This window comes from Streptomyces sp. PA03-6a (genome assembly GCF_033792765.1).
GTDB lineage: Bacteria > Actinomycetota > Actinomycetes > Streptomycetales > Streptomycetaceae > Actinacidiphila.
The window spans coordinates 1-51,094 of the sequence record NZ_JARAVK010000034.1 but is presented as its reverse complement, the minus strand read 5'-3'; the positions used below and the strand labels follow the sequence as shown (position 1 = coordinate 51,094).

Genomic DNA, 51,094 nt, shown 5'->3' with positions numbered 1-51,094 from the left:
TGTGCGGGGGGTTGGTTTTTTTTAAAGGGAGGGTGTTGTGGGTCGGCTTGGCCGTCGACGTCCTGCTGCTGCCCGGGGTGCCGCGCCCCTCGAACGCCCTCGACCTGGCACTGGGCCTGGTGGGCGCGCTGGCGGTCGCCGGGAGCCGCCGCCGGCCCACGGCGGCGCTGCTGCTGTGCACCGGCTGCATGCTGGCGTACGCGCTGCGGGTGCACCCCGGCCCCTCGGCGGCGTTCCCCGTGCTGGTCGCGGTCCACATGGCGGTCAGGTCGGGCGGGAAGCGGCTGCCGGTGCAGCTGTCGGCCCTGGCGTTCCTCACCGGCTACCTCGCCTCCGGGCAGCCCGCGCCGACCTCGGCGCAGTCCACCGCGCTGCTGCTCGGCTGGTTCCTGGCCTCGGTCGCCATGGCCGTGGTGGGCCGGCACCGCCGGGCCTACCTGGAGCAGCTGGAGCGGCGGGCGCTGGACGCCGAACGCACCCGCGAGGAGGCGGCGTTGCGCCGGGCCGGCGAGGAGCGGCTGCGGATCGCCCGGGAGCTGCACGACTCGCTCACCCACAGCATCTCGATCATCAAGCTGCAGGCCGGGGTCGCCGTCCACCTGGCCCGCAAGCGCGGCGAGGAGGTGCCCGCCGCGCTGCTGGCGATCCAGGAGGCGAGCGGGGAGGCGATGCGGGAGCTGCGCGCGACCCTGGAGGTGCTGCGCGGCACCGGCGGCGGCCACGGCCTGGACCGGATCGAGGACCTGGTGGAGCGCTCGCGCACGGCCGGACTGCCCACCAGCGTCACGGTCGGCGGACGGGAACGGCCGCTGGCCGACGGGGTCGACCGGGCCGCCTACCGGATCGTGCAGGAGGCGCTCACCAACGTCACCCGGCACGCCGGTCCCGAGCCCCGGGCCACCGTCCGCATCGAGTACGGCGACCGGGAACTGGTCGTCCAGATCGACGACGACGGCACCGCGGCCCCCGGGGACGGCCCGGTGCCCGGGGTCGGGCTGACCGGGATGCGGGAGCGGGTGACCGCGCTCGGCGGGCGGCTGCACGCCGGGCCGCGGCCCGAGGGCGGCTTCTGCGTGCGCGCCGAACTCCCCCTGGACGCACTGCCGGCGGCCGACGGCAGGACGGCGCCCGGGGCGGCCGGGGCGCCGCTGGAGGAGGTGTCGTGATCCGCGTGCTGATCGTCGACGACCAGGCGCTGATGCGGGCCGGGTTCCGCGCCCTCCTCGACGCCGAGGACGGCATCGAGGTGGTGGCCGAGGCGGGCGACGGTCAGCAGGGCGTCGAACTCGCCCGGCGGCACGTGCCCGACGTGGTGCTCCTCGACGTCCAGATGCCCGTGCTCGACGGGATCGGCGCGACCCGGCTGATCGCCGCCGATCCGCGGCTGGCGGGCGTCCACGTGGTCATCCTGACCAACTACGGCCTGGACGAGTACGTCTTCGACGCGCTGCGCGCCGGCGCCAGCGGATTCCTGCTGAAGGACACCGAACCCGCCGACCTCGTCCAGGCCATCCACGTCGCCGAGCGCGGCGACGCCCTGCTCTCCCCCGCCATCACGCGCAGGCTGATCGGCGAGTTCGTCGCGCGGCCGCCCGACGCCACGCACGCGGCCGGCCTGGAGGCGCTGACCAACCGGGAGCGCGAGGTGCTCGCGCTCGTCGCCCGCGGGCTCAGCAACGACGAGGTCGCCGGGCGGATGGTCATCAGCCCGCTCACCGCCAAGACCCACGTCAGCCGGGCGATGACCAAGCTGGGCGCCCGCGACCGCGCCCAACTGGTCGTCTACGCCTACGAGTCGGGGCTGATCACACCGAAGGGTTCGCCGCCGCGACCGTCGTGGCCAGCCCCAGCGCCTCCCGCGCCCTGACGGCCTCCGCGTGGCCGCTGTGCGAGTCCGCGGCCTCGTAGTGCTCGTAGTAGGCGTCCGCGTCCTTCGCCGCGGCGGCCTTCGCCCAGTGCGTGCGTGCCTTCCCGGCCTCCGCCACGAGCGCGGCGACCGGTTGCTCGGCGCCGGCCGGCCAGTCGTGGGCGTCCAGCGCCCGGGCCTCGGCGGCGAGGGCGACCGAGACCTCGCCGGCCCAGGTGCGGTAGCCCTCGAGGTCGTCCTCGACGTACTCCTCCTCCGGCCCCTTCGCCATGGCCTCGTTGAGGACGTTGGCGGCCTTCAGATAGGCGACCTGGTGCGCGTCGAGCGTGCTCGCGTCCTGCCGCATGGAGCCCTTGAGCGCGCCCTTCTCCTTGCCGAACATGCAGGTCACCTCACGGTCCCCGAGCTTCCAGGTCTCCCGGTCCGGGGCGTAGTAGTACACCCTGACGTCCGCCGGCACCGCCCAGCTGTCCATGGCGTAGGCGTCGGAGAGCCGTTGGCAGCGGTCCTCCACGAGGTCCCTGAGCTCCGTGTCGCCCGGGTAGCCCTGGGGCCCGGGCAGCCGGAAGGTCCCGACCACCTCGCCGGCGTGCCCCTGTGCGCAGGACACGGTGTCCATGTCGGCGGTCGGGGCCTCCAGGTCGCCGCCGGGGGTGTCGAAGCAGTCGCCCCGGCGCAGCGAGAAGGCGCCGTCGTCCCGCGCCCCTTCCCTGACGCCCTCCTTGAAGCTCTTGACGAACGCGGCGGCCCCGCCGGCGAGCACCAGGGCGCACAGCAGCGTGCCGACGGCCGACAGCACCAGGCCGGTGACGGCCATGCCCTTGCCGCGCGCGCCCGTCCGTTTGATCTGCACCAGCGCGATCGTCCCCAGCACGACGCCGACCACCGGCAGCATGCACAGCAGCCCGGTCACCAGCGCGGCGACGGCGAGCCCGTTCAGCGGCGCCCGCTGCGCCGCGGGCGGGAGCGCCGGCTGGAGGGGGTAGGACGGATACGGCGGAGGCTGCACGGAACGGCTCCTCACGGGCGGGTGGCGTGGCGAACGGCCGCGCGAATATATCCCGGCCTCCGCGACCCTCTGTCGGCGGCCACCGTTAGGGTTCTGCCAGCCGGGCGCAGACACCCGAGGGGGAGCCACGATGTCCGCCGAAGCGGCCGAACAGGCCTGGGACCGCATCGACTTCTGGCTGGGCGCCCACGCCCCGGCGACGTTCGCCATGCTCCACCCGCCGGCGCCGCAGGAGGAGATCGCCGCGGTGCAGCGGCGCATGGGCGTCACCTTCCCGCCGGACCTGGTGGCCACGCTGCGCCGGCACGACGGGGCGGACGAGGACTTCCTCCTGCCGACGCACGACGGCCTGCTGGGCACCCACGGATGCGAGGAGCGGTCCGGTTTCCTGCGCGGCATGCTGGCCGAGGTCCTCGACGAGGACGATGACGAGGAGGGGAACGACGGCGCCTACTGGCACCACCGCTTCGTGCAGTTCGCCTCCTACACCATCACCGCGGACGGCCTGACCGTGGACTGCCGCCCCGGCGCGTCCTTCGGCGCGGTCGGCCGCTTCTTCGACGGGTCCGGCACCGACTTCGGCCACGCCCCGTCGCTGGGCGCGTACCTGGGCGACGTCGCCGACAGCCTGGAGCGCGGGCTGCCCTTCCAGGGCGGCCGGACCTGGCCCGTCGTCAGCGACGGCGTCCTGGAGTGGGACGACTCCGAGCGCGCCCACCCCGCGTGGGGCGATCCCTCGGAGCCGCTGCCCTCCCCCGACGACGACTCGCTGCCGCCGCTGCCGCCGCGCGGCTCCGAGGAGCCGCTGCGCGCCGTCCACGTGCGCAAACTGGGCGGTCTCGGCGCACTCGTGGCCACGCTCCCCCGCGCCACGGTCGCCACCGCCGCGGCCCGGCAGATGCGCCGGCTGGCCGAAGAGTCCGGCCTGGCAAGGTACCCCGAGGTCGCCGCGGCCCTGGACACCCTCGACGGCGGCCGCGCCGTCGGACTCACCGGCACCGGTCCGCTCGGGCTCAGGCTGCGCCAGGTCCGCCGTGAGGCGTCCGCCCACCACGACGGCGTCCGCACACAGGCCGTGATGTGCCTCGTACTGCTGCTCACCGACCTGCCCCACCGGGCGCTGGTGAGGACCGCCGACGTCCGCTCCCGGATCTCCCCCGGCTGGCGCGCCGCGCTCCACGCCGACCTCGGCTCCCCTGCGCTGCCGCCGGAGCCGGAGGCCGCCTTCTGGACGGCGCTGGACAACCCCGCGATCGACGCGGGCCGTCAGGGGGCGGGCGCATGACGACACGACGGACGGTACTGGCCGCGGGTGCGGCGGTGCTCGCGGCCGGGTGCGGCTCGCGGCGTCCGCAGGCGGAGCGGCACGAGGCCGCGCAAGGCCCGGTACGGACGGACACCGCCCCGCTGGAGCGGCGTTTCCCGCTGCTGGGTCGGCTCCACGGCGCCCACTGGCTGGGGTACGACCTGGTCGCGGGCGACGACGGCAGGTCGGTCCCCGGTCCTTCGGACGTGCGGGTGGTCGGCGTCGCCGCCCTCACGGACGGCCGGGTCGCCGCGCTCACCGCCCACCGCGACTTCCGCCCGGCGAGCCTGCCCGTGCTCCCGGGCCGGCTGGCCGGCTTCCTCCCGGCGGACGCACGGTGGCTGCGGAGCGGGTCCTTCGACGCCGAGATCACCGCGGACGCCTACAGCGGCTCGTTCCTGCTCTCGCAGGCCCGGGGCCTGGTCTGCTTCGACAGCGTCAACCCGGTGGCCGCCGCCCCGTCCCCGTAGACCGGGGCGGGGCGGCTCAGGACGTGCAGAGCGTCTGCTCCAGCACCTCGTTGACGGCCTTGGCCTGTTCCTCGGTGAGCTGGTGCCCGGCACTGCCGAAGCGCGACTGCGCGGCGGCCACCGCGTTGCCGCCGCCGGTGATGGTGGCGCACTGCTGACGCGCGTTGGCAACGGCCTTGTCCGCGTCGGCGGCCAGGGCCGGGTCGACGGCCTTGAGCGCGGCGAGCAGCGCCGCGCGCCGGACCCCGGTCGGCTCCTCGGGGATGCCCTCGCCGATGTCCGGCACCTTCGAACCGGACGCCGCGACGGACGGCGTGCCACCGGCGTCGGGCTTGCTGCCGGAGTCGTCGGTGCCGGAGCTGCAGGCGGGGACCGCTACGAGCACGGCCGCGAGGAGCACTCCGGTGCTGAGGCGTGTACGCATGCCCGCCATGGTGGCGTGCGGCACCCGCCGGCACCCCCCGGTGCGCGGTTTCCGTCGCCGTGCTGTGACCTGCGGGAGGCCGGTCAGCCGCCCGTCACCTTGCGCAGCAGCCGCCGCACCCGCGACGGCGCGGGGGCGGCCTCCCCGTCGAGGGCGCGCTGGAGCTGGGCGAAGTGGTCGGCTCGGGTCTCCGAGAGGTACGGGTCCTTCAGCAGCGGCTTGGCGATCTTCCAGGCGCGCTGGTGGTCACCCGCGTAGTGGCACACGTACGCCTTGGCCAGCTCCAGGACCTGCTTGAAGGGGACCCGTCCGGTGTGGTCGACGTCGACCTGGTCCTGCACCGCGGTGATCAGGGCCAGCTTCTCGTCCACCGTGTAGTCGTCCTTGGCGATGCGTTCCAGCAGCTCGGCCGGGACCGGCCGGACGACCTCGAAGGCGAGGGTGGAACGGATCGGCGCACCGGCGATCTCGACGTACGGGAGCAGGGCGCCGGTGCTGTGGTGCAGCCACGGCAGGCGGGGGCTCGCGAAGTCCTGGTGCAGCACGACCGCACCGGGCTCCAGGCGCGGGAGGAATCGTTCCGCCACGCACCGGAACACCCGCGCCGTCTTGGCGATGTCGACGTGCAGGAACTCGATGGGGCTCTTGTCCTCCGGGTCGGAGGTGGTCCATATGTCGCCGGCGTGGACCTCGATGAACCCCATGAACGGGGCCAGCGCCGCCTCGAAGTCCTCCCGGAAGGAGCTGTCGCCCTCCGGCGCCTTGCCCGCCTTGAAGAACCGCTGCGTGGCGAAGGTGCCCTTGCCCACGCGGAAGAAGTCGAAGGCGTGCAGCCGGCCCTTCTGCTCGTCGAACGCGGGGTTCTCCCGCAGCCCCTTGGCGATGGCGTAGGTGGAGCCGCCGCCGCCCGAGCCCAGCTCGACGAGGGCGCCGGTGCCGTTCACGTGGTGACGCGCCACCAGGTAGAGGAACTTCTGCTCCCAGACGCTCATCTGGGCGTACGGGATCTCCTCCGGGAGTACCACGTCGTCGAACATCGAGTAGAGCCTGCCGAGGGACGCCATCGTTTCCTCACATCTCAAAGCCGGGATGCGCCGATTCCACCCCGCGTCCCACACATCCCAAAAGGACCCGCACACACTGTGCATCCCCGCGACCGAAACGATTCACCATCCGGCGGCCTCCCGTACATCCACTGACCATCGCCTGGCATGTACGCACGAAACAACGAAGGGCCGGACCCCGAGGGGCCCGGCCCGTGGCGCGGGGGGAACGACCGGTCAGACGTTGAAGCGGAACTCCACGACGTCGCCGTCCTGCATGACGTAGTCCTTGCCCTCCATGCGGGCCTTGCCCTTGGCGCGGGCCTCGGGGATCGAGCCGGCCTCCACCAGGTCGCCGAAGGAGACGATCTCCGCCTTGATGAAGCCCTTCTGGAAGTCGGTGTGGATCACACCGGCGGCCTCGGGGGCGGTGGCGCCCTTCTTGATCGTCCAGGCGCGGGCCTCCTTGGGGCCCGCGGTCAGGTACGTCTGCAGGCCGAGGGTGTCGAAGCCGACCCGGGCGAGGGTGGCCAGGCCCGGCTCCTCCTGGCCCATGGACTGCAGCAGTTCCAGGGCCTCGTCGTCCTCGAGCTCGATGAGCTCGGACTCGATCTTGGCGTTGAGGAAGATCGCCTCGGCCGGGGCGACCAGGGCGCGCTGCTCGGCCTTGAAGGCCTCGTCGGTCAGCTCGTCCTCGTCGACGTTGAAGACGTACAGGAAGGGCTTGGTGGTCATCAGGTGCAGCTCGTGCAGCAGCCGGCCCTTCTCCGTGCCGGCGGTGATGCCGGCGGAGAACAGGGTGCGGCCGTCCTCGAGGATCTGCTGGGCCTCCTGGACGGCGGCGAGCACCGGCGCCTTCTCCTTCTGGAGGCGGACCTCCTTGGTCAGCCGCGGCACGACCTTCTCGATGGTCTGCAGGTCGGCGAGGATCAGCTCGGTGTTGATCGTCTCGATGTCGTCCTTGGGGGACACCTTGCCGTCGACGTGGACCACGTCCGGGTCGACGAAGGCCCGGATGACCTGGCAGATCGCGTCGGACTCGCGGATGTTCGCGAGGAACTTGTTGCCCAGGCCCGCGCCCTCGCTGGCGCCGCGGACGATGCCGGCGATGTCCACGAAGTCCACGGTCGCCGGGAGCTTGCGCTGCGAGGCGAAGATCTCGGCGAGCTTGTCCAGACGGGGGTCGGGGACACCGACGACGCCCACGTTGGGCTCGATCGTGGCGAACGGGTAGTTGGCCGCCAGCACGTCGTTCTTGGTCAGGGCGTTGAACAGGGTCGACTTGCCGACGTTCGGCAGGCCGACGATTCCGATCGTGAGCGACACGTGACGACTTCCCGTAGCGAGAGGTGGGTGGAATGGGCCGCCACGCCCGGGCGGGCGACCGGCGGACCGATCCACCAGTCTACGGAACGCACCGGCCCCGGGACGGGCCGCGCCCCCAGTGGCCCCCTGTCGCGGTGAAAAGTCGTGTCCTGCCCCTGTTTCCCCCCTCCTCGGCGCCTACGTTGGGTGCGTGGAGCAACACAGTGCGCGCACACCCCACAAGAACAGCGGTGCACCCACCGCCGCCTCCCCGCTGCCGCGGCCGGTCCGCCCGCAGCGTCGCCCGCAGGGCGCGACCGCCGTCCGGGGCGGTCTGCCCCGGGGGCCGCTGCTGCTGCGGGTGGCCCGGCTGCGCCGGACGGAGCCCCGGCTGACCGGACTGGGCACGGGCGTCTTCATCACGCTGACCGCGCTCGCCGGCGGCGCCGCGGACTCGCTGATCACGGGCGAGCCCGGCACCCTCTTCGGGGTCGTCTTCCTGCTGGCCTGCCTCGCCGCCGGGGCGTTCGTACGGCCGTACGACCTGTCGGCGGCGCCGGTCAGCGCGCCCATCGCCTTCACCATCGCGCTGGCCGTGACGGCCGGCGGCGACGGCGGGGGCTTCACGGGCCACCTGATGGGCCTGCTGACCGGCCTCGCCACCCAGACGGGCTGGTTGTACGGGGGCACGGTCGGTGCCGCGGTGATCGCGGCCGGGCGGAAGGTGGCCTATGTGATGCGCGAACGGCGCCGCTGAGCGCCGCCCTCCACCGGCCGCCTCCCGCCGGCCGCCGCGGTCAGGAGCGGACGGCGGCCGCCGCCATGCCCGCGCCGACGATGCCCGCGTTGTTCTGCAGCGCGGCCGGCACGATCTCGGCCCTGATGCCGGTCAGGAGCGGCAGGAACCTGTCGGCCTTGCGGCTGACCCCGCCGCCGAGGATGAACAGCTCGGGCGAGAAGAGCATCTCGACGTGGGTGAGGTACTTGTGCAGGCGCTTCGCCCAGTGCTCCCAGGTGAGGCCCTCGTCGTCCTTGGCCTTGGTGGAGGCCTTCGTCTCGGCGTCGTGGCCGTGCAGTTCCAGGTGACCCAGTTCGGTGTTGGGCAGCAGGTTGCCGTCGACGAAGACGGCGCTGCCGATGCCGGTGCCGAGGGTGAGCACGATGACCGTGCCCTTGCGGCCACGGCCCGCCCCGTACTCCATCTCGGCCATGCCCGCGGCGTCCGCGTCGTTGAGCAGGGTCACCGCGCAGCCGACCTTCTGGGACAGGAGCCCGGCGGCGTCCATGTCGATCCAGCCCTTGTCGACGTTCGCCGCCGTGCGCGTCATGCCGTGCGTGACCACTCCGGGGAAGGTGGCCCCGACGGGGCCCGTCCACCCGAAGTGGTCGACGACCTGCTTCACGCACTCCGCGACGGCGTCGGGGGTCGCGGGATGGGGAGTGAGCACTTTGAAGCGCTCCTCCGCCACGTCACCACGCCCGAGATCGACCGGGGCACCCTTGATGCCCGATCCGCCGATGTCCACACCGAAAACGCTCATGCCCCAACGCTACGACGTGGCACGGTCGGTCACCCCTCGGAGGTGCCGCCCCGCATCAGTTCGGCGGCCTCGGCGCGCAGGTCCCGGCGGAGCTCCTTGGGCAGCGAGAAGGTGATCGACTCCTCGGCGGCCTTGACGATCTCCACGTCCTCGAAGCCGCGGGCGGCGAGCCACTCCAGCACCTGCTCGACGAGCACCTCGGGCACGGAGGCGCCGGAGGTGACACCGACGGTGGACACGCCGTCCAGCCACGCCTCGTCGATCTCGTCGGCGAAGTCCACCAGGTACGAGGCACGGGCCCCGGCCAGCTTGGCCACCTCGACCAGGCGCACGGAGTTGGAGGAGTTGCGCGAGCCGACGACGATGACCAGTTCGGCCTCGGCGCCCATCTGCTTCACGGCGAGCTGACGGTTCTGCGTGGCGTAGCAGATGTCGTCGCTCGGCGGCGAGATCAGCAGCGGGAACTTCTCCTTGAGCGCGTCGACGGTCTCCATCGTCTCGTCCACGGAGAGCGTGGTCTGGGAGAGCCAGACGACCTTGGACGGGTCGCGGACCTCGACCTTCTCGACGTCGCCGGGGCCGTCGACCAGGGTGATGTGGTCGGGGGCCTCGCCGGAGGTGCCGATGACCTCCTCGTGGCCCTCGTGGCCGATCAGGAGGATGTCGTAGTCCTCGCCCGCGAAGCGCACGGCCTCCTTGTGGACCTTGGTGACCAGCGGGCAGGTCGCGTCGATCGTGGCGAGCCGGCCCTTGGCGGCCTCCTCGTGGACGACCGGGGCGACGCCGTGGGCGGAGAACATGACGATCGACCCCGGCGGCACCTCCTCCGTCTGCTCGACGAAGATCGCGCCCTTCCGCTCCAGGGTCTGCACGACGTACTTGTTGTGGACGATCTCGTGGCGGACGTACACGGGGGCCCCGTACTGCTCCAGGGCCTTCTCGACGGCGATCACGGCACGGTCCACACCCGCGCAGTAGCCTCGCGGGGCGGCGAGCAGGACGCGGCGGGAAGTCGTAGCGGTCATGTGCCCATCGTACGGGGCCCGGACGGGGCCCATCGCTGCCCCGGGTGGTCCGGACGGGGGTGCGGAGGCGGTGCCGGAGCGCCGCGGGGCGCACGCGCGGACGGCACGGGGGCGGCACGGGGGGCACGGACCGGGCACGGCGCTCAGCGACAGCGCCGCGGGCCCCGGGCGGCACGGCGGACGGCGAGCGCCCACCCGGTCGCGAGGGCGGCGCCCGCCAGGGGCAGGCAGCTGAAGCAGCCGCAGCCGGGGCCGTAGCGGCCGACGCGGAGCCCGGCGTGGACGCGCGGCGGGCGTTCGGACGGGGTCCAGCCGTACCGGCCGGGTCGGCGCATGGGAACTCCCGGGACCTGTCGGAGACGCCGGCGTCACCGACGTCGGCGGTTTACCGGCTTGCCCCCAGCCTGCGCGGCGGCCCGGCGGGGGGACAGCGGGGCGTGCCATTCGGGTCGGGCGCGAGGCACGTCACTGTCCGTGGCGGGGGCTAGTCTCGGCGTATGGCTGTGAACACATCCGCGGAGGCGCCGATCCCTGTCGGCGAGGTGTCCCGGCTGATCGGCGGCTGGGTCGACCGGCTCGGCCCGGTGTGGGTCGAGGGGCAGATCACCCAGTTGTCACGGCGCCCGGGCGCGGGCGTGGTGTTCCTGACGCTGCGCGATCCGTCGCACGACATCTCGCTCAGCGTCACCTGCCGCCGGGCGGTCTTCGACGCCTTCGACGGGGCGGTCGGCGAGGGCGCCCGGGTCGTGGTGCACGCCAAGCCGGAGTGGTACGCGCCGCGCGGCCAGCTGTCGCTGCGCGCGGCGGAGATCCGCCCGATAGGCGTCGGCGACCTGCTGCTGCGGCTGGAGCAGCTGAAGAAGCGGCTGGCGGGCGAGGGCCTGTTCGCATCGGAGCGCAAGCGGCCGCTGCCGTTCCTGCCGCAGCTGATCGGGCTGGTCTGCGGCCGGGCGTCGGCCGCCGAGCGGGACGTGCTGGAGAACGCGCGGCTGCGCTGGCCCGCGGTCCGCTTCGAGGTGCGCAACGTGCCCGTCCAGGGCGCGTACGCGGTGCCCCAGGTGATCGAGGCGGTGCGCGGGCTGGACGCGCACCCCGAGGTCGACGTGATCATCGTGGCGCGGGGCGGCGGCAGCGTGGAGGACCTGCTGCCGTTCTCGGACGAGCGGCTGGTGCGCACGGTCGCGGAGTGCCGTACCCCCGTGGTGTCGGCGATCGGGCACGAGCCGGACACCCCGCTGCTGGACCTGGTGGCCGACCTGCGCGCCTCGACGCCGACCGACGCGGCCAAGCGGGTCGTGCCGGACGTGGGCGAGGAACTGGCCCGGGTCGAGCAGCTGCGGCAGCGGTCGCTGCGGGTGATGCGCGGGCTGCTGGACCGGGAGGAGCGGGGGCTGGCCGCGGCAGTGAGCCGGCCGTGCATGGCACGGCCCCATCTGATGGTGGACGAGCGCGCCGAGCAGGTCACGACGCTGCTGGAGCGCTCACGCCGCCATCTGCGGCACCGGCTGGACCGGGCGGAGGACGAGCTGGCGCACACCCGGGCCCGGGTCGTGGCGCTCTCCCCCGCCGCCACGCTGCAGCGCGGGTACGCCGTGCTGCAGCGCGAGGACGGGCAGGTCGTGCGCGCCGCGGACGAGGTGGCCGAGGAGGAGAAGCTGCGCGCCCGGGTGGCCGAGGGCGAGTTCACCGTCCGCGTCACGCGCTGACCGCCGGCGCGCCGTTCCCGGGCCGGCCGCCGCGCGCCCGGCCGCCGTGTCGGAGGGCGGCCCTAGGCTGGTGCCATGGCAGATCAGGACACGCTGGGGTACGAGCAGGCCCGCGACGAGCTCGTCGACGTCGTTCGCCGTCTGGAGGCCGGCGGCTCCACGCTCGAGGAGTCCCTCGCCCTGTGGGAACGGGGGGAGCAGCTCGCCAAGGTGTGCCGCGACTGGCTGGAGGGCGCCCGCGCCCGGCTGGACGCGGCCCTGGCGGAGGAGTCCGGCGGCGGCGCCGGGCAGGGGCCGGAGGCCGCGGAGGAGGAATGACCGGGTGAGCGGGGCGCGGGCGGCGTGAGCCGCTTCACGTCCTAATAGTTGAAAGTTTAGTTGAAACTTCATCTACGCTGAGGGGAGTGTTCCGACGCGCCCCTCCCCCAGGGCGCGGTTCCACATCCCCCCAGAGGTACCGATGATGCTCCAGCTCGACACCGCCGCCCAGAACCTCCTCTTCCTCGATGCGCGCACCGCCAACGCCTTCACCGACGAACCGGTGACCGACGAGCAGGTCCAAGCCGTGTACGACCTGGTCAAGTACGCCCCGACCGCCTACAACCAGCAGCCGCTGCGCGTCGTCCTGGTGCGCTCCCCCGAGGCCCGCGGGCGTCTGGTGGGCCACATGAACGAGGGCAACCGGGCGAAGACCGCCACGGCGCCGCTGGTCGCGGTCCTGGCCGCCGACAACGAGTTCCACGAGGAGCTGCCGGCCCAGTTCCCGTCCTTCCCGCAGGCCAAGGAGGTGCTCTTCGCCGAGCGCCCGGTGCGTGAGGCGTCCGCCGGCTTCAACGCCGCCCTGCAGGTCGGCTACTTCATCCTGGGCGTGCGCGCCGCGGGCCTGGCCGCCGGACCCATGACCGGTTACGACGCCGAGGCCATCGACAAGGACTTCTTCCCCGACGGCGACCACTCCGTGCTGGCCGTGGTCAACATCGGCAAGCCGGGCGAGAACGCCTGGCGCGAGCGCGGCCCGCGCCTGGCGTACGACGAGGTCGTCACCACCGTCTGACGACGACCGTCACCGCCGCCGGCCCTGCCGGTGGCGGTGACGTGGTTCCGGGTCCAGGGTTCAGCCCTGCCGGCCGCCCCGCTCTTCGAGCGCGGCGGCCAGTTCCGCGAGCCGGGCCATCGGGGCCGTGCCGGTGACCATCGTGGTCACCCCGCCCTCCTCGCGCACCAGCGCGTCGTACTTGTGGCCCTCGTAGCGCTGCCAGGTCTCACCGCCGACGCTGCGGGTACCCACCCGCTTCGCCTCGTGGCTCTTCAGCGCGACGAACTTCTCCGCGGCCTCGTTGCTCTGCTCGACGGCCGCGTACTCGTTCTTCGGGTCGACGAAGCCCAGGTGCCACCGCACCGCCCCCGGGTCGGTGGACTCGTACGTCACCGAGGTCGCCCGCCAGTCCTCGCCGAGCCCCACCGGGGCCGCCACCTGGTACGGGGCGTCGCGCCGTGCCTGGTCGAGCTCGACCCGGTAGCCGACCACCTTGACGGGGTCGTGGTTCTCGTCGTGCGGGATGAAGAGCCAGATGCCCCCGGCGACGACACCGATCGCCGCCATCGAGAGCACCATGTCCCGCAGTGTTTCCGTGCCGCGCTTCTTTGCCACGCCCCCTATGGTCCCCCATACCCCGGACCGTCCGTCCGCCCGGGGTCGCGCCCGGCGGAAATCCGCTCATGTGACAGGTGCCCTGCTCATCCTGGCGGGGTCCGGATAAGGTCGTAACACCCTCTTATCCCGGCCGTCCTCGTACAGAAAGGTGCGCTGTGATGACCGAGCAGCACGAAAACCACAACCTGCCGCCGCAACTCGAGGTGAATCCCGAGGCCCCCGACCGCAACCTCGCCCTGGAACTCGTCCGGGTCACCGAGGCCGCCGCCATGGCGGCCGGCCGCTGGGTCGGACGCGGCGACAAGAACGGCGCGGACGGCGCCGCCGTCAAGGCCATGCGCACCCTCGTCTCCACCGTGTCGATGAACGGCGTCGTCGTCATCGGCGAGGGGGAGAAGGACGAGGCCCCGATGCTCTTCAACGGGGAGCGCATCGGCGACGGGAACGGCGCGGAGTGCGACATCGCCGTGGACCCGATCGACGGCACCACCCTGACCGCCAAGGGCATGCCCAACGCCATCGCGGTGCTCGCCGCCGCCGACCGCGGCGCGATGTACGACCCCTCGGCCGTCTTCTACATGGACAAACTCGTCACCGGCCCCGAGGCCGCCGACTACGTCGACATCACCGCCCCGCCCTCGGTCAACATCCGCCGGGTCGCCAAAGCGAAGGGCAGCGCCCCCGAGGACGTCACGGTGGTCATCCTCGACCGCCCCCGCCACGAGGGCATCGTCAAGGAGATCCGGGAGACCGGCGCACGGATCAAGTTCATCTCCGACGGCGACGTGGCCGGCGCGATCATGGCCGTCCGCGAGGGCACCGGCGTCGACATGCTGATGGGCGTCGGCGGCACGCCCGAGGGCATCATCGCGGCCTGCGCGATCAAGTGCCTGGGCGGCACCATCCAGGGCCGGCTGTGGCCGAAGGACGAGGCGGAGAAGCAGCGCGCCCTGGACGCGGGCCACGACCTGGAGCGGATCCTGCACACCGACGACCTGGTCGAGGGCGACAACGTCTTCTTCGTCGCCACCGGCATCACCGACGGCGAGCTGCTGCGCGGAGTGCGGTACCGCGCCGAGACCGCGATCACCCAATCGCTGGTCATGCGCTCGAAGTCCGGCACGATCCGCCAGATCGACTCCACGCACCGGCTGTCGAAGCTGCGCGCGTACAGCACCATCGACTTCGACCGCGCGCGCTGAGCCGGCGCGGCAGCCGCCGCGCACCGGCACACGAGAACCGGGACCCCGCCGTAGCGACGGGGTCCCGGCCCTTCCGTCGTTCAGCCGGCCGCGGCGATCCGCGTCCCGGGCCGCTGCAGCTCCGCCTCACGGCGGCGGCGCCGGGCCAGTACGACCCTGCGCTCAGCGGCGGTCATCCCGCCCCACACGCCGTAGGGCTCCGGCTGGAGCAGCGCGTGTTCGCGGCACTCCAGCATCACCGGGCAGCGCGCGCACACCCGCTTGGCGGCCTCCTCCCGGGACAGCCGCGCCGCGGTCGGCTCCTTCGAAGGCGCGAAGAACAGACCCGCCTCGTCACTGCGGCACGCCGCCTCCGAGTGCCATGGGCCGCCCAGGTCCCGGGGGTGACTCAGGGAGGACCTGGAGGCTGCCGGGGGCTCGATCGGTTGAAGCACGGGATACTCCTGACGACGGCTCGGCTTGGTGTCACCCTTGCCCGTCGCTGCGGTGCCGGTGCGTCTCCACGGGTCTGTCGGCGTGAGGAGGGCTGCGGCCAGCGACGTGTCCCCTTGCCCTACCCGCTGTGCGCGCGTTCATGCGCACCGTGCCGGGGCCGCCGCCCGGGCCACGCCTCCGTGGCACCGGGATCACGCCCCGCCGACCCCCTTGCGCGGCACGGGAGTTGACCCGCGCCGCGGTCAGCCGTCGAGTTCGGCGGGGCCGAGCCCCTTCTTCTTCACACGCTTGCCCCGGCGCGGCTTGGCCTCGACGCCGCCCCAGAAGGCGAAGCCCTGCACCTTGATGACCGGGGCGTGCGGGTCGGGCGACTCGTACGCCTTCACGTCGGAGCCGCCCATGATGCCCACGACGCCGCCGCCGTGCAGGGTCACGTTCTCCGGGACCCTGATCTCGATGCCGCCCATGATGGCCGTGCAGTTGATGACGAGCTCGGGGCTGGTGAAGGTGGCCTCGGTGAGGTCGATGACGACGCCGCCCATGATGGCGACGGCGTTGATCTTCGAGCCGACCCGCCAGCGTCCCTTGCGCTCGGCACCACCGAGGATGCCGATCAGGTTGGGGTTCTCCCCGGAGCCGTCCGGCACCCAGTGGTGCGCCCCGGGCGACGGGGCGGGGGCGCTCGTGGTGCGTCCCGCGGGGAGGTCGCGGACGTAGGGCTCCAGTTCGCCGACGGTCTTGGCCGCGTAGACCCCGTCGAGCCGCTCGGAGTGCTCCTCGGTGGTCAGACGGCCCTCCGCGAGGGCATCGCGAAGGATGTCGGCCACCCGGTCGCGGTCCGCGTCGGACGCACGGATATCGGCTTCGGCGACGGGGCGCACGGGGTGCTGTTCACGCTTCTGGAGCGACGACTCATCCACCCGACTACCGTACACAAACGCGATAGATCGCGACTAGGGCCGGTGAGGGTCACCTCACACATCCGGTACCCCGCGCACGTTCTACGCTTGTTGGGCTTCTATGACGCAGCGCCAGTGAGGATGTCCCTTATGCCCGAGTTTGCCTATACCGACTTGCTCCCCCTCGGTGAGGACACCACTCCGTACCGTCTGGTCACCTCCGAGGGCGTCAGCACCTTCGAGGCCGACGGCCGGACCTTCCTCAAGGTGGAGCCGGAGGCGCTGCGCAAGCTCGCCGCCGAGGCGATGCACGACATCTCCCACTACCTGCGTCCGGCGCACCTCGCCCAGCTGCGCCGGATCCTCGACGACCCCGAGGCCTCCCCCAACGACCGCTTCGTCGCCCTGGACCTGCTGAAGAACGCCAACATCGCCGCGGCCGGCGTCCTGCCGATGTGCCAGGACACGGGCACCGCGATCGTGATGGGCAAGCGCGGCCAGAACGTGCTCACGCAGGGCGGCGACGAGGCGGCCCTCTCGCACGGCATCTTCGACGCCTACACCAAGCTCAACCTGCGCTACTCCCAGATGGCCCCGCTGACCATGTGGGAGGAGAAGAACACCGGCTCGAACCTGCCCGCGCAGATCGAGCTGTACGCGACCGACGGCGGCGCGTACAAGTTCCTCTTCATGGCCAAGGGCGGCGGCTCGGCCAACAAGTCCTTCCTCTACCAGGAGACCAAGGCGGTCCTGAACGAGGCCTCCATGATGAAGTTCCTGGAGGAGAAGATCCGTTCGCTCGGCACGGCCGCGTGCCCGCCGTACCACCTGGCGATCGTGGTCGGCGGCACCTCCGCGGAGTTCGCGCTGAAGACCGCGAAGTACGCCTCCGCGCACTACCTGGACGAGCTGCCGGCCGAGGGTTCGCCGACCGGCCACGGTTTCCGGGACAAGGAGCTGGAGGAGAAGGTCTTCGAGCTCACCCAGAAGATCGGCATCGGCGCGCAGTTCGGCGGCAAGTACTTCTGCCACGACGTGCGCGTGGTGCGGCTGCCCCGGCACGGCGCCTCCCTGCCGGTCGCCATCGCCGTGTCCTGCTCCGCCGACCGCCAGGCCGTCGCGAAGATCACCGCCGAGGGCGTCTTCCTGGAGCAGCTGGAGACCGACCCGGCGAAGTACCTGCCGGAGACCACCGACGAGCACCTGTCGGACGAGGACGTCGTGCGCGTCGACCTCAACCGGCCGATGGACGAGGTGCTGGCGGAGCTGTCCAAGTACCCGGTCAAGACCCGGCTGTCGCTGACCGGCCCGCTGGTCGTCGCCCGCGACATCGCGCACGCCAAGATCAAGGAGCGGCTGGACGCGGGCGAGGAGATGCCGCAGTACCTGCGCGACCACCCGGTCTACTACGCGGGTCCGGCCAAGACCCCGCAGGGCTACGCCTCCGGCTCCTTCGGCCCGACCACGGCCGGCCGCATGGACTCCTACGTCGAGCAGTTCCAGGCGGCGGGCGGCTCCAAGGTCATGCTCGCCAAGGGCAACCGCTCGAAGCAGGTCACCGACGCCTGCGCCGCGCACGGCGGCTTCTACCTGGGCTCGATCGGCGGCCCGGCGGCGCGCCTGGCCCAGGACTGCATCAAGAAGGTCGAGGTCGTCGAGTACGCCGAGCTCGGCATGGAGGCGGTCTGGAAGATCGAGGTCGAGGACTTCCCGGCCTTCATCGTCGTCGACGACAAGGGCAACGACTTCTTCACCGATCCGGCACCCGCGCCGACGTTCACCAGCATCCCGGTGCGCCCGGGGTCGTGACCGGTCCGAGGCGGCCCGGCACCGCGTGCGCGGTGCCGGGCCGCCTTGTTCCCCGGTCCGTGCGGGCCGCCTTCCGGGCGGCCGACGGGGGGAATGAAACGTCCCGCGCCGCTGTCCTACCGAGGGGTCGGGGTTCTACTGGGAAGTACCCGGTACGCCCGACGATGTCCGCGATGGAAGGAATTCCGGCCATGCCCGAGCAGGACGCAGGGGACGAGCGCGAGTACCGCGTCGAGCACGACTCGATGGGCGAGGTGCGCGTCCCGGCCCACGCCAAGTGGCGCGCGCAGACCCAGCGCGCGGTGGAGAACTTCCCCGTCAGCGGACGCGGGCTGGAGCGGTCCCACATCGAGGCGCTCGCCCGGATCAAGGCGGCCGCGGCCAAGGTCAACGCGGAGCTGGGCGTCCTGGACAAGGACGTGTCGGAGGCGATCCAGGAGGCCGCCGCGGAGGTGGCCGGGGGGCGCTGGGACGGGCACTTCCCGATCGACGTCTTCCAGACCGGTTCCGGCACCTCGTCCAACATGAACGCCAACGAGGTCATCGCGACCCTGGCGAGCGAGCGGCTCGGCCGCGACGTGCACCCCAACGACCACGTCAACGCCAGCCAGTCCTCCAACGACGTCTTCCCCTCCTCCCTGCACATCGCCGCGACCGCCGCGGTGACCGGCGACCTGGTCCCGGCGCTGGAGCACCTGGCGGCGTCGCTGGAGCGCAAGGCCGCGGAGTTCGCGGACGTCGTGAAGTCCGGCCGTACGCATCTGATGGACGCCACGCCGGTGACCCTGGGCCAGGAGTTCGGCGGCTACGCGGCGCAGGTCCGGTACGGGGTGGAGCGGCTGCGGGCCTCGCTGCCCCGGCTGGCGGAGCTGCCGCTGGGCGGCACCGCGGTCGGCACGGGGATCAACACCCCGCCCGGCTTCTCGGCGGCGGTGATCGCCGAGGTGGCGCGGACGACCGGGCTGCCGCTGACCGAGGCGCGGGACCACTTCGAGGCGCAGGGCGCCCGCGACGGCGTCGTGGAGACCTCCGGGCAGCTGCGCACGATCGCCGTGGGCCTGACCAAGATCGCGAACGACCTGCGCTGGATGGGCTCCGGCCCCCGCACCGGTCTCGCCGAGATCGCCCTGCCGGACCTGCAGCCCGGTTCGTCGATCATGCCGGGCAAGGTGAACCCGGTGATCCCCGAGGCGGTGCTGATGGTGGCCGCGCAGGTCATCGGCAACGACGTGACGATCACCACGGCCGGCGCCGCGGGCAACTTCGAGCTGAACGTGATGCTCCCGGTGATCGCCAGGAACGTCCTGGAGTCGGTGCGGCTGCTCGCCAACGTCTCCCGGCTGCTGGCCGACCGCACGGTGGACGGGATCACGGCGAACGTGGAGCGCGCCCGTGAGTACGCGGAGTCCTCGCCGTCGGTCGTGACCCCGCTCAACAAGTACATCGGCTACGAGGAGGCGGCCAAGGTCGCCAAGCGGTCGCTGGCCGAGCGGAAGACCATCCGCGAGGTGGTCCTGGAGTCCGGCTACGTCGAGCGCGGGCTGCTCACCCTGGAGCAGCTGGACGAGGCGCTGGACGTGCTGCGGATGACCCGGCCCTGACGGCGCGCCGCGCCGTCGTCCCGGCCGTCCCCGGTGCCCGGCGTGACGAACGCCCGGCTCAAGGGTGACGCCCCCGTAACACGGGGTCCGTAAGATCCGTTCATGACAGCGGACATCCTTCTTCCCCGTGGAGCGGGCCAGGACGGCGGCGCGGGCCACTGGGCCCCCGGCGAGCAGGTGCTGTGGCGCTACCGCGGCAACGGCAGCGACGCGGTGCACATCTGCCGTCCGGTGACCGTGGTGCGCGACGACCCGGAGCTGCTGGCGGTGTGGATGGCGCCGGGCACCGAGTGCGTCAAGCCGGTCCTGGCGGACGGCTCGCCGATCCACCACGAGCCGCTGGAGACCCGCTACCTCAAGCCGCGCACGACGTGCGTCGACCGCTGGTGGGGCGCGGGCGTGCTGAAGCTGGCGCGCCCGGACGAGCCCTGGTCGGTGTGGCTGTTCTGGGAACAGGGCTGGCGCTTCAAGAACTGGTACGTGAACCTGGAGGAGCCGCGGCGCCGCTGGCCGGGCGGGGTCGACTCGGAGGACCACTTCCTGGACATCCACGTCACCCCGGACCGGGGCTGGCAGTGGCGGGACGAGGACGAGTTCGCGCAGGCCCAGGCCGCCGGCCTGATGACGGCGGTCACGGCGGAGCGGGTACGGGAGGCCGGCCGCCGGGCGGTCGAGGTGATCGGCGCCTGGGGGCACCCCTTCCGGGACGGCTGGGAGCACTGGCGTCCGGATCCGGCGTGGCCGGTACCGGCCCTTCCGGTTGACTGGGATCGTCCGGCAAGGTGACGGCGTGAGCGGCTTGCCGGGTACCCCTGCCCCAATCGTAAGATCGTGGCCCATAGTGCTGCACAAAACACAGGCTCACACTAGAGTTTGACGCTATGTCACCAAGGTCATACGGGAGGCCCGGGCTGTGGGAGTCGGCGGCTACGAGGACATACAGCTGGACCGCACCGGCCAGGCCGAGGGGTTCGACGCCATAGGTGACCGCTACGACGAGGCCTTCCCGTACAAGGAGGGCCAGGTCGCCGCGGGCGAGTGGCTCCTGGCGCAGCTCCCGGCGGGCTCCCGCGTCCTGGACCTCGGCTGCGGCACGGGACTGCCGACCTGCCGTCAGCTGGTCGAGGCCGGGCACGAGGTGACGGGTGTGGACCTCTCCGCGGGGATGCTCTCGCTCGCCCGCCGGCACGTGCCCCGGGCGACCTTCCTCCAGGCCGACATCGCCGACCTGCGGACCGGTGGCCGCCACGGACCCGACGGCCCGGGGGACCCGGGCCGCTTCGACGCCGCCGTGGCCTTCTTCTCGCTGCTGATGCTGCCTCGGGCGGAGATCCCGCTGGCCCTGCGCAGCGTCCACGACCTCCTCTTCCCGGGCGGAATGTTCACCCTTTCGATGGTGGAAGCCGACGTGGATGACTTCGCGATTCCGTTCCTTGGTAACACCATCCGGGTATCGGGTTATCTACGGGATGAATTGCGCCAGGTGGTGGCCGACGCGGGATTCACGGTCCTTAAGGAGGATTCGTACGCGTACGCGCCGCACACGACCGAAGTGCCGCCGGAGGAGCAGCTCTTCCTGCACTGCCGACGACCCGCCTGACGCGGCCGCCCCGCCACGTGCCCGGCACGTGACGCACCCGACCGGATGGAACGACCAGCGTGAGCACGGAGCGCATTTCTGAGCAGGCCGCTGTCCAGGGGACGACGGCCGGCCCGGCACGTCCGGGTGACACCGAACCGGTACCGGATCCACGGGCCGGCTTCCTGCTGCCCGCGGACCCCGCGCCGGGCGGCGGGTCGGGCGCGTCCACGGCCGGGGCGCCGGCCCCCGGGCGGTCCCCGGACCCGTCCGCGGCGGGCGACCGCCCGCGCCGGGGCCGCCGGAGCGGCGGCGCCAAGCGCGGCGCGGCCGCCGGCGGGGCCGGCGATCCCGGCGGCACGGCCATGCCGCCGGCGGAACGTCAGACCCCCTCCGATCCGCTCGTGTCGGCCCCCGCCCCCGCCAAGCCCGGCCGCGGCGGCCGGCGTGCGCGCGGCGGACGCACCGCGCGGCAGTCCTCCGAGGTGCGGGACCGTCAGGCCGCCCGGGTGGTCGCCGGCGAGGGGGTCGCCACCGTCCAGCACATGGCCGCCGCCCCCGCGGACGGCGGCCGCGGACGGCAGACCGTACGGCTGCGCTCCGCCGACGCCCCCGGCGGCGCCCCGGCCACCGGCCCCTCCTTCGACGGCTCCGCGGGCCGGGACCGGCGGGCCGCCACCGCCATGGCCGCTCCCGTGGAGCCCGGCCGCCGGGCCACGGCGGGCGGCGGGACCCCGGGTGTCCCGGGTGTCCCCGGTCCGACGCAGCCGGAGGGCGGCGAGCCGCGCACCCGGCAGCGGACCCCCGACACGACGCTGCCCACGTCCCGGACGGCGGGCCGGCAGGGCGGCCGCGGAGGCCACGCGGGCGGGCACCCCGTCGACGAGGACTCCACCGGCGGCCAGCCGCTGAAGAAGATCGGCCCGCAGAACCGCGGCCGGGCGGGGCAGGCGGAGACCGAGCGGCTGCGCTACGTGGGCGCGGCCACCCGCCGCATCGCCCGCGGCCTGGACCTGGACGAGATCGTGCTGGGCCTGTGCCGCTCGGCGGTGCCCGCCTTCGCCGACGCGATCCTGGTCTACCTGCGCGACCCGCTGCCGGTGGGCGACGAGCGCCCCTCCGGCCCGCTGGTCCTGCGGCTGCGGCGCACCGACCGCGTGCCGGACGAGAACGCCCCGGAGCCGGTGGAGGGCCTGCTCATGCCGGTCGTGCCCTCCACGGAGGGCGCGTACGGCGCTGCGGCCGAGGTCGTGACCGTCCCCATGGACGGCGCGCTGGCCGAGGTGCTGCGCGGGGTGCGCCCGGTGTTCTCCGACAGCGAGCAGGCCACGGCGGCCCTCCAGGAGCTGGTCGGCGGTTGCCGGCAGGCGGAGTTCGGCGAGACGTTAGACCTGCCGACCGGACGCCGGGCCATCCTGGCACCGCTGCGCGGCCGCCGCCGGGTGATCGGCGCGACCGTGCTGCTGCGCCGTCCCGAGCGGGCCCCGTTCGACCCGGACGACCTGCTGATCGCGGCCCAGCTGGCCACCCACACGGCGCTCGGCGTGGACAAGGCGGTGCTCTACGACCGCGAGGCGTCCATCGCCGACTCCCTGCAGCGCGAGATGCTGCCGGACTCCCTGCCGGAGCCCACCGGGGTCCGGCTGGCCAGCCGCTACCTGCCGGCCGCGGAGTCGGCCCGGGTCGGCGGCGACTGGTACGACGCGATCCCGCTGCCCGGCAGCCGGGTGGCGCTGGTGGTCGGCGACGTCATGGGCCACTCCATGACCTCGGCGGCGATCATGGGCCAGCTGCGGACGACCGTGCAGACCCTGGCGGGCCTGGACCTGTCGCCGCAGGAGGTGCTCTACCACCTGGACGAGCAGGCCCAGCGGCTCGGCCAGGACCGCATGGCCACCTGCATCTACGCGGTCTACGACCCGATAGCGCACCGGGTGACCATCGCCAACGCCGGCCACCCGCCGCCGGTGCTGCTGCACGCCAGCGGCCTGGCCGAGGTGCTGCGCGTGCCGCCGGGCGCGCCGATCGGCGTGGGCGGCGTGCCCTTCGAGGCGGTCGAGCTGCCCGCCCCGGCCGGGGCGACGCTGCTGCTGTACACCGACGGCCTGGTGGAGTCCCGCACCCGTGACGTGTGGGGCGGCATCGAGATGCTGCGCGAGCGGCTGCACACGGCGTCGGCGGTGCTGTGCCCGCCGCCGCTGGAGCCGCTGTGCGACGAGGTCCTGGAGATCGTCGGCCCGGGCGACCGGGACGACGACATCGCGCTGCTGGCCGCCCGCTTCGACGGCATCGCGCCGCGCGACGTCGCCTACTGGTTCCTGGAGCCGCGGCCGCAGACGGCCGGCCGGGCCCGGCGGCTGGTGCGCCAGGCGCTCAGCCGCTGGAACCTGGAGCCGCTGGCCGAGGCGACCGAGCTGCTGGTCAGCGAGGTGGTCACCAATGCGGTGCGGTACGCGGAGCGGCCGATCACGCTGCGGCTGCTCCGTACCGACGTGCTGCGCTGCGAGGTGGGCGACGACGCCCCGACACTGCCGCGGATGCGCCACGCTCAGCCGCAGGACGAGGGCGGGCGCGGGCTGTACCTCGTCAACCGGATGGCGCAGCGCTGGGGAGCGACCCGGCTGAGCGCCGGGAAGGTGGTCTGGTTCGAAATGGGCATTCCGGGCGGTGCCGACCGGTAGACGCTCCGTATCGGTACACGTTTTATTTCTGGACATTGTCCAGATCCGTGACGTGAAGTCATTGCCCGGCGTGCCGAGCCGGTGATTCAGTGTTTGTGTGGTCGTTAGCGACCAGGAGCCCCCGACGGACTCTTCCGAAGATCGACGGGAGGACACACTCACATGAGCACCCCCTACACCACCAACAACGCCGGGATCCCGGTGGAGAGCGACGCGCACTCGCTCACGGTGGGCTCGGACGGCCCCATCCTCCTCCAGGACCACTACCTGATCGAGAAGATGGCGCAGTTCAACCGCGAACGGGTACCGGAGCGTGTGGTGCACGCCAAGGGCTCGGGCGCGTACGGCGTCTTCGAGGTGACGAACGACGTCAGCCAGTTCACCAAGGCCGACCTCTTCCAGCCGGGACGCCGCACGGAGATGCTGGCCCGCTTCTCGACGGTCGCCGGCGAGCTGGGCAGCCCCGACACCTGGCGCGACCCACGCGGTTTCGCCCTGAAGTTCTACACCGAGTACGGCAACTACGACATGGTCGGCAACAACACGCCGGTCTTCTTCGTGCGCGACCCGATGAAGTTCCAGGACTTCATCCGCAGCCAGAAGCGCCGCCGTGACAGCTCACTGCGCGACAACAACATGCAGTGGGACTTCTGGACGCTGTCCCCGGAGTCGGCGCACATGGTCACCTGGCTGATGGGCGACCGCGGCGTGCCCAAGTCGTACCGCCACATGAACGGCTACAGCTCCCACACCTACATGTGGGTCAACGGCGGCGGCGAGCGGTTCTGGGTCAAGTACCACTTCAAGACCGACCAGGGGATCGACTTCCTCACCCAGGAGGAGGCCGACCACTACGCGGGCGCCGACGGCGATCTGCACCGCCGTGACCTGTACCAGGCCATCGAACGCGGCGAGCACCCCTCGTGGACGCTGTACATGCAGATCATGCCGTTCGACGACGCGGCGGACTACCGGTTCAACCCCTTCGACCTCACCAAGGTGTGGCCGCACGGCGACTACCCGCTGGTCGAGGTCGGCCGGATGACCCTGGACAAGAACCCCGAGGACTACTTCATCCACATCGAGCAGGCCGCCTTCGAGCCCAGCAACATGGTGCCCGGCATCGGCCCCTCGCCGGACAAGATGCTCCTCGGCCGGCTCTTCTCGTACGCCGACACCCACCGCTACCGGATCGGCCCCAACTACGCCCAGTTGCCGCCGAACCGGGCCCACACCGAGGTGCGCTCGTACGCCAAGGACGGGCCGATGCGCTACGAGCCGTCGCGCACCGCCGCGCCGTACGCGCCGAACTCCGTCGGCGGGCCCGAGGCCGACATCCGGCGCTTCGGCGACCCGGCCGGCTGGGAGGTGGCGGGCAACATGGTGCACGAGCCGTACAAGCTGCACCGCGAGGACGACGACTTCGGCCAGGCCGGGACGATGATCCGCCAGGTCCTGGACGACGCCGCCCGCGACCGGCTGGTCTCCAACGTGTCGGGCCACCTGAAGAACGGGGTCAGCGCCCCCGTCCTGGCCCGCGCGGTCGAGTACTGGCGCAACATCGACAAGGAGGTCGGCGACCGCATCGCCGCCAACGTCAACGGCCTGTGAGCCGGACCTCCCCACGGCCGCAGCCCCGGTGCACGTGATGTCCGTCCGTGCCCCGGGGCTGCATCGCGTCCGGCCGGAACGGAACCGGACGGGCTCCACGCGCATCCCATCGGCATGAGGACGGGACGGTGGGCGAGGGCGGGGGCCGTCATACCCCTGGTGACGGCGGTGGGCTGCGGGGTCCTGGGGGCGGACGGCCCCGACTGCACCGACATCGGAGCGGAGTCGGGGGTGCGGCTCGTGTTCGACACGGAGCCCGGCACGACCTACCGGCTGTGCGCCGGCGCGGTGTGCTCGCGCAGCGGAACGGGCGACGGGCAGGAGATGCTGCTCGCCCTGGACCTGCCCGGAGCGACCGGGCCGGAGCGGGTCGCGGTGCGCTTCACCGGCACCCCGCAGAATGCCCCGGGGACCGCGACCGAGCCCGCGGTGGACGAGCACATCGACGTCACGCTCAAGAAGTGGCAGCCGAACGGCCCGCACTGCGAGCCCACCGCCTATCAGGCCCATCTCGGGTACGAACCGGGAAAGGGCCTGTTCAGGGAGGGTTAGGTCACCGGCTCGCCGCTATGCACAAAGTCTATACACCGCAGGTATACGCGTCGTGTAGAGTCCTCGGTCATGAGCATCGGCCACACCCTGCTCGGACTCCTGGAGTCCGGCCCACGCCACGGATACGACCTGAAGCGGGCATTCGACGACAAGTTCGGCCACGACCGCCCGCTGCACTACGGCCAGGTCTACTCGACGATGGCGCGGCTGCTGAAGAACGGACTGGTCGAGGTCGACGGCATCGAGCCCGGCGGCGGCCCGGAACGCAAGCGCTACGCGATCACCGAGGCCGGGATCACCGACGTCGAGAAGTGGCTCGGGCAGCCGGAGAAGCCCGAGCCCTACCTGCAGAACACCCTCTACACCAAGGTCGTCCTCGCGCTGCTCACCGGACGCAGCGCCGCCGGCCTCCTCGACACACAGAGGTCCGAGCATCTGCGGCTGATGCGGGAACTGACCGAACGCAAGCGGCACGGCGACTTCGCGGACCAGCTCATCTGCGACCACGCCCTGTTCCACCTGGAGGCGGACCTGCGGTGGCTGGAGCTCACCGCCGCCCGCCTGGACCTACTCGCGGCGGAGGTAGCCGAGTGAGCACCACGGAGAACCTGATGGAGGCCGTCGACCTGCACAAGGCGTACGGCACGACCCCGGCCCTGGACGGCGCGGAGTTCGCGATACGTGCCGGGGAGGTGGTCGCCGTCATGGGGCCGTCCGGTTCCGGCAAGTCGACGTTGCTGCATTGCCTGGCCGGCATCGTCCGGCCGGACTCCGGCCAGGTGCTGTACCGGGGACGGGACCTGACCGCGATGAGCGACGCCGAGCGCAGCGCGCTGCGCCGCGGGGAGTTCGGCTTCGTCTTCCAGTTCGGCCAGCTCGTCCCGGAGCTGACCTGCGTGGAGAACGTGGCGCTGCCCCTGCGGCTGAACGGCACCCGGCGCAAGGAGGCCGAGGCGCGCGCCGGCGAGTGGCTGGCCCGGCTGGAGGTCGACGACCTGGCGGGCAAGCGTCCCGGCGAGATCTCCGGCGGCCAGGGCCAGCGGGTGGCCGTGGCCAGGGCTCTGGTCACCGGTCCGCGGGTGGTCTTCGCCGACGAGCCGACCGGCGCCCTGGACTCGCTCAACGGCGAGCGGGTGATGCGCATGCTGACCGACGCCGCCCGTGACACCGACGCCGCCGTCGTCCTCGTCACGCACGAGGCGCGGGTGGCCGCCTACTCCGACCGCGAGGTCGTCGTCCGCGACGGCAAGTCCCGCGACATGGAGAGGGTGGCATGAGCACCGACCACCCGTCCCCGAACGGCGGCACCCTCTCCGGCTGGGTCCGCGACCTGGGCCTGGGCGTCCGCTTCGCGGCGACCGGCGGCCGCGAGGGCTGGACCCGCACCCTGCTCACCGCGGTCGGCGTCGGCCTCGGCGTGGCGCTGCTGCTGGTGGCGGCCGCCGTGCCCGCCATGCTGAGCGCCCGCAACGACCGCGGCTACGACCGGGACTACTCCTGGTTCAAGGACCCGCCCCCGCGGACCGCCGCCACGGTGCTGTACGAGTCGGCCGACACCAGCTTCCACGACGACGCCATCCGGGGTCTGCTACTCAAGGCCGACGGCGACCGGCCGGTGCTGCCGCCGGGCGTCAAGACGATGCCCGCGCCCGGCGAGATGGTGGTCTCCCCCGCGCTGAAGAAGCTGCTCGACCAGCCCGGCAGCAAGCTGCTGCGGGAACGGCTGGACTACCGCGTCTCCGGCGTCATCGGCGACCAGGGCCTGCTCGGGCCCGCCGAGCTGACCTACTACGCGGGCAGCGACGAGCTGGTCGCGCGGAGCCAGGACGGGTCCACCGGAAACGCCACCCGCATCACGCACTTCGGGCGCGGCGAGGCGAAGCCCGAGCCGCTGGGCGGGGTGCTGAGCCTGCTGGTCGTCATCATCGTCGTCGTCCTGCTGATGCCGGTGGCCGTCTTCATCGGCACCGCCGTCCGCTTCGGCGGCGAACGCCGGGACCGGCGGCTGGCCGCACTGCGGCTGGTCGGCGCGGACAGCAGGATGACCCGGCGGATCGCGGCCGGCGAGGCGCTGTTCGGCTCCCTGCTCGGACTCGTCGTGGGCACCGGGATCTTCCTGTGGGTCCGGCAGTTCTCGCCCGACGTGACGTTGTACGACATCAGCCTCTTCCCGTCCGACATCACGCCCGGTCCCGGGCTGACCGCCCTGGTGATGCTGGCGGTTCCGGGGGCGGCGGTCGCGGTCACCTTGCTGGCGATGCGCGGCATCGCCATCGAACCGCTCGGAGTGGTGCGCAACGCCACCCCGCAGAAGCGGCGTCTGTGGTGGCGGCTGCTGATCCCGCTGGCCGGCCTCGCACTGCTGGCCCCGCTGTTCGGGAGCGTCTCCCAGGACAGCGAGATCAACCCCTACCAGGTGACGGCCGGCACGGTGCTGCTGCTGGTCGGTCTCACCGCCGTGCTGCCCTGGCTTGTCGAGTCGGTCGTCGGCCGCTTCCGCGGCGGCTCGCTGCCCTGGCAGCTGGCCACCCGCCGCATCCAGCTCAACAGCAGCGCCGCCGCCCGCATGGTCAGCGGCGTCACCGTCGCCGTGGCGGGGGCGATCGCCCTCCAGTCCCTCTTCATCGGGGTGCAGAACGACTTCGTCAAGGAGACCGGCGAGGACCCGGACCGCGCCCAGCTCAGCGTCTCGCCGAGCGTCGGCAGCGGGGCGGAGGCGCAGCGCGTGGAGAAGGCCTTCGCCGACACCCCGGGCATCCGCGCGGTGCTCGGCGTCGTCCAGGGCGACGCCGTCCAGGGGAACGCCCGGGCGCTGAAGTCCGAGGACGTCCGGTACGCGACCCTGGTCGTGGGCGACTGCGCGACGCTGCGCGAACTCGCCGAGGTCGGGGCCGACTGCGCCGACGGAGACGTGTTCCTGGTCTCCGACCCCGACGGCTACGGCGACATGAGCTTCGCCAAGCCCGGCGGCACGCTCGATCTGAACACGCCGGCCACGGACAAGTACACCGGCACCCCGCAGCCGTGGCGGATCCCGGCCGACGCCCGCCCGGCGAAGTCCCGTGTGGCGCCGGACGGAAGCCGGCAGTGGGGCGTGCTGGTCACCCCCGCCGCCCTGGACGTGGCGACCCTGCGCTCGCCCGTCGTCCGGCTCATGCTGAGGACCGCCCCGGGCTCGCCGGACGCCGTCGAGCACGCCCGCAACACCGCCGCGCGCATCGATCCCGCGCTCACGGTCTACCAGTTGCGCGCGACCAGCGAGGACCGCAAGTTCGCGACCATCCGGCGCGGTCTGTTCATCGGCGCCACCGCCACCCTGGCCCTGATCGGCGCGAGCCTGCTGGTCTCCATGCTGGAGCAGTTGCGCGAGCGCAGGCGGCTGCTGGCCGTGCTGGTCGCGTTCGGCACCAGGCGTTCCGTGCTCGGTCTGTCCGTGCTCTGGCAGACCGCGCTGCCGGTCGCGCTGGGGCTCGCCCTCGCCGTCGTCGGCGGTGCGGGACTCGCCGCGGCCCTGCGGAAGATGGTGGGGCTGGGCCCCCGTGTCGACTGGGCCAGCGTGGGCGCCATGACCGGCGCCGGCGCTGGAGTGGTCATCCTGGTCACGGCGCTGAGCCTGCCGCCGCTGTGGCGGATGATGCGTCCGGACGGTCTGCGGACGGAGTGACGCCGACGGCCCGCGGCCGTCAGCGGGCGAACCGTACCGGCAGCGGCGCCAGGGCACCGCGCAGCGCGGAGGCGAAGGCCTCGAACTCCTCCGCGCGCGCGGTGCCCGCGCGCATCGCCAGGGCGATGCGCCGTGACGGCGCCGGGTCGGCGAAGTACCCCGTGGCGAGGTCCGCGCTGCGTCCGGTCTCCACCGGGACCGCCGTCCTCGGCAGCAGCGTCACCCCGAGCCCGCCGGCCACCAGCTGCACCAGCGTGGACAGCCCCGCCGCGGTCGTGGTGGCGGTCGCCCCCTCGGTGCGGCCCGCCTCCCGGCAGACGTCCAGTGCCTGGTCGCGCAGGCAGTGCCCCTCCTCCAGCAGCAGCAGGTCCAGCTGCCGCAGGGCCTCGCGGGGGATGTCCGTCCGTCCGGCCAGCCAGTGGTCGCGCGGGGTGACCAGGACGAAGTCCTCGTCGAAGAGCGGCAGTTCGGCGACGGCGGGGACACCGAGCGGTACGGCGAGCAGCAGCAGGTCCAGCCGGCCCGCCGTGAGGCCGTCCAGCAGCGAGGACGTCTGCTCCTCGTGCACCTGCAGGTCGAGCTCCGGGTACGTGTCGTGCGCCAGCCGCAGCACGGTCGGCAGCAGGTAGGGCGCCACCGTCGGGATCACCCCGAGCCGCAGCACCCCCGTGAAGGGCGCGCGCGCCGCCTCCGCCTCGTCGAGCAGGTCGCCGACCGCCCCCAGCACCACCCGCGCCCGGACCGCGACGCGCTCCCCCGCCGAGGTCAGCAGCACCCTGCGGGTCGTGCGCTCCACGAGCACCACCCCGAGCGCCTCCTCCAGCGCGGCGACCGCCCCGGACAGCGCCGGCTGGCTCGTGCCGATCGCCGCGGCCGCGTCCCTGAAGTGCAGGTGCTCGGCGACGGCCGCGAAGGCCCGCAACTGGGACAGGCTCGGCTGGCGCTGGCTGCCGCGCTGACTACTGATAACCGCCTCCGATCAACGGCCTCCAGTCTAGTTGCGTACGCGATCAATGGCCGCCGGGCCGGGGCGGCGGTCCGCACCCTGTGGCGCCGGTCACTCTGCGCAGCGGCTCGCCGGAGCCTCACGCGTCGATAAGGGGTTCCGATCAATGCGCCCTGCCGGGGCGATTTCACTGATCAATGGCCTCATGGCAGGGTGAGCGGGACCCATCGAGGGACCCTGCGGCCACCCCGCGCCCCGGGTCCCGACCCTCCCTAGGAGTGCGTGTGCTCACCGTCGGTGACAAGTTCCCCACGTTCGAACTGACCGCCTGTGTGGACCTCGACCCCGAGAAGGCCTTCGCCCAGATCGACCACAAGTCGTACGAGGGCAAGTGGAAGGTCTACTTCGCGTGGCCGAAGGACTTCACCTTCGTCTGCCCGACGGAGATCGCGGCGTTCGGCAAGCTGAACGACGAGTTCGCCGACCGTGACGCGCAGATCCTCGGTTTCTCCGTCGACTCCGAGTTCGTGCACCACGCCTGGCGCAAGGACCACGACGACCTGCGCGACCTGCCCTTCCCGATGCTGTCGGACATCAAGCGCGAGCTGTGCACCGACCTCGGGATCCTCGGCGAGGACGGCGTCGCCCAGCGCGCCACCTTCATCGTCGACCCGAACAACGAGATCCAGTTCGTCATGGTGACCGCCGGTTCCGTGGGCCGTAACCCCAAGGAGGTCCTGCGGGTCCTCGACGCGCTGCAGACGGACGAGCTGTGCCCGTGCAACTGGAAGAAGGGCGACGAGACCCTCGACGTCGTCAAGCTGCTGGCCGGTGAGTGACCGTGGCGCTCGATGAGCTGAAGTCCGCGCTGCCGGACTACGCCAAGGACCTCAAGCTCAACCTGGGCTCCGTGATCGGCAACTCCGAGCTCCCCCAGCAGCAGCTGTGGGGCACGGTGCTGGCCACCGCCATCGCCTCGCGCTCGGCCCTGGTGCTGCGCGCGCTGGAGCCCGAGGCCCGCGAGAACCTCTCGCCGGAGGCGTACCAGGCCGCCAAGGCCGCCGCCGCCATCATGGCGATGAACAACGTCTACTACCGGACCCGGCACCTGCTGTCGGACCCGGAGTACGGCAACCTGCGGGCCGGTCTGCGGATGAACGTCATCGGCAACCCGGGCGTCGACAAGACCGACTTCGAGCTCTGGTCGCTGGCGGTCTCGGCGATCAACGGCTGCGGGATGTGCCTCGACTCGCACGAGCAGGTGCTGCGCAAGGCGGGCGTCGAGCGCGAGACGGTCCAGGAGGCATTCAAGATCGCCGCCGTCGTGCAGGCGGTCGCGGCGACCCTGGACGCCGAGGCGGTCCTCGCCGGCGCGTGACGTGTGCTCCTGCGGGCCCGGCCACCCTTCGGGGGGCCGGGCCCTTCGGCCGTCCGGTGTCGGGCCGGCCGCGGCACCGGGCGGTCACACCGTCAGACGGTCTCCCCCGGCGTGGCGTCGGGGAGTCCCCGCGCGCCGACCGGCGCCACCTCGGCGGCCGTCGCGCCGTGCGGTGCGGGCTCGTCGGCCATCGCCGCCTCCCGGGAGTGGGCCCGCAGGTAGCCGACCACGGTGTTGGTCACCGCGACCAGCGGTACGGCCACGACCGCCCCGCCGATCCCCGCGATGAGCGAACCGGCCGCCACCGACAGGATCACGCCGAGCGGGTGCACCCGCACCGCCCGGCCCAGGATGAACGGCTGCAGGATGTGGCCCTCGATCTGCTGCACCAGCAGCACCACCACCAGCACCATCAGCGCCGTGAACGGACCTTCCGTCACCAGCGCCACCACCATCGCGATGACGCCCGAGGCGACCGCGCCGACCAGCGGGACGAACGCGGCGAGGAAGATGATGACGGCCAGCGGCACCGCCATCGGCACCCCGAGGAAGAAGATGCCGATGCCGATGAAGATGGCGTCGATCAGGGCCACTATCACCGTGCCGCGCACGTAGAGGGTGAGCGTGCGCCAGGCGCGCGGCCCCGCGCCGCCGAGTCCGTCGCGGGCGTCCACGGGGAAGAGCTTGAGGAACCAGTTCCAGATGTTCCGGCCGTCGTAGAGCAGGAAGAGCGTGCTGAACATCGCCAGGAGGATGCCGGTGAGCATCTCCACGACGACGGTGACGCCCTGCAGCCCGGCGTCGGTCAGCGCCTTGGAGTTGGTGCCGATCGCCTCCTGGAGGTTCTTGGCGATCTGGTTGATCTGGTCCTCGGTCACGTGGAACGGGCTGTTGAGCAGCCAGCGCTTCAGTTCGGTGATGCCGTCCTGGAGGCTGTTGGAGAGGTTGTCGACGTTCTCCATGACCTGCCAGACCACGAACCAGCCGACCAGGCCCATCATCACGAAGCCGCCGATGAAGACGATGGCCGTGGCGAACCCGCGCGGCACCCCCAACCGCTTCAGCCGGCCCACGAAGGGCTGCAGCAGCGCGGTGATCAGCAGCGCGGCGACGAAGGAGAGGACGACCAGCTGTATGGTGCCGATCACCCGCATCAGCACCCAGACGGTGCCGGCCAGCACCAGCAGCCGCCAGCCGAGTTCGGCCGCGACCCGCATGCTCCACGGCACCCGGGCGACCGGGTCGCCGGGGCCGGAGGCGCGCGGCGGGTACCGGCGCGTGGCCTGCTCCTCCTGACGGCGGGCCTCCTCGCGGGCGCCCTCGGCCGCGGCCCGGCGCTGTTCCTCCAGCCTCCCGGCGAGCTTGGCGAGCTCCGCCGCCAGCCCGGAGCCCCATTGGCGCTTCTCCGACATCGCTTCCCCTGTCCCCCGCCCCCCGGACTGTCCGTCCGCACCACCGTACGCGCAACGAGCCCCCGATCCCTCAAGGGGTCGGGGGCTCGTCGGCGATTTGTGGATGTACGGCCTAGTACCAGTGGTTGGCCTGCCAGAACGACCAGGCACCGCAGGGGCTGCCGTACCGGCTGTTCATGTAGTTGAGGCCCCACTTGATCTGGGTACCGGGGTTGGTGCGCCAGTCGGCGCCCGCGGAGGCCATCTTGGAGCCGGGCAGGGCCTGGACGAGGCCGTAGGCGCCGGAAGAGGCGTTCGTCGCGGTGTAGTTCCAGCCGCTCTCACGGGTGACGATGTTGGAGAAGCACTGGTACTGGGAGGCGTCGCCTATGAGGCCCTGGGCCATGGCCTGGACTTCGGAGACCGTGTACGAGGCCTTCACGACCAGCGCGGCGCGCTCCGCGGCGCGGGAGGCCTCCTTGGCCTTGCGGTCGGCCTCGGCCTTCTCCTCCGCCTTCTTGCGGGCGGAGGCGTCCTTGGCGGCCTGCTTGCGCGCTGCCTCCTCGGCGGCCTTCTTCGCACCGGCGTCGGCGGCGTCGGACTGCGCCTGCACCTGCTGCGTGAGGGAAGCCTGCTGGACCTGCTGCCCAGCGGGTATGTCCGCGAGGACGGTGGTCGCATCGGCGGCGGCGACGGGCTGTACGACACCCTCGCTGCCGGAGGCGACACCGACGACGGCGCCCACAGTGGTGACCGCAGTGGCCGAAGCCACCGCGAATCCCCGGACCGAGATCCGGCTCACACGGTTTCCTTCCAGCGTCGCCCGCTTGGTGACCTCGCGGACGCGATCGTGCCCCTTCGCACTGGCTTCCTGCTGCACCGGTCACAGAAGCACTGGCCCGGTGCGGCTCCCCCGACGGGGCGGGAGTCCGCTGATTCGGTTCGGGCGGCCCACGGCGAACGCTGTTCAGTTCTGATGTTCCGTACGTTTGCGGGTACGGGTGTGCCGAGGGCGGGGGCCTGACAGAACCGACAGCCTGCCGTAGCCGGACGCGTCCACGCAATTCCCCGTTGCGTGTCAAAGCTCACACGCCACGTGGGCCACGGAAATTTCCGTTACGCATCCGTAGCCTCCGCACGCAGCGCTAGGCTGCTGCGCCCTCGCGGCGCAGCAGCCTAGCGGACCGTCCAACTCGCCTGTTACGCCCGCCCGTCCTCCAGCATCTCCGTCACGAGCGCGGCGATCGGCGAGCGCTCGGAGCGGGTCAGGGTGATGTGCGCGAACAGCGGGTGGCCCTTGAGCTTCTCGACGACGGCGACCACTCCGTCGTACCGACCCACCCTCAGGTTGTCGCGCTGGGCGACGTCATGAGTCAGGACGACCCGGGAATTCTGCCCGATACGGGACAACACGGTCAGCAGGACGTTGCGCTCCAGGGACTGCGCCTCGTCGACGATCACGAAGGCGTCGTGCAGGGAGCGGCCCCGGATGTGCGTGAGGGGCAGGACCTCCAGCATGCCGCGCGCCACGACCTCCTCGATGACCTCCTTCGACGTCACCGCGCCCAGGGTGTCGAAGACCGCCTGGGCCCACGGGCTCATCTTCTCCGCCTCGGTGCCCGGCAGGTAGCCGAGCTCCTGACCGCCCACGGCGTACAGCGGCCGGAAGACCATGACCTTCTGGTGCTGCTGACGCTCCAGCACCGCCTCCAGCCCCGCGCACAGCGCCAGCGCCGACTTGCCGGTGCCGGCCCGGCCGCCCATCGACACGATGCCGACGTCCGGGTCGAGCAGCAGGTCCAGCGCGATCCGCTGCTCGGCGCTGCGGCCGTGGATGCCGAAGGCCTCCCGGTCGCCGCGCACCAGCCGGACCCGGCCGTCGGCCGTGACCCGGCCGAGCGCCTTGCCGCGGTCCGACTGCAACACCAGACCGGTGTGCACCGGGAGCCCGGCCGCGTCGGGGACGTCGACCGTCTCCTCCTGGAAGAGGTCGTCCACCTCCTGGGCCGAGACCTGCAGCTCGTGCATCCCCGTCCACCCGGAGGTGATCGCCAGCTCGGCCCGGTACTCCTCGGCCAGCAGGCCGACGGAGGAGGCCTTGACGCGCAGCGGCAGGTCCTTGGAGACGACGGTGACGTCGTACCCCTCGGCCTGGAGGTTCCGGGCCACCGCGAGGATCCGCGAGTCGTTGTCGCCCAGGCGGAACCCCGCGGGCAGCACGCCCGGGTCCGAGTGGTTCAGCTCGACGCGCAGGGTGCCGCCCAGCTCGCCGATCGGGATGGGTGCGTCCAGCCGCCCGTACCGGATCCGGTACTCGTCGAGCAGCCGCAACGCCTGGCGGGCGAAGTAGCCGAGCTCGGGGTGGTGGCGCTTGGCTTCCAACTCGGTCACCACCACGACCGGCAGGACCACCTCGTGCTCGTCGAAGCGGAGGAGGGCATGCGGGTCGGCAAGCAGCACGCTGGTGTCGAGTACGTAAGTGCGCCGGTCGTGCTCACGGCGATTCTTGCTGGTCACCACGTGTGGACGAACCCCCTCGGAAGAGGTCGGGGTGCGACGGCGTCGCGCGGGACAGGGCCGGGACCGACCAGGAGGGCCGGACCGCGGCCCTTCGAGTCGACGCGGTCAATGCCGTCCGAGTCAAGGGTTGACAACGGCACGTCCGTGAGCAAGGGGCCTCCCGGGCGGACGGGCCAGGTGCCGTCCGCTTCTGTCCGACATCCATGGGCCGGATGTCGGTCTGACGGGTCTATTCCCTCGAAAGTGGAGGCCTATGCGACTGCATATGACAGGTGTTGGCCCGGGCCCTACCCTTGCCGCCCCGCCGCCCGATGTTCGCGCCCCTGTCGCCGGGACGTAATCCGGCCACCGCCCCTTCGGCCGTTCGCCGCAAGCCCGGTGTGGCGCATCTCTCCCCGGCAGGGCCGTTCGGGTGACCCCGGGAACCGGGGTCCGCGCTCAAGCCCCGTAGCGCCGGTGCCGCGCCGCGTAATCACGCAACGCCCGCAGGAAGTCCACCCGGCGGAACGCCGGCCAGAACACCTCGCAGAAGCAGTACTCCGAATGCGCGCTCTGCCACAACATGCTGCATCCACGCGGGGAGCCACCCCCCGCACCCCCGGGAACCGGGGTCCGCGCTCAAGCCCCGTAGCGCCGGTGCCGCGCCGCGTAGTCACGCAACGCCCGCAGGAAGTCCACCCGGCGGAACGCCGGCCAGAACACCTCGCAGAAGTAGTACTCCGAATGCGCGCTCTGCCACAGCATGAAGCCCGACAGGCGCTGCTCGCCGGAGGTGCGGATGACGAGGTCGGGGTCGGGCTGGCCGCGGGTGTAGAGGTGCTCCGCGATGTGGTCGATGTCGAGGATCTCCGCGAGGTCCTCGATGGAGGTGCCGCGGCCGGCGTGCTCGTGGAGGAGGGAGCGGACCGCGTCGGCGATCTCCTGGCGGCCGCCGTAGCCCACGGCGACGTTGACGAGTATGCCCTCGACGCCCTCCGTGGCCTGCTCGGCCTCCTTGAGGACGGACTGGGTACGGGCGGGCAGCAGGTCCTTCGCGCCGACGTGGTGGACGCGCCAGCGGCCGGTCGCGGCGAGCCCGCGGACCGCGTCCTCGATGATGCCGAGCAGCGGGACGAGTTCCTCCGCCGGGCGGTCCAGGTTGTCCGTGGAGAGCAGCCAGAGCGTGACGACCTCGACGCCGGTCTCCTCGGACCAGCCGAGGACCTCGGTGATCTTGTCCGCGCCGGCCCGGTGGCCCTGCTCGGTCGTCCGCGCGGCGGCCTTGGCCCAGCGGCGGTTGCCGTCGAGGATGACGCCGATGTGCTTGGGGCCCTGCGACAGGTCGAGCCGGCGCTCCACACGGTGGGCGTACAGGTCGGTCAACCTGAGACGTACCAGGTCGCGCAGATTCATTGGCGGGCCCCTCCTGCGGTCGTCACCCCTTCGCCACCCTACTGCGCCTCCCCTCGGGCCGCCGAACCGGGTGCAGGGCTGTGGACCGCCGTCGTGATAGGACCGCTTCTGTGGATATTCGTTCTCTCTACCGCGCCGCCGACGAGCGCTACGACGCGATGGCGTACCGCCGGACCGGCCGCAGCGGCCTCAAGCTCCCCGAGATCTCCCTCGGGCTCTGGCACAACTTCGGCGACGACCGCACGCTCGACTCGCAGCGCGCCATCCTGCGCCGCGCCTTCGACCTCGGCGTCACGCACTTCGACCTGGCCAACAACTACGGCCCGCCCTACGGCTCCGCCGAGAGCAACTTCGGGACCATCCTCGCCCAGGACTTCCGGCCCTACCGCGACGAACTGGTCATCTCGACCAAGGCGGGGTACGACATGTGGCCCGGCCCGTACGGCGAGTGGGGCAGCCGCAAGTACCTGCTCTCCTCGCTGGACCAGTCCCTGGACCGGATGGGCCTGGACTACGTCGACATCTTCTACTCGCACCGCTTCGACCCCGACACGCCGCTGGAGGAGACGATGGGCGCCCTCGCGTCCGCCGTCCAGCAGGGCAAGGCGCTCTACGTCGGCATCTCCTCCTACAGCGCGCAGCGCACCCGCGAGGCCGCCGCGCTGCTGCGCCAGATGGGCGTCCCGGCGCTGATCCACCAGCCCTCGTACTCCATGATCAACCGCTGGGTCGAGGACGACGGTCTCCTGGACGTCCTGGACGAGGAGGGCATGGGCTGCATCCCCTTCGTCCCCCTGGCCCAGGGCCTGCTGACGGACAAGTACCTCAACGGCATCCCCGAGGGCTCCCGGGCCGCCCAGGGCAAGTCCCTCGACCCCACCCTGATCACCGACGAGGTCGTGCGGAGGCTGCGCGGCCTCAACGGCACCGCCGCCCGGCGCGGTCAGTCGCTGGCGCAGCTCGCGCTGAGCTGGGTGCTGCGCGACAAGCGGATCACCTCGGCGCTCATCGGGGCGTCGAGCGTCGCCCAGCTGGAGGCCAACGTCGCGGCGGTGGGTGCCGCCCCGCTGACGGCCGAGGATCTCGCCGAGATCGACGAGTTCGCCCTCGAGTCGGGCGTCAACCTCTGGTCCCGCAGCAGCGACGCGTGAGGTCGGCGGGCGCCCTGGTCAGGACGGCAGCAGCGGTCCGGCCAGGGCGCCGGCCAGGATGAACGGCCCGAAGGGCAGCGGCGTACGGCGCTCGGCGCGACGGGCCGCCAGCAGCACGAGGCCCGTGACCGCGCCCAGCGCGAAGGCCGCGAAGGTGCCGGCGGCGAGCGTCCCCCACCCGTGCCAGGCGAGGACCATGCCCGCGGTGGGGGCGAGTTTGACGTCGCCGAACCCCATGCCGTCCGGGTTGACCAGGTGCAGCACGAGGTAGAACAGCCCCAGCACGGCCGCCCCCAGCAGCGCCCGGGGCCACGAGCCCTCATGGCCCGGGAGCAGCGCGGCCGCCCCCAGCAGAGCCGCCGTCCCCGTGGCGGCGGGCAGCGTCAGCACGTCCGGGAGCCGCAGCACCGTCAGGTCGACGCGGGCCAGCAGCACTCCGAGCGGGACGAGCAGCAGCCACACCGTCAGTTCGGGCCGCGGCCCGGTGCCCGCCGCGACGGCCGCGCAGACCACGGCGGTCACCAGGGCGTAGCGCCATCCGGCGGCCGGCTTGCCGGCGTTGCGCAACGGCCCCCACCAGCCGCGCCGGCCGGCCGGGTAGGGCACGTCCGCCGGGCACCGGGTCCGCCAGGGCTGCTCGGGCGCGACGGACAGCCGGTACGCCGGACGCGGCAGGGCGAGCCCCGCGACGGTTCCCCACACGACGGCCGCGGCGATCGGATAGACATGCATCGGGCCCGACCGTACACGGGCGCACCACGCGAAGGGACGTGAGCCGCATGGGTGACCGCCGGCGCGACGGGACCGGGCTGCTGCGCCTCACCGGCGGCCGCGGCACGGACGGCGCGGGGACGCCGGACGGCACGGGGACGCCGGACGGCACGGGGACGCCGGACGGCACGGGGACGCCGGACGGCACGGGGATACCGCTGGAGATCGCGGCCTCCTACCGGGCCCGCACCCGGGGGCTGCTGGGCCGAACCGGCATCACCGGGGCGCTGCTGCTCACGCCCGCCGCGAGCGTGCACACCCTGGGCATGCGCTTCGCCATCGACGTCGCCTACCTCGACCGCCGCCTGCGGGTCCTCGCCGTCCGCACCATGCCGCCCGGCCGGCTGGGCCGCCCGCGGCTGCGGGCCCGTCACGTGCTGGAGGCGGAGGCCGGCGCGATGGCGGCATGGGGCCTGGTGCCGGGGACGGCGGTGACCGTGGAGGCGCAGGCGTGACCCCTGCCGCGTCCCGTCCGCTGCGGGCGGCCGTGGCGGCCTTCTAGAACCCGCCGCCGCCGAAGTCCTCGGAGTCGGAGAAGCCGGGGAAGTCGGGGGACTGTGCGCCGATGACGAGGAACAGGATCCCCGCGGCCAGGAAGATCCCCAGGAAGACCAGCGTCAGCGCCAGTTGCCCGTACGGCACCCGGTAGCCGGCCGGGACGACCAGCGCGCGCTCGGGTGCCTCGGGGACGTAGGCGACCGTCAGGTGGTCGCCCTCGATCGTCGTGCCCGGCGCCCCCGGGTCCTCGAAGCGCACGTCGCGCCCGTCGGCGGTCCGGAACTCGAAGACGAAGTGCTGCCGCGAGTGGGTCGGGCCCTCACCCGTCGAGCCCACGGTCGTGTAGACCCGCACACAGCGCCCCTCGGCGCGCAGCCCGCCGTGCACGGCCCGCCGTATCCACAGCACGCGACGGCCCGCGCGTACCGCGACCACCAGCGGTACGAGCGTGATCAGTGCGGCCATCGCGACGAAGAGCACCGGTATCGCGGCTTCCATCGGCATCCCCCGTCATCACGCCGGGGGCGACCGCCCCCGTTGTCGTACGGAGACACCCGGCGCGCCCGGCCGGTTCCCGCCGGGGCGGGTGCCGGAGCTCACCCGACCGGGAGCGTGGAAGGGGGCGTTGGCGGTGCCGCACCGGCACTACGCTCCCGCCATGGGCCACACCGTGCTCGCCACCCCGCTGGGCGACGTCGCCCTGCACCGCCTCGGCACCCCAGCCACCGGCACCCCGCGCACGCCCGTGCTGCTGCTGCACGCCAACCCCGGCGACAGCCGGGACTACGGAGCCGTCGCGGCCGGACTCGCCGCGGAACGCGAGGTCTTCGCCCTCGACTGGCCCGGCTACGGCCGCTCCACCGCCGCCGCCCCGCACTCCGTCACCCCCGATGGACTCGCGGACGTGGCGGAGCGCGCCCTCGACGCCATCGCGCGGGGCGGCGCGCCGCGCGTCTACGTCGTCGGCAACAGCGTGGGCGGCTGGGCCGCCGTACAGCTGGCCGAGCGCCGCCCGGCGCAGGTGGCCGGGCTCGTCCTGGTCGACCCGGCCGGTTTCACCCGGCTCACCCCGGTGACCCGCTGGTTCTGCCGTGCCGTGATGGGACGTCCGTCCAGCGCCGGGCGCCTCATCGCCCCGCTGGCCCGTGCCTACCTGGGCCGGCTCCGTACGAGCAGCGCCCGCACGACGTACGGACGCGCCCGTGGCGTCCGTGCCGACGCCGACCGGCTCGCGGTGCACTGCGCCCTGTGGCGCGCCTTCGCCGCGCCCGGATTCGGGCTGAGCGGCGTCCTGCCGGGGATCGTCCCGCCCGTCCTGCTGCTCTGGGGCCGCCGCGATCCGCTGCTCCCCGTGCTCACCGACGGTCGCCGGGCCCGCCGTTCGCTGCCGCCCGGCGCCGCCTACGCGACCCTGCCCACGGCGCACGAGCCGTACAACGAGCGGCCGGACCTGTTCCTGGCGAGCGTGCGGCCCTTCCTGACGGAGTGAGACGCGGGGGGAAAGAAGACGGGCCGGTCCGCAGGGGGGGAGAGCGGACCGGCCCGAGGGGGGGATTCCAAGGTACCGCGCCGGAACCGCTCTCCAGGTCCAAGGTCATGAGGGAGATGTGAAGGTTCCCTCGAAGAAGTGGCTCGATCGCCGGGCGATTAGACCGAATGGCCGCGAATGCGGCGACTCGTCCACCCACGCCACATCCGCACCGCATACGCTCCGTCACGGAAAGCACCGGACCTTTGGCCCGGAATTTAAGGGCTCTGTCGCCGCGCCTTACCCACGTGGGTGAGCCGTTCGGTTGACCGGCGGCCCGCGACGCTACGACGGACGGAACGTGATCTCCACGCGGCGGTTCTGCTTGCGGCCCGCCTCGGTGGAGTTGTCGGCGATGGGGTAGTCCTCGCTGTACCCGCGGACCTGGAACGAGTGGACGGAGTTGCCGAGCGAACCGAGCTCCTCCGCCAGGATCTTGTAGACGGCGTCGGCCCGCTTCTTGGACAGCACCTTGCCGTGCTCGTACGAGCCCAGGTCGTCCGTGAAGCCGAACACGCGGATCGGCTGCGTGACGCCCTTGGCATCGATGTCGGACGCGATGGCCTTGATCCGCGCGGTGGCCGTCGCGTTCAGCTTGGCGCTGTCCCTGCCGAACAGGACGTCCGCCTGGAGGGCGTAGGTGACCGAGGAGTTCGACTCCTCGTGCCGCTCCTCGCCGTCGTCGGCCGAGGCGTCCTCGGAGGACGACGCGTCCGACACGGAGACGATGTCCAGCACCTTGGGCGGCGCCAGCGTCGCCCCCTCGGGCAGTTGCAGGTCCGGGTCGGCCGCGTCCACCTTCGTGGGCGCGGACGGGGTGGGCTGCGCCGTCGGGTCGTCGTCCGCCCGCGCGCCCGCGGCGGTGAGCGGCGTGAGCACGAGCGCGAGGCCGAGCACGGCCGCGACACCGGGACGGGCATGCGGACGGAGACGGGGCACGGCTCACCCCTCCGCGATCGTGATCTTGGCCGGGGGCATCGTCGGCAGCTGGAACTCCACCTCGGTGGTGCCTTCCGGCGGCGCCGGGAACTGCGCGAAGAGGGGCCGGGTCTCGCCCGGCTTGATCAGGGTGAGGCCCATCGTGCACAGGCACTTGCCTTCGGTGTCCCGGAGCACGTAGTAGCGCTTCTTGCCGACCGAGTCGACCAAGACGGCGCCGGCGATAGAGGCGCCGGATTTCTGGACGGCCATCTCCGGTCCCACCCAGGAACTGGCGTTGAAGATCGATGCCCCTCCGTTGGTGAGCGTGCCCTTGACGGTGACGAATCCCCCCGAGTCCCGCGTGGCTTCGTTCAGGGTGACGGTGATGTCTTTCTCACCCTTCATCTGCGCCAGGACTTGGGTCGGCTCGTCCGAGGGCGCGACACTCGACTTGTCCGAACCGCCCGGCGCGCTCGTCTTCGCGGACGGCGTAGCCGCCGTCTTGTCGTCGCCGTCACCGCCACCGCACCCTGACAGTGCCGCGGCGAGGACCACGGCGACGATTACAGCCAGGCCTTGCTTCTGGATACGCATCGGCCCCCCGTTCCTCACTCGCTGAGATGGACGGAGAAGAACTCCGCCAGGTTCAGATCGAAATCGCCGGCCGTCGGGTCCACGCGCATTTCGTCCCCATCGCAGATGAACGTGATCGCGTCACCGTCCTTGTCGTCGACAGCGCACCGGCTTTCGACGACCGCCGTGGCGGTAGCGCTCGCGTGCATCGACTCGGTGCCCGGCACGACCGATTCGCCGACCGTCCCGGAAGTGTGAAGGGCGACCGTGGCACCCCCCGGGCCGACTGCGTTGCACTCGTCGACGACCGCACTGTTCTGACCGGCGTAGTTCGCCGCCGCGCCGCAGGCGTTGCCGGGCGTCATCCCGTTCAAGGCGAGCAGATGCCGGAGCCGGTCCAGGTCTCCCGCCTCCAAGGCATCGAGGAAGGCCTCCCGAACACTGTCCCTGACCTCCCGTGCGGCCGCGAGCGCCGAGGCGTCGGCCGCGGTCTGCGCGGTATTGCGGACGGAGGCGGCCTGCCCCACGGCGAAGTAGGCAAAGGCGAGGAAGAACAGGGCGGCGACGGCGACGATGTAGAGGCCGAGCGTCTGGCCGCCGTCGCCGTCGAACCGCCGGTTCAGCCGCCGCCGACGATGTCCGCGATCTTGTCCAGGATGCCGGTCCTTATCGCATTGCCGATGTCCGTGGTCGCCAGCACACCGATGATGACCGCGATCACCACCGCGATGCCCAGGTACTCGAACGACGTCTGCCCCGAGTCGCCGCGGACGCGCATGCGCGTGCGCAGCGCGGTCAGTCGTTTCACAACCCACCTGCTCATCTTCCGTGCCCCAAACCGTAGTCACGTGACGTGCGCCGGCCGCGCCCCTTGCGTCGGCCGGGGTCTGGCTATCGTCGCGGGCGGCTGCGGTGCCGGTGAGGTCCACGGCGCACCGCCTCCCCTCGGGTCAACCCGCCGCGATCCGTGCCTGATTGCAGGTGCAAATATGGTTGCGGCTGCAAATGTACACCGCGACCGTGGGCTCCGCACCCAATATGGCGGCTCCGGTCACTACCCACCACCCGAACCGAACATGCGTTCACAACCCTGTCACCCCCATCACCCCAGCAGGTCACCGAAGTTGATGCGCGACCCGAGGATCGTGCCCGTCATCAGCAGGATCATCGTCGCGGGGACGAGGAGCGTGGTGATCACACCCGTCGCGCGCGGCACGGTGCGGGCCGCGCGGCGGCGGGCGTTCTGGGCCTCGGTGCGCCGCATGTCCGTGGCGATCTGGAGCAGCGTGCGGGCGATGGGCGCGCCCAGTTCCTCGCCCTGCTGCAGGGCCGTGACGAACTGCCCGACCTGCTCGCTGCCGTTGCGCCTGCGCAGCTGGTCGAAGGCGTCACGGCGGCTGACGCCGACGTCCATCTGGCGCAGGGCGATCCGGATCTCGTCGCTCCAGGGGCCCTTGTAGACGGAGGCGACGCGTTCGAGGGCCTGGCGGAAGCCGAGGCCGGCGCTCACCACCACCGCGAGGACGTCGAGGAAGTCCGGGAGCGTGCGCTCGATCTCGTCGCGGCGCCTGCGGATGGCGAGCCGGATGCCGAGGTCGGTCCAGCCCAGGCCGTAGGCGACCATCAGGAGGGCGGCGAACCAGTGGCCCGCCCGCAGCAGCACCAGGGCCGCGAGGCCGCCGAGGGCGCCGTAGACGGCGCGGCGGGCGGCGTAGCGGTCGACGGTGAGGCCGTAGGGGTGGCCCGCGTGGTCGATGCGGGTGCGGATCCGGTTGACCCGGGCGGGGCCCATGAGGCGCAGCACCAGGGGCGCCCAGCGCATCCCGAGGCGGTCGACGGCGTTACCGACCTTGGTGGTGCGGGTCCGGCCCACCTCCAGGGCCAGTTGGAGGTCGCTGGGCAGCTTGACCTCGGAACGGTAGAGGCCGATGCCGTAGCAGACGCCCACCACTCCCAGGGCGGCGACGGCGGCCAGCACGACGGTGATCACAGGTCCCCCGCCCCCCTCACACGTCGATCCGCGACATGCGGCGGATGAGCGCGAAGCCGACGACGTACAGGCCGAGCGCCACGAGCACGGCGATCCGTCCGGCCCCGGAGCCGGTCATCGCGCTCAGCGAGCCCGGCATGATCCGGTCGAGCAGCAGCAGCGAGCCGACGCCGATGACGGGAACGGCGTACGCGGTGACCGTGACCTGCGACATCTGGGTGCGGATCTCGCGCCGGGTCTCCTTGCGCTCCTCCAGGGTCACGGTCAGGTTCCGCAGCGATTCCACCACCGAGCCGCCGGCCCGGGCCGACAGGACGAGCGTGGAGACCAGCACCACCAGTTCCCGGCTGGGCAGCCGCTCCTGCAGTTCGGCCATGGCGTCCTCGATGGAGTGCCCGAGCGTCATGGCGTCGGCGACCTTCCGCAGTTCCTCACCGGCCGGGGCCTCCAGTTCCTCCGCCGCCATGCCGACGGCGGTGCGCAGGGCGAGCCCGGCCTGGGTGGCGTTGGCCAGGACGCGGGCGAGTTCGGGCAGCTGGGCGATGAAGCGCTCGGTGCGCACCCGTCGTCGCCAGCCGAGGAAGGAGCTGACCGCCCAGGCCGCCAGGAGCGCGGCGATCGGTCCGAAGAAGGGGGCCAGCACGATGTCGGCGACCAGCCAGGCGCCGCCGACGACCGCGAGGGCGGCCGCGGTGAACTGCCCGGGCGTCAGGTCGGTGCCGGTGGCGGCGAGCCGCGCGGCCAGCCGGCGGCCCCAGGCGGTGCGCCGGACCCGCAGGTCCAGCCCGGCGAAGGGCACGGCGCGCCGTTCGGCGGCCGGCACGTCGGCCAGCCGGTCCACCAGCGCGGCGCGGTCGGCTCGCCCGCCGCTCCAGGCGTGCAGGCCCCAGACGCCCAGCACCAGCGCGAGGCCGGTCACGCCGAGCACGGCCAGGGCCATCGTCGGCGTGTTCACTTCGCCTCCCTGCTCGACAGCTCCAGCTCGGTCTCGCCGACCCCGAAGGCCGCCGGCACGGACTCGCCCGCCAGGTGGAAGCGTTCGGCCAGTTGGCGCGGTACGGGCTGATGGTGGAACCAGCCCCGTACGATCCGGTCGGGCCCCATCGGCTCGGCGCGGAAGCGGGTCGCGGTGGTCAGCCGGAAGGTGTCGCGTCCCCGTGAGGACAGCACGGCGATCTCGGCGATCCGGCGGGTGCCGTCGACGTCCCGGCGCAGCTGGACGATGACGTCGACGGCGCTGTTGATCTGGTCGCGCAGCGCCTCGAAGGGGATCTTCACCTCCGACATCGAGGCCAGCGTCTGCAGCCTGAGCACCGCGTCCTCGGCCGAGTTGGCGTGCACCGTGGCCAACGAGCCGTCGTGGCCGGTGGACATGGCCTGCAGCATGTCGAGGGTCTCGCCGCCGCGGACCTCACCGACGATGATCCGGTCGGGGCGCATGCGCAGCGAGTTCCGCACGAGGTCGCGGATGGTGATCCGGCCCTGGCCCTCGACGTTGGGCGGCCGGCTCTCCAGGCGTACGACGTGCTCCTGCTGGAGCTGGAGTTCGGCGGCGTCCTCGACGGTGATGATCCGCTCGCCGTCCGGGATGAGCCCGGACAGCGAGTTGAGCAGGGTGGTCTTGCCCGAGCCGGTGCCGCCGCTGACGATGATGTTGAACTTGGCCCGCACGAGGGCGGAGAGCAGCATCAGCATGTGCTCGTCGAGGGTGCCGAGGCCGATCAGCTCGTGCAGGGCGTACGCGCGGGGGAAGCGGCGGATGGTGAGGACGGGGCCGGTCAGCGACAGCGGCGGGATGATGACGTTGACGCGCTCGCCGGAGGGCAGCCGGGCGTCCACCATCGGATTGGACTCGTCCACCCGGCGGTTGACGGTCGACACGATCCGCTCGATGGTCTGCAGGAGTTGCTCGGGGCTGCTGAACCGCGCGGCGACGGGTTCCACCCGGCCGGCCCGCTCGATGTAGATGCGGTCCGGGCCGTTGACCATGATCTCGGTGATGGAGGCGTCCTCCAGCAGCGGTTCGAGGATGCCCAGGCCCAGGGCCTCGTCCACGACCCGGCGGATGATGCCGGTGCGCTCCTTGGTGGAGAGCACCGGTCCCTCGCGGCTGATGATGTGGCCGAGGACACGTTCCAGGCGCACCCGGCGCTCGGCGGCGGCGAGCGCCGACATCTCGGCGAGGTCGATCTCCTGGAGGAGCTTGGCCCGGTAGACGGCGACGAGGTGGCCCTCCTGCGTCTGCGGGGCGGTGTCGTCGTTCGCGGTGATGCGGTCGCGCAGGCTCATTCGTCGGCCCCTTCGTCGTCCTCCCTGGGCATCGTGGCGGTCCGGGTGACGGAGCCCGGGCTGAGGCCCGGAAGCACCGACGGGATCTCCACGGTCGCCGTCGCCTGCACGGAGTCCCCCGTGTCGCCGGTGGTGCTGACCTGCGTACCGTCCTGCAGCCAGGAGCTCACCGCCTCCGTGCCCGCGACGGGGCCGCTCACGGGAGGGTCGTGCAGCGCGGCCATACGCGCGGCGGCGCGGGCGGCCGTGCCGGCCTGGGCCGCGGTGTAGGCGGCGAGGCCCAGTTGCACGCCCGCGAGGGCGATCAGCAGCAGGATCGGCAGCATCCCCAGGAACTCCAGGGAGGCGCTGCCCCGGTCGCGCCGGCGGCGGGTCCGGGCCGTCACGGCGTGCCCGCCTCTTCGTCGACGGCCGAGGCGTGGCCGTGGACGGTCAGCGGGAAGTCGATCGCGCCCGGGAAGAGGACCGGGACCCGCAGGCCCACGGTGACCCCGACCATGCCGTCGGTGTGCGTGGTGCCGAAGTCCTCGATCTGCCACGCGCCGGGCAGGTCGTCGGCCGCCGCCGCCTGGGCGTCCTTCCCCACCGCCGCCGCGCGGGCGGCCTGGTCGGCGGCGTGGCCGGCGAGGGTGAAGGTGTACCCGGTCAGCACCGCCTGCCAGACCAGGACGAGCACCAGCAGGATCAGCGGTGTCATGCCCAGGGTCTCCAGGGTGACCTGGCCCTGTTCGCCGCGTCCGCGGCGGCTCCTGCGGGGCGGCACCGCGTGCCCGGGCCCGCAGACGCCGATCTCCGCGGCGAGCGTCCACACGCCCTGCTTGACGGTGGAGCGGTTGTCGAGGTCCTGGAGCCGTCCCGAGTCCACGACCGCCTGCAGTTCCCGGAAGGCGGCGGGGACCACGGCGGAGGCGATCCGGGTGCCGGTGATGCGGGCGATCAGCGAGGGCTGGATCTCGCTGCCCCGGGTGTAGCGGTTGACGGTGGCGACGACGTCCTGGGGCTTGCGGATCTGCAGCCGGTCCCACATGCGCACCATGCGCTTGGCGGCGCGCACGGCGACCACGTCGGGCGTGGTCACCAGCAGGGCGGTGTCCGCGGTCTCGACGGCGACGGCGTTGGCGCCGGTCATCTGGGTGCCGCAGTCGACGACCACGACCTCGTACCGCTGCCGGAGGGCGTGCAGCACGTGCCGGGCGGCACGGTCGGTGACCTCCTCACCGCGTTCGCCCTCGCCGGGGGCGAGCAGCAGCGCGGGCCCGGCCTCGTGGACGTACATGGCGTCCTGCAGTACGCGGGTGGTCACGTCGGCGATGTCCGCGAGGTCGGCGACGGAGCGGCGGAACTGGACGTCGAGGTAGGAGGCGATGTCGCCGCCCTGGAGGTCGAGGTCGACCAGGGCGGTGGACTTCCCGGCGGCCTGCGCGGCGAGGGCGAGCTGGACGGCGACGACGGTGGTGCCGACCCCGCCCTTGGCTCCGGCCACGGCGACCAGCCTGCCCCCGGGGACGGCGGGCAGCGCGGGCTGCTGGGGGCTGAGGTGGCGCCGTACGCCGGCCGCCCAGGCGGCCGCCGCCTCGACGCGGGCACCGAGTTCGTCGTACGACAGGGGCACCCCGGCGACACCGCGCGCGCCGGCGTCCATGGCGCCGGACAGGACGGCCGGGCTCGGGTCGGCGGTGAGCAGGATGACGCCGACCGCGGGGAAGCGCAGCGCGATCTCGCGGATGACCTCGAGCGCGGGCACCGGGGTGATGCGGTCGTGGACGACGACGACCTCGGGCAGTTCGTCGACCCCGGTCCCGGCGGCGCGGGCGAGGACGTCCAGCAGTGAGGTGGAGTCCGGCAGCGCGGGCCCGGGTTCGGCTCCCGGCAGCTGGTGGAGGACCCCGGTCAGGGCGCGGGCGGTGTCGGGGTCGGGGGTGCCCGACAGGATGCGGACGCCGGTCACGAGTCGGCTCCGTCGCCGGCGAGGGTGTAGGTGCGGTCCCGTTCGGAGGGGGCGGTCGCGTCCCCCGGGGCGACGAGGGCGAGGCGTACGTGCCGGGCGAAGGACTCGGCGAAGGCGACCCGCTGGGCGTCGGCGGCGCCGAGGGCGAAGGTGATGGGGACGCCCTGGCTGCTGACCCGGCGGTTGTCGCCGCCGGTGTCGAAGGCCTTGATCTGGCCGACGTCGATGACCCGGGCGCCCGCGACGATGATCTTCGAGACCTCGGGGTCGGTGTCCCTGCGCGGGGCGAAGGTGGCGAAGATGTTGACCCTCGCCCCCGGGGTGATCTTCCCGGCGACGCCGGTCTCCGCGTCGATCATGATCGCGATCTCCATCTGCCCGGCCCGCAGCGCGGGCCGCTCGGCGACCATGTCCGTCTGCAGCAGGGAGCCGCGGTGCAGGGGGGCGGCGGCGATCTTGCCGTCCAGCCGGCCGACGTCGCGGACGGCGGTGACGGGCAGCCAGCGCTCGGGTATCCGGACCTCCCGCAGCTGGGCGCGGCCGACCGCCTCGTACGCGGGCACGTCCGCGGCCAGCCGGTACGCGGTCACCTTCGGCCCGACCTGGGAGCGGGCGTCCCCGATGACGGTGACGACGCCGGCAAAGGCGGCGAGCGCGCACAGCGCGGAGACCACGAGGAGGACGACGCCGCGACGCTGACGTGAGTTCATAGAGGTGGGGCCCTATCGCTCAAGTGCCGACTGCTGGTGGGGGGAGACCTGGGGGGTGGGCGACGCCCTGGGCGCCAGGGAGGGCGCGCGGGGTCCCGAGTGCACGACCTGGCGCGGCCGCTCCGGGGGCCGGATGCGCTGCTGCCCGTCCACCGTGGCCGAGCAGAACAGGCAGCGGTCGCCGATGACCGCCAGGCCGCACCAGCCGCAGGTGTCCCGGCGGACCGAGGTGACCAGCTGGTAGAGCACGCCGACGTCGGCGATGTAGGCGGTGAACTCGACCAGCCTGCCGGTCCCCCACCAGCGCGCGGAGTCCGCCGGCAGCGGCACCTCCCGTACGTGCTGGCTCCGCCAGGCGCGGGCCAGCGGCCCGGTGACCCAGCCGGCGTCGACGCCGTGGCCGTGCGCGACGGCGAGCTGGGTGAGGAACGCGGGCCCGGCCGGCACGGCGTCGGGGCGCGCCTCGGACAGGTGCGGTTCGGGGTGGGCGAGGACGGCGAAGTGGCGCCCGGGCACCAGGGACTTCAGATGGGCGCCGACGGGCACGTCCACCCGGTCGAGCCGGGAGACCGAACCGAGCAGGGCACCGGAGTGGAGGTAGTGCGACAGCAGCCGGGCGGCCCCGGCGAGCACACCGGGCCCGAGGTCGGTGGCGGCGAGCTGGCGCAGCTGCTCGGCCAGGAGCAGGGCGGCCAGCGGTGGCAGGTCGACCGGGACGATCGCCACCCGGTCCGCCTCGAGGGCCGCGCGCACGGTGTGGACGCGGCGGCGCAACGGGTCGGTGGACTCCGGCGGGACGAGCACGACGAGGTGGCCGTGGGCCTCCAGGGCGGCGGCGGTGCGCATCACGTGCTGCTCCAGCGGGAGCGCGAGGTCGTCCGCCGTGACCGCTATGACGCTCGACACCCGCGACCTCCCGGAACTCCCGCCCAGTCCCTGCCCGGAGAGCTTATCCCTGCGTAGCCGGAGCAGTGCGGAAAGTCGCCGAACAGTTGATGAAGTCGGTGGTACCCGCGGGACGCCGGTCTACGCACGACGGCAAGGGTATTGACCCCCGCATTGGTCTGGACCAAACTGCGTCCACAGAAGAGTGGCCACTCGCGTAACCGCCCAACTCCTCGCCCCCAGGAGGCAGTAGTGGAACACGCACGCCCACGGCGCACCGCCCTCAGAGCCGCGGCGGCCGTCGGCGCCGCCGCCCTCGCGGTGGCGGGACTCGTCGCCACGTCCGGCAGCGCGAACGCCGCCGACACCAACATCGTGACCAACGGCGGGTTCGAGAGCGGCCTGTCCGGATGGTCCTGCACCGCCTCCAGCGGCGCGGCCGTCGGCTCCCCCGTGCACGGCGGCACCAAGGCGCTCCAGGGCACGCCCTCCTCCTCGGACAACTCCCGCTGCTCGCAGACCATCAGCGTCCGGCCCAACTCCACGTACACGCTGAGCGCGTTCGTCCAGGGCAGCTACGTCTACCTCGGCGCCACCGGCACCGGGATGACGGAGGCCTCGGTGTGGACCCCGTCCGCGTCCTCGTACCAGCAGCTGTCCACCAGCTTCACCACGGGCGCGAGCACCACCTCGGTCACCGTCTACCTGCACGGCTGGTACGCGCAGCCCGCCTACCTGGCCGACGACGTGAGCCTGCTGGGCGCGCCCGGCACGGGGACGCCGACCCCGACCCCCACGCCGACCGACCCGACGCCCACCC

Annotated in this window: 53 protein-coding genes and 1 pseudogene; 25 read left to right on the top strand and 29 right to left on the bottom strand. The window is 72.6% G+C overall.

Annotated elements, in window-relative coordinates; genetic code table 11:
- Positions 1–47: 47 nt before the first annotated feature.
- Positions 48–1,166 carry a sensor histidine kinase gene (locus PV350_RS11535; protein WP_500333568.1) on the top strand — a complete coding sequence of 373 codons (1,119 nt, stop codon included), beginning with the start codon at positions 48–50 and terminating at the stop codon, positions 1,164–1,166.
- Positions 1,163–1,867 carry a response regulator gene (locus PV350_RS11530; protein ID WP_499513735.1) on the top strand — a complete coding sequence of 235 codons (705 nt, stop codon included), beginning with the start codon at positions 1,163–1,165 and terminating at the stop codon, positions 1,865–1,867. Before PV350_RS11535 ends, PV350_RS11530 begins: the two co-directional genes overlap by 4 nt.
- On the opposite strand, the gene PV350_RS11525 is transcribed toward PV350_RS11530, so the two are convergent.
- On the bottom strand, positions 1,806–2,876 hold the full coding sequence (locus tag PV350_RS11525; RefSeq protein ID WP_499513734.1) for a DUF4190 domain-containing protein: 1,071 nt from the start codon (positions 2,874–2,876) through the stop codon (positions 1,806–1,808). The two genes, PV350_RS11530 and PV350_RS11525, sit on opposite strands and share 62 nt — an antisense overlap.
- Before the next feature lie 130 nt (positions 2,877–3,006).
- Between PV350_RS11525 and PV350_RS11520 the strand changes: the two genes are divergently transcribed.
- Both PV350_RS11520 and PV350_RS11515 read left to right on the top strand, forming a co-directional pair.
- Positions 3,007–4,161 carry an SMI1/KNR4 family protein gene (locus PV350_RS11520; RefSeq protein ID WP_499513733.1) on the top strand — a complete coding sequence of 385 codons (1,155 nt, stop codon included), beginning with the start codon at positions 3,007–3,009 and terminating at the stop codon, positions 4,159–4,161.
- Entirely contained in the window at positions 4,158–4,652 is a 495-nt protein-coding gene (locus PV350_RS11515; protein ID WP_499513732.1) for a hypothetical protein, read from the top strand. Before PV350_RS11520 ends, PV350_RS11515 begins: the two co-directional genes overlap by 4 nt.
- Before the next feature lie 16 nt (positions 4,653–4,668).
- On the opposite strand, the gene PV350_RS11510 is transcribed toward PV350_RS11515, so the two are convergent.
- From PV350_RS11510 to ychF, 3 genes are all read right to left on the bottom strand, one after another.
- Positions 4,669–5,076 carry a hypothetical protein gene (locus PV350_RS11510; protein WP_499513731.1) on the bottom strand — a complete coding sequence of 136 codons (408 nt, stop codon included), beginning with the start codon at positions 5,074–5,076 and terminating at the stop codon, positions 4,669–4,671.
- An 83-nt stretch (positions 5,077–5,159) separates the two neighbouring features.
- Complete coding sequence (locus PV350_RS11505; protein ID WP_499513730.1) at positions 5,160–6,140, bottom strand: class I SAM-dependent methyltransferase; 981 nt, start codon at positions 6,138–6,140, stop codon at positions 5,160–5,162.
- A gap of 216 nt (positions 6,141–6,356) precedes the next feature.
- Positions 6,357–7,445 carry a redox-regulated ATPase YchF gene (gene ychF, locus PV350_RS11500; RefSeq protein WP_499513729.1) on the bottom strand — a complete coding sequence of 363 codons (1,089 nt, stop codon included), beginning with the start codon at positions 7,443–7,445 and terminating at the stop codon, positions 6,357–6,359.
- Between the two features lie 190 nt (positions 7,446–7,635).
- Between ychF and PV350_RS11495 the strand changes: the two genes are divergently transcribed.
- Complete coding sequence (locus tag PV350_RS11495) at positions 7,636–8,181, top strand: DUF6542 domain-containing protein (RefSeq protein ID WP_499513728.1); 546 nt, start codon at positions 7,636–7,638, stop codon at positions 8,179–8,181.
- Positions 8,182–8,221: 40 nt separating this feature from the next.
- Here the strand turns inward: PV350_RS11495 and ppgK are convergent, their stop codons facing one another.
- The 3 genes from ppgK to PV350_RS11480 form a co-directional block, all read right to left on the bottom strand.
- Positions 8,222–8,965 (bottom strand): polyphosphate--glucose phosphotransferase, encoded by a 744-nt coding sequence (ppgK, locus tag PV350_RS11490; RefSeq protein WP_499513727.1) that lies wholly within the window; start codon positions 8,963–8,965, stop codon positions 8,222–8,224.
- Between the two features lie 29 nt (positions 8,966–8,994).
- Positions 8,995–9,990: a 4-hydroxy-3-methylbut-2-enyl diphosphate reductase gene (locus PV350_RS11485; protein WP_499513726.1), complete on the bottom strand. Its 996-nt coding sequence runs from the start codon at positions 9,988–9,990 to the stop codon at positions 8,995–8,997.
- A 143-nt stretch (positions 9,991–10,133) separates the two neighbouring features.
- Complete coding sequence (locus tag PV350_RS11480) at positions 10,134–10,325, bottom strand: hypothetical protein (RefSeq protein WP_499513725.1); 192 nt, start codon at positions 10,323–10,325, stop codon at positions 10,134–10,136.
- Between the two features lie 162 nt (positions 10,326–10,487).
- Between PV350_RS11480 and xseA the strand changes: the two genes are divergently transcribed.
- From xseA to PV350_RS11465, 3 genes are all read left to right on the top strand, one after another.
- On the top strand, positions 10,488–11,696 hold the full coding sequence (gene xseA, locus PV350_RS11475; RefSeq protein ID WP_500333565.1) for an exodeoxyribonuclease VII large subunit: 1,209 nt from the start codon (positions 10,488–10,490) through the stop codon (positions 11,694–11,696).
- 75 nt (positions 11,697–11,771) lie between these two features.
- A complete protein-coding gene (locus PV350_RS11470; RefSeq protein ID WP_500333563.1) occupies positions 11,772–12,014 on the top strand; it encodes an exodeoxyribonuclease VII small subunit in 243 nt (80 codons plus the stop codon).
- Between the two features lie 142 nt (positions 12,015–12,156).
- Positions 12,157–12,750 (top strand): malonic semialdehyde reductase, encoded by a 594-nt coding sequence (locus PV350_RS11465; protein ID WP_500333561.1) that lies wholly within the window; start codon positions 12,157–12,159, stop codon positions 12,748–12,750.
- A gap of 60 nt (positions 12,751–12,810) precedes the next feature.
- Here PV350_RS11465 and PV350_RS11460 read toward each other — a convergent pair whose 3' ends face one another.
- Positions 12,811–13,347 (bottom strand): DUF4245 domain-containing protein, encoded by a 537-nt coding sequence (locus tag PV350_RS11460; protein WP_500332245.1) that lies wholly within the window; start codon positions 13,345–13,347, stop codon positions 12,811–12,813.
- 161 nt (positions 13,348–13,508) lie between these two features.
- On the opposite strand from PV350_RS11460, the gene glpX reads away from it, so the two are divergent.
- Positions 13,509–14,552, top strand: a complete 1,044-nt coding sequence (gene glpX / locus PV350_RS11455; RefSeq protein ID WP_499513720.1) for a class II fructose-bisphosphatase family protein — start codon at positions 13,509–13,511, stop codon at positions 14,550–14,552.
- An 80-nt stretch (positions 14,553–14,632) separates the two neighbouring features.
- Here the strand turns inward: glpX and PV350_RS11450 are convergent, their stop codons facing one another.
- Together PV350_RS11450 and PV350_RS11445 are read right to left on the bottom strand one after the other, a co-directional pair.
- On the bottom strand, positions 14,633–14,986 hold the full coding sequence (locus PV350_RS11450; protein ID WP_018561404.1) for a WhiB family transcriptional regulator: 354 nt from the start codon (positions 14,984–14,986) through the stop codon (positions 14,633–14,635).
- A gap of 243 nt (positions 14,987–15,229) precedes the next feature.
- The gene (locus PV350_RS11445; protein WP_499513719.1) at positions 15,230–15,907 is read right to left on the bottom strand and encodes a DUF1707 SHOCT-like domain-containing protein; all 678 of its coding nucleotides are present in this window, start codon (positions 15,905–15,907) and stop codon (positions 15,230–15,232) included.
- A 129-nt stretch (positions 15,908–16,036) separates the two neighbouring features.
- On the opposite strand from PV350_RS11445, the gene PV350_RS11440 reads away from it, so the two are divergent.
- The 10 genes from PV350_RS11440 to PV350_RS11395 all read left to right on the top strand — a co-directional run bounded on the left by PV350_RS11440 (position 16,037) and on the right by PV350_RS11395 (position 29,383).
- A complete protein-coding gene (locus tag PV350_RS11440; protein ID WP_499513718.1) occupies positions 16,037–17,695 on the top strand; it encodes a fumarate hydratase in 1,659 nt (552 codons plus the stop codon).
- A gap of 191 nt (positions 17,696–17,886) precedes the next feature.
- Entirely contained in the window at positions 17,887–19,296 is a 1,410-nt protein-coding gene (locus PV350_RS11435; RefSeq protein ID WP_499513717.1) for a class II fumarate hydratase, read from the top strand.
- Positions 19,297–19,398: 102 nt separating this feature from the next.
- On the top strand, positions 19,399–20,082 hold the full coding sequence (gene fomD / locus PV350_RS11430) for a cytidylyl-2-hydroxypropylphosphonate hydrolase (RefSeq protein WP_500333558.1): 684 nt from the start codon (positions 19,399–19,401) through the stop codon (positions 20,080–20,082).
- A 127-nt stretch (positions 20,083–20,209) separates the two neighbouring features.
- On the top strand, positions 20,210–20,896 hold the full coding sequence (locus PV350_RS11425; RefSeq protein ID WP_500333557.1) for a class I SAM-dependent DNA methyltransferase: 687 nt from the start codon (positions 20,210–20,212) through the stop codon (positions 20,894–20,896).
- A 59-nt stretch (positions 20,897–20,955) separates the two neighbouring features.
- The gene (locus PV350_RS11420; RefSeq protein ID WP_500333555.1) at positions 20,956–23,556 is read left to right on the top strand and encodes an ATP-binding SpoIIE family protein phosphatase; all 2,601 of its coding nucleotides are present in this window, start codon (positions 20,956–20,958) and stop codon (positions 23,554–23,556) included.
- Positions 23,557–23,718: 162 nt separating this feature from the next.
- Positions 23,719–25,167, top strand: coding sequence for a catalase (locus PV350_RS11415; protein WP_499513713.1), 1,449 nt, complete (start codon positions 23,719–23,721; stop codon positions 25,165–25,167).
- A 114-nt stretch (positions 25,168–25,281) separates the two neighbouring features.
- Positions 25,282–25,719, top strand: coding sequence for a hypothetical protein (locus PV350_RS11410; protein WP_499513712.1), 438 nt, complete (start codon positions 25,282–25,284; stop codon positions 25,717–25,719).
- A 69-nt stretch (positions 25,720–25,788) separates the two neighbouring features.
- Positions 25,789–26,313 carry a PadR family transcriptional regulator gene (locus PV350_RS11405; protein ID WP_499513711.1) on the top strand — a complete coding sequence of 175 codons (525 nt, stop codon included), beginning with the start codon at positions 25,789–25,791 and terminating at the stop codon, positions 26,311–26,313.
- Positions 26,314–26,330: 17 nt separating this feature from the next.
- On the top strand, positions 26,331–26,996 hold the full coding sequence (locus PV350_RS11400; protein WP_499516930.1) for an ABC transporter ATP-binding protein: 666 nt from the start codon (positions 26,331–26,333) through the stop codon (positions 26,994–26,996).
- Positions 26,993–29,383: an FtsX-like permease family protein gene (locus PV350_RS11395; protein ID WP_500333553.1), complete on the top strand. Its 2,391-nt coding sequence runs from the start codon at positions 26,993–26,995 to the stop codon at positions 29,381–29,383. The genes PV350_RS11400 and PV350_RS11395 overlap by 4 nt, the downstream gene beginning before the upstream one ends.
- A gap of 19 nt (positions 29,384–29,402) precedes the next feature.
- Here the strand turns inward: PV350_RS11395 and PV350_RS11390 are convergent, their stop codons facing one another.
- Positions 29,403–30,305: a hydrogen peroxide-inducible genes activator gene (locus PV350_RS11390; RefSeq protein ID WP_499513709.1), complete on the bottom strand. Its 903-nt coding sequence runs from the start codon at positions 30,303–30,305 to the stop codon at positions 29,403–29,405.
- 308 nt (positions 30,306–30,613) lie between these two features.
- Here PV350_RS11390 and PV350_RS11385 point away from each other — a divergent pair, with 308 nt between their 5' ends.
- Positions 30,614–31,168 carry a peroxiredoxin gene (locus tag PV350_RS11385; protein ID WP_361809491.1) on the top strand — a complete coding sequence of 185 codons (555 nt, stop codon included), beginning with the start codon at positions 30,614–30,616 and terminating at the stop codon, positions 31,166–31,168.
- 2 nt (positions 31,169–31,170) lie between these two features.
- Positions 31,171–31,707, top strand: coding sequence for an alkyl hydroperoxide reductase (locus tag PV350_RS11380; protein ID WP_500333551.1), 537 nt, complete (start codon positions 31,171–31,173; stop codon positions 31,705–31,707).
- A gap of 92 nt (positions 31,708–31,799) precedes the next feature.
- On the opposite strand, the gene PV350_RS11375 is transcribed toward PV350_RS11380, so the two are convergent.
- From PV350_RS11375 to PV350_RS11355, 5 genes and pseudogenes are all read right to left on the bottom strand, one after another.
- Positions 31,800–33,119, bottom strand: a complete 1,320-nt coding sequence (locus PV350_RS11375) for an AI-2E family transporter (RefSeq protein WP_499513707.1) — start codon at positions 33,117–33,119, stop codon at positions 31,800–31,802.
- Between the two features lie 112 nt (positions 33,120–33,231).
- On the bottom strand, positions 33,232–33,900 hold the full coding sequence (locus PV350_RS11370) for a lysozyme family protein (RefSeq protein WP_499513706.1): 669 nt from the start codon (positions 33,898–33,900) through the stop codon (positions 33,232–33,234).
- Positions 33,901–34,298: 398 nt separating this feature from the next.
- Entirely contained in the window at positions 34,299–35,618 is a 1,320-nt protein-coding gene (gene phoH2, locus PV350_RS11365; RefSeq protein WP_499513705.1) for a PhoH family protein, read from the bottom strand.
- Positions 35,619–36,056: 438 nt separating this feature from the next.
- Positions 36,057–36,182: pseudogene (locus tag PV350_RS11360) on the bottom strand (undecaprenyl diphosphate synthase family protein); the annotation flags it as partial.
- Positions 36,183–36,236: 54 nt separating this feature from the next.
- Positions 36,237–37,010: an undecaprenyl diphosphate synthase family protein gene (locus tag PV350_RS11355; RefSeq protein ID WP_499513703.1), complete on the bottom strand. Its 774-nt coding sequence runs from the start codon at positions 37,008–37,010 to the stop codon at positions 36,237–36,239.
- A gap of 110 nt (positions 37,011–37,120) precedes the next feature.
- On the opposite strand from PV350_RS11355, the gene mgrA reads away from it, so the two are divergent.
- On the top strand, positions 37,121–38,161 hold the full coding sequence (gene mgrA, locus PV350_RS11350) for an L-glyceraldehyde 3-phosphate reductase (protein WP_499513702.1): 1,041 nt from the start codon (positions 37,121–37,123) through the stop codon (positions 38,159–38,161).
- A gap of 18 nt (positions 38,162–38,179) precedes the next feature.
- Here mgrA and PV350_RS11345 read toward each other — a convergent pair whose 3' ends face one another.
- On the bottom strand, positions 38,180–38,893 hold the full coding sequence (locus PV350_RS11345) for a prepilin peptidase (RefSeq protein ID WP_499513701.1): 714 nt from the start codon (positions 38,891–38,893) through the stop codon (positions 38,180–38,182).
- Between the two features lie 47 nt (positions 38,894–38,940).
- Between PV350_RS11345 and PV350_RS11340 the strand changes: the two genes are divergently transcribed.
- Positions 38,941–39,387, top strand: coding sequence for a DUF192 domain-containing protein (locus PV350_RS11340; RefSeq protein WP_500333548.1), 447 nt, complete (start codon positions 38,941–38,943; stop codon positions 39,385–39,387).
- A 43-nt stretch (positions 39,388–39,430) separates the two neighbouring features.
- On the opposite strand, the gene PV350_RS11335 is transcribed toward PV350_RS11340, so the two are convergent.
- On the bottom strand, positions 39,431–39,928 hold the full coding sequence (locus tag PV350_RS11335; RefSeq protein WP_500333546.1) for a DUF3592 domain-containing protein: 498 nt from the start codon (positions 39,926–39,928) through the stop codon (positions 39,431–39,433).
- 160 nt (positions 39,929–40,088) lie between these two features.
- Here PV350_RS11335 and PV350_RS11330 point away from each other — a divergent pair, with 160 nt between their 5' ends.
- The gene (locus PV350_RS11330; protein WP_500333544.1) at positions 40,089–40,919 is read left to right on the top strand and encodes an alpha/beta fold hydrolase; all 831 of its coding nucleotides are present in this window, start codon (positions 40,089–40,091) and stop codon (positions 40,917–40,919) included.
- A gap of 324 nt (positions 40,920–41,243) precedes the next feature.
- Here the strand turns inward: PV350_RS11330 and PV350_RS11325 are convergent, their stop codons facing one another.
- The 11 genes from PV350_RS11325 to PV350_RS11275 all read right to left on the bottom strand — a co-directional run bounded on the left by PV350_RS11325 (position 41,244) and on the right by PV350_RS11275 (position 50,295).
- Positions 41,244–41,897: an OmpA family protein gene (locus PV350_RS11325; RefSeq protein ID WP_499513697.1), complete on the bottom strand. Its 654-nt coding sequence runs from the start codon at positions 41,895–41,897 to the stop codon at positions 41,244–41,246.
- A 3-nt stretch (positions 41,898–41,900) separates the two neighbouring features.
- Positions 41,901–42,473, bottom strand: coding sequence for a hypothetical protein (locus PV350_RS11320; protein WP_499513696.1), 573 nt, complete (start codon positions 42,471–42,473; stop codon positions 41,901–41,903).
- A 14-nt stretch (positions 42,474–42,487) separates the two neighbouring features.
- Positions 42,488–43,075, bottom strand: coding sequence for a pilus assembly protein TadG-related protein (locus PV350_RS11315; protein ID WP_499516929.1), 588 nt, complete (start codon positions 43,073–43,075; stop codon positions 42,488–42,490).
- Positions 43,072–43,260, bottom strand: a complete 189-nt coding sequence (locus tag PV350_RS11310; RefSeq protein WP_500333569.1) for a hypothetical protein — start codon at positions 43,258–43,260, stop codon at positions 43,072–43,074. The genes PV350_RS11315 and PV350_RS11310 overlap by 4 nt, the downstream gene beginning before the upstream one ends.
- A 294-nt stretch (positions 43,261–43,554) precedes the next feature.
- The gene (locus tag PV350_RS11305) at positions 43,555–44,439 is read right to left on the bottom strand and encodes a DUF5936 domain-containing protein (protein ID WP_500326845.1); all 885 of its coding nucleotides are present in this window, start codon (positions 44,437–44,439) and stop codon (positions 43,555–43,557) included.
- Positions 44,440–44,458: 19 nt separating this feature from the next.
- Positions 44,459–45,397: a type II secretion system F family protein gene (locus PV350_RS11300; protein ID WP_499513694.1), complete on the bottom strand. Its 939-nt coding sequence runs from the start codon at positions 45,395–45,397 to the stop codon at positions 44,459–44,461.
- Entirely contained in the window at positions 45,394–46,731 is a 1,338-nt protein-coding gene (locus tag PV350_RS11295; RefSeq protein ID WP_500333542.1) for a TadA family conjugal transfer-associated ATPase, read from the bottom strand. The genes PV350_RS11300 and PV350_RS11295 overlap by 4 nt, the downstream gene beginning before the upstream one ends.
- Positions 46,728–47,117, bottom strand: coding sequence for a TadE/TadG family type IV pilus assembly protein (locus PV350_RS11290; protein WP_499513692.1), 390 nt, complete (start codon positions 47,115–47,117; stop codon positions 46,728–46,730). The genes PV350_RS11295 and PV350_RS11290 overlap by 4 nt, the downstream gene beginning before the upstream one ends.
- Positions 47,114–48,679, bottom strand: a complete 1,566-nt coding sequence (locus PV350_RS11285; protein WP_499513691.1) for a CpaE/TadZ family protein — start codon at positions 48,677–48,679, stop codon at positions 47,114–47,116. The genes PV350_RS11290 and PV350_RS11285 overlap by 4 nt, the downstream gene beginning before the upstream one ends.
- Positions 48,676–49,389: a Flp pilus assembly protein CpaB gene (gene cpaB, locus PV350_RS11280; RefSeq protein WP_500333539.1), complete on the bottom strand. Its 714-nt coding sequence runs from the start codon at positions 49,387–49,389 to the stop codon at positions 48,676–48,678. Before cpaB ends, PV350_RS11285 begins: the two co-directional genes overlap by 4 nt.
- Before the next feature lie 12 nt (positions 49,390–49,401).
- Positions 49,402–50,295, bottom strand: coding sequence for a hypothetical protein (locus PV350_RS11275; RefSeq protein ID WP_499513689.1), 894 nt, complete (start codon positions 50,293–50,295; stop codon positions 49,402–49,404).
- A 231-nt stretch (positions 50,296–50,526) separates the two neighbouring features.
- Here PV350_RS11275 and PV350_RS11270 point away from each other — a divergent pair.
- The coding region (locus PV350_RS11270) for a carbohydrate binding domain-containing protein (protein WP_500333537.1) at positions 50,527–51,094 on the top strand (568 nt) is incomplete at its 3' end.

Excerpts from the sequence above, each read along its gene's own strand:
- PV350_RS11520 (WP_499513733.1), top strand. The coding sequence starts at position 3,007 with ATGTCCGCCGAAGCGGCCGAACAGGCCTGGGACCGCATCGACTTCTGG.
- PV350_RS11515 (WP_499513732.1), top strand. The coding sequence starts at position 4,158 with ATGACGACACGACGGACGGTACTGGCCGCGGGTGCGGCGGTGCTCGCG.
- PV350_RS11510 (WP_499513731.1), bottom strand. The coding sequence starts at position 5,076 with ATGCGTACACGCCTCAGCACCGGAGTGCTCCTCGCGGCCGTGCTCGTA.
- PV350_RS11505 (WP_499513730.1), bottom strand. The coding sequence starts at position 6,140 with ATGGCGTCCCTCGGCAGGCTCTACTCGATGTTCGACGACGTGGTACTC.
- ppgK (WP_499513727.1), bottom strand. The coding sequence starts at position 8,965 with ATGAGCGTTTTCGGTGTGGACATCGGCGGATCGGGCATCAAGGGTGCC.
- PV350_RS11485 (WP_499513726.1), bottom strand. The coding sequence starts at position 9,990 with ATGACCGCTACGACTTCCCGCCGCGTCCTGCTCGCCGCCCCGCGAGGC.
- PV350_RS11480 (WP_499513725.1), bottom strand. The coding sequence starts at position 10,325 with ATGCGCCGACCCGGCCGGTACGGCTGGACCCCGTCCGAACGCCCGCCG.
- xseA (WP_500333565.1), top strand. The coding sequence starts at position 10,488 with ATGGCTGTGAACACATCCGCGGAGGCGCCGATCCCTGTCGGCGAGGTG.
- PV350_RS11470 (WP_500333563.1), top strand. The coding sequence starts at position 11,772 with ATGGCAGATCAGGACACGCTGGGGTACGAGCAGGCCCGCGACGAGCTC.
- PV350_RS11465 (WP_500333561.1), top strand. The coding sequence starts at position 12,157 with ATGATGCTCCAGCTCGACACCGCCGCCCAGAACCTCCTCTTCCTCGAT.
- glpX (WP_499513720.1), top strand. The coding sequence starts at position 13,509 with ATGACCGAGCAGCACGAAAACCACAACCTGCCGCCGCAACTCGAGGTG.
- PV350_RS11440 (WP_499513718.1), top strand. The coding sequence starts at position 16,037 with ATGCCCGAGTTTGCCTATACCGACTTGCTCCCCCTCGGTGAGGACACC.
- PV350_RS11435 (WP_499513717.1), top strand. The coding sequence starts at position 17,887 with ATGCCCGAGCAGGACGCAGGGGACGAGCGCGAGTACCGCGTCGAGCAC.
- fomD (WP_500333558.1), top strand. The coding sequence starts at position 19,399 with ATGACAGCGGACATCCTTCTTCCCCGTGGAGCGGGCCAGGACGGCGGC.
- PV350_RS11415 (WP_499513713.1), top strand. The coding sequence starts at position 23,719 with ATGAGCACCCCCTACACCACCAACAACGCCGGGATCCCGGTGGAGAGC.
- PV350_RS11410 (WP_499513712.1), top strand. The coding sequence starts at position 25,282 with ATGAGGACGGGACGGTGGGCGAGGGCGGGGGCCGTCATACCCCTGGTG.
- PV350_RS11405 (WP_499513711.1), top strand. The coding sequence starts at position 25,789 with ATGAGCATCGGCCACACCCTGCTCGGACTCCTGGAGTCCGGCCCACGC.
- PV350_RS11400 (WP_499516930.1), top strand. The coding sequence starts at position 26,331 with ATGGAGGCCGTCGACCTGCACAAGGCGTACGGCACGACCCCGGCCCTG.
- PV350_RS11395 (WP_500333553.1), top strand. The coding sequence starts at position 26,993 with ATGAGCACCGACCACCCGTCCCCGAACGGCGGCACCCTCTCCGGCTGG.
- PV350_RS11375 (WP_499513707.1), bottom strand. The coding sequence starts at position 33,119 with ATGTCGGAGAAGCGCCAATGGGGCTCCGGGCTGGCGGCGGAGCTCGCC.
- PV350_RS11355 (WP_499513703.1), bottom strand. The coding sequence starts at position 37,010 with ATGAATCTGCGCGACCTGGTACGTCTCAGGTTGACCGACCTGTACGCC.
- PV350_RS11345 (WP_499513701.1), bottom strand. The coding sequence starts at position 38,893 with ATGCATGTCTATCCGATCGCCGCGGCCGTCGTGTGGGGAACCGTCGCG.
- PV350_RS11340 (WP_500333548.1), top strand. The coding sequence starts at position 38,941 with ATGGGTGACCGCCGGCGCGACGGGACCGGGCTGCTGCGCCTCACCGGC.
- PV350_RS11335 (WP_500333546.1), bottom strand. The coding sequence starts at position 39,928 with ATGGAAGCCGCGATACCGGTGCTCTTCGTCGCGATGGCCGCACTGATC.
- PV350_RS11330 (WP_500333544.1), top strand. The coding sequence starts at position 40,089 with ATGGGCCACACCGTGCTCGCCACCCCGCTGGGCGACGTCGCCCTGCAC.
- PV350_RS11320 (WP_499513696.1), bottom strand. The coding sequence starts at position 42,473 with ATGCGTATCCAGAAGCAAGGCCTGGCTGTAATCGTCGCCGTGGTCCTC.
- PV350_RS11295 (WP_500333542.1), bottom strand. The coding sequence starts at position 46,731 with ATGAGCCTGCGCGACCGCATCACCGCGAACGACGACACCGCCCCGCAG.
- cpaB (WP_500333539.1), bottom strand. The coding sequence starts at position 49,389 with ATGAACTCACGTCAGCGTCGCGGCGTCGTCCTCCTCGTGGTCTCCGCG.